The following is a 57,671-nucleotide window of genomic DNA, read 5'->3' on the forward strand; positions in this document are numbered from 1 at the left end:
GGTGGAAATAGAGTGAAATGTGCGGCAGCAGAGGGAGTTACAGGGCAAGAGTAGGGAAGAGGGGCCTGTTCGATCCGATCAGTTGAGGAATTTCGGGCCAGAGACCAGCCCGGGGGCTGTTGCCAAATACCTCAGTGGAGGAAGGATCCATTCTTCATGGGAAGGGCCTGATGGATGCAAATCGCTGTAAGTCGGTCGAGGTAATCCGCAACAACAGGGGGCTTCAACATTTCGTCTCTTTTTTCCTGGGCCTATTCATTGCTTGCCAGACCGACAAGGGGTACGTGTCACTAGTGCATTATTGTAAGGGTGGAGTAGATGATGCCGGTGCACAACGCAGATATTGCAGCAATCTTCGATGAAATCGCGGACCTGCTTGAGATTGAAGGCGCCAATCGGTTCCGTGTTCGTGCCTATCGCAATGCCGCGAGGACATTGCGGGATCTTGACCGGGACATTGCCGCCATGATTGCGGAGGGGGAGGACGTCACGACACTGCCCGGCATCGGTGAGGACTTGGCGTCCAAGATCAAGGAGATCGTCGAGACCGGCAGAGCCTCCGTGCTCGAAGAGCATCGCAAAAACGTGCCGGCTACGCTCACAACTCTGCTTAAAATTCCCGGCCTTGGGCCGAAGCGGGTGCAGACGCTTTATCACAAACTCGGCGTTCGCACATTGGAGGATTTGCGGAATGCGGCGCAGGGAGGGCGTGTCAGGACCCTGCAAGGGTTCGGAGCGAAGACCGAGCAGCATATCCTTGAGGAGTTACAAGCCAGGACAGCTGAGGCGAAGCGTTTCCAGTTGGCGATTGCGGCCCAATATGCCGAGGCGTTTATTTCGTACCTGAAGACCTCAGCTGGAGCGAAGCAGGTTGTTGCGGCAGGGAGCTATCGACGAGCCAAAGAGACGATCGGAGACCTCGATCTGCTGGTTACGGCCCGCTCTGGACGGCCGGTGATCGATCGTTTCGTATCCTATCCGGAAGTACAAGAGGTTCTGGTTTACGGTACGACCAAGGCGAGTGTCCGTCTGACCTGCGGACTGCAAGTTGATCTGCGCGTAGTCCCGGAAGCGAGTTACGGGGCTGCGCTCCAATATTTCACGGGGAGCAAAGAGCATAGCGTGCTGCTTCGTCAGTTGGCGCAGCAGCGGGGGCTTAAGCTGAATGAGTATGGCCTGTTCAAAGGAGGAGAGTCTGTAGCAGGAGCAACGGAGGAAACTATCTATGCGGCGCTGGGGCTCCCGTGGATTCCTCCTGAACTGCGGGAGAATCGTGGCGAGCTCGAAGCGGCGCAATCTGGACGCCTGCCGAGGCTGGTGGAGCTCGCTGATTTGAAAGACGATCTGCACACCCACACCAAAGCGACGGATGGCTTGAGCAGTCTCGAGGAGATGGTGATAGCAGCGCGCGGGCGTGGATTCGAATACCTGGCGATCACCGACCACTCCCGGCGTTTGACGATGGCCCATGGTCTCGACCCGAGGCGGCTGTTCGAACAACTGGAAGCGATCGATCGTATGAACGAGGCTTCGTCAGGCTTGACGATTCTGAAGGGGATCGAGGTGGACATACTGGAAGACGGCAGCCTGGACCTTCCAAATGAAGACCTTGGCAGGCTGGACCTTGTGGTGGGGGCTGTCCATAGCCACTTCAGACTATCCAGGGAGAAACAGACCGAGCGGATCATGCGCGCCATGGATCACCCGCATTTCACTATCCTGGCCCACCCCAGCGGTCGGCTCATCGGTGAACGGGAGCCCTATGAGGTGGACATGCATCGTCTGATCCGTCATGCGCGCGAGCGCGGTTGTGCGTTGGAAGTGAACGCCCATCCGGTCCGCCTTGACCTGACTGACAGGGATTGCCAAATGGCGAAAGACGAGGGAGCTCTGGTGAGTATCAATTCCGACGCCCACAGCGTCCTGGACTTCGAAAATCTGCGCTATGGTGTCGGACAGGCTCGCCGTGGGTGGCTGGAAAGGAGCAACATCTTGAACTCCAGGTCGCTTCATGCGCTCCGCCCGTTGCTCAAGCGTACAATGTTGAAGAGGTGAACCGTGAGGGGTGAAGGGGTGCGGTAGGTCAAGGATGAATCCTTTTCAAGAATTGTGGCTCATATGCAGCACCCAATATTTCAGCTAGGAGGAGGATGTTTATGGTCAAGGTCTCAAAGATGTCCGTCGCTCAGCAGCAGCGATATGATGAATGCTGCCATCGCTGCGGCGGCTTCATGGTGCCCGAGCCGGTATTCGAACTGGGTTCGGTGAATTGGCGTTGTATAGGTTGCGGCGAACGGATCGATCCCGTCATTCTCGCGCATCGCAAGAAGAACGTCGCGCGAGATGAAGCTGAGAAGCTGTTTAAGAGCCAAAGGGGACCCAGCCTGAACTAATCATCGCTCCCCACGAGGCAGTGGAAGCATTGTCGCCCTCCGTTCATAGCGCCCCGGAATTCACGTAGACGCATGATCTCGTATTTCAACGGAGAGTCTTCTTCTGAAAGGGTTGACTGTCCCGTAATGACAGCTGTGGGGCAATTGTCCACAGAGGGTGGCGGTTATCTACTTGTTGATTCCGAGGAGAGAGTGATTACATAAGAATCGAAGGAGGTGGCGGGAGCCATGGTGGTAGGTCGGCAGCCTAGTTTAAGTTTGACCCGCCCTTGTGCAGCCAACGTGCAAAGGGCACCGCTTCTGCTTCGGTGGCGGGGTGGTGATTCGAGGGACGCGTTATCAATCGTCGGTGCCACTAGGCACGGCCGTAGATGCGAGCCCGGATGAAGATGGAGGCGCGGAGCAATCAGCCTTGAGCGACTGAAGGATTGCTGGATCCCACTCCGGTTGGATGGCAGTCTCGGTGTTCCACACAAGGGTGGGCCGTTTTTTTGCGGGAGGCTGAAAAATCCCGCCAGCGTTATTGGAAGGTTAAGGCTGAGGCTACAGTTGAGCAATCAAGAACGTGACCGATGCTTATGACCTAAGCCTTCTTCATTCACTGCGGCCTTGCGGGCCGGCTTTTTGAATATCCGGCGAATGTATTCTCCTTTCGTAGTGATTAATCCTCACACAGACTGTTCTCATTCCCTCGTTCAGTCAGCCGCTTTCTCGCACAGAGGGAACTGCGACCCCTCAGTCCCACAAAAACCACACGCCATGAGTAGAGAGTTTGTTAGTGGGAGAATCAGCAAGGAAGGCAATAAAAAAATCGAAGCAGAGGCAGGGTCGAGAGCTCTTTTTCTATAGTGGAGATCTTGGAGGGGCTTTAGGCTTCCCACCCTTCAGTGGGCCTGCACACCACCCCTGCACTTGACCTCGATTCCCTTGAATGTTCCTCTCACCGAAGCCTCCGCTCGGTTATAAGATAACAACACTTCGCGAGAGGTCAAATGGCAGGACTGTCGCGTGAGGCCAGAATGGTCATCGAGCCACTGTGGCGTAACGGGGCATGGGTTGACCCAGTCACGAGTCGTTGAGTGCCTCACATTCCAGGGCAGGGGGCCTCAGAACTGCAGGAAGTCATCGCGTTGTCGGATAAGGGCTCACGGTTGCTTACTGCCTGCAAGGATGGCACGTCTGATGCTTGTATCATGAATATGCCGACATCCAGGCGGCCGATCTTCACGGTCCAAAAGCATCAGGCCTCTCACCTTCATTATGACTTCCGACTGGAAATCGGAGGCGCACTCAAGTCATGGGCCATCCCCAAAGGCCCCTCGATGGACCCATCGGTCAAACGGCTTGCGGTGGAAGTGGAGGATCACGATCTCGGCTACGCGGAGTTCGAGGGGGTGATCGGAGAAGGCTATTATGGAGCAGGGCCTGTGTTGGTGTGGGATACGGGTTGGTTCGAACCGCTTCGAGCCAACCGGGGTCCAGTATCGCCGATGATGATGTTCCATGAGGGCAAATTAGATCTGTGTTTGCATGGGCAACGGTTGCAAGGCGGGTTCACCTTGGTGCGCATGAAAGACCGTCCGCGAGAATGGCTGCTGATCAAAAAACGAGACAAGGAGGCCCGTTCCGGCTATGACGTGATGCAGGAATACGACACATCGGTATTGTCTCGTCGGACGATCGAAGACCTAGAGGCAGATGTTGCAGCAGGAACGTTGGATCCGGGGTGCTGTGGGTGAGGGGCATCTCATGAAGAAGCCACAACTGATTCTTGCGGGGAGCGTATGGCGACGAGATGTCAGCGGTCTTACCTGCGAGGGTGCCATATCAAGAAAGGAGCGAACTATGTCAGTGCCGAAACATCTCGCGGAAGCAGCGGCCAAACTCAAAGAGGCATCGTTCCGGATCGACGAAGCACGACATGGCCCTGTGACCTGCGAAAATCAAAAGGTTTGGTTGGAGGCGCTGACGGATTACTGCCTGGCGCTCTCCGAAGTCCAGTCCTATAACAGCGAATCAGTCCACGAAAAACTCCATGAGTTGGCTGGACGCGCTGGGATCAAGCCATTCCCTGGTCCCGGCTCTGCACACACCTGAGTTAGTGAGGGGTAGAGCTGTTAGGCTGTCAGGCTCTGCAACACTGCCGGGAGAGATGCCTTCTTCTTGTCTTCGCCAACGGAGCGCTCGTGCAGCCGGCGGACTAACTCCTGGTATGAGGACTTGTAGATGATCTTCTCGAACTGGCTGCGATAATTTTTCACCAGGCTGACCCCGTCCACGACGAGGTCGTACGCGTGCCAGGTTCCGTCCTTCACGTGCAGACGGTAATCCATCGGGATGCCCATTTTGCTCGACCGCAGCTCGGTCCGCACCTCTGCATAGTTCCCCTCAATCCGTTCAGAGAGATAGAATACTTGCTGCCCTGAATAGCCTTCGATTTTTTCAGCATAGCGGTCGGAAAGAAAGCTCTTGAAGAGTTCGACGAACTCGGCGCGCTCACTGGTCGTGAGTGGAATCCAGTGGGCCGCAAGCGCGCGTTTCGACATTTCAGCGTAGTCGAAGCGGGAAGCGATGACCTCTTCCAGCATATGCCGGCGCGGGATGAGCTTGGCCGGATCTTTGAGTGTCTCGTCTTCGAGAATGCGGAAGACGTCGTTCAGCGTCGAGCGGACCACCTCGGTGGGAGACTCCAAGGTCCGGTCCGGTGAGCCTGATGCGGTGCTGTACGTATGGGCGACAAGAAACAGAGAAAAGGCGAGGGCTCCGCTCTTGATCCAATGCCGGCACCACGAACTTCGGACATCCAACTCTCGCCTGTCTCGCCCCTCCCGCCAGTCTCGCTCGCCAATCACCATGTCTCGTCAATCCAGCACGAAGGTGACCTTCAAATCTACGCGGTAGAAGGTGACCTTGCCGTTATCGACCACCACATGTTGCTCCTTTACCCAAGCCGACTTGATGCCGTGGACGGTTTTGGCTGCCCGGGTGATCCCATTCTGAATGGCATCTTCGAAACTCTTCGGCGATTCTGAACTAATCTCGATGATCTTGGCGACGGACATGGGACGCCTCCTTTGTTGTGTTTGTGATCTCGGTTGCCGGCAGAGTGATGACTCAACTGTTAACATGCGTCGATGATTTTCCGACATTTCCTCAGCGCTGTATTGCTAGACTCCCACCAGCGCCCGATGCATGCTGATCGCCTTCATTGTCCGCACGACATCCTCGTAGGAGACGGCCGGCGCCTTCGCCCCCTTCGCATCTGCGGCGAGGAGCACAAAATCATTCATGGCGACGATACCCTGGAGCACTCCATCTTCATCCACGACAGGAAGACGTCTGACTTTTTCCCGTTTCATGATATCCAGAGCCGTATGGACATCATCGGACAGCTGGCACGTATGGACCTTTCCGGAGATCGTTTCCCAGACGGTGATGTCTGACGCCGGCTTGTTCTTGGTAGCTGCAGCCATGCAGATGTCTCGATCGGTGATCATGCCCATCACGTGGCCCTCAACATTCAGGACGGGAAGGGCTCCGCAGTCGCTGTCCCACATCATTTTGGCGGCGGCAGCCAGATTGGTGTCAGGGCCGCAACATTGTACATCGCTGGTTATAATATCTTGGACTTTCATGGGAAACCTCCTTTGACAGAAGCGTTCGGTTGTATCAGGGTATTTTTAGCCGCAATTGCTTGTTCTCAATGGTCGTATCCTGGACCAGCTTGCCAAAACTGTCCGTTAAGACGTCATTCAGCAGCCATTGGGCATCCTCCGGATCGAACCAAAAGACCTCATCGTCTCCGCTCCCGTTCAGGGTCATACGGGTCGTGCTCCCGTCCGCGACATTCTGTGCTTGTAATGCAAGCTTCGTTTTCGTCATGACTTCAGTGAAGCCGACCCGGCTCTTGGCGTGGACTGAAAAATCGAGGAGTTTCCCCGTCAGGACGATATCGGTCTCGCTTTCGCCGGCCCCTCGCTTGGTCACCTGCCAGCCCTTCGCGGCCAGATACTCGGTCAGAGCCTGGGCGACCAGGTGGGCGGGCTTGCCTTCCGGGACATCGAAATAGGTGACACCTCCCCAGAGGTGTGTCCGAAATCCAAGGCCGGTCTTATGGCTCCGATCGTCCTGGAACGAGCCTATCGCTACCCGCGCAGCGGCCCTTTGCTTTGCGGCCCCCTCAGATCCGGTTACGGTGGGGTGGACCTGGAGCGGAATGACTTCGCCTCCGCCGGCGCATCCGGCCAAAGTGATCAAACTGAGCCAGAATATGAGCAGTGTCCGACGTTTCTTCACAGGGTCCTCCTTACTCCCGGGACTCTCGATAACCATTCCTCCGACTGGCATTTTCACGTGTTCGTTGACTATCTGGTGAAGTGAGCCCGTCGATTCGACTGCCAACAGGCTTCACTATGTTCCTCACAAAAGGGGCGTTCTTTCCCGTAACTCGTGATCTGCATTTGTGATGAGGAAACACCGAGGTCCTCCAGATAGCGTGCGGCAGCCTGTGCACGCCGTTCACCCAGGACCAAGTTGTAGGCGCTTGTTCCCCGCTCGTCACAGTGGCCTGCGATGAGGATCTTCTCGCCGGACCGCGCCTTCAGAATACCGGCGTTGGCTTCGAGCCCGGATCGAGCATCATCGCGAATCGCAAACCGGTCAAAATCAAAAAAGATGTCCGATAGACCTGCGCTCGGCCCGGTCTGAGGCACCGGCGGCTGTGACAGAGGAGCAGGGGCAACCGGTTGCTCCGTGACCCGCGATTCCTTCACCGCAGGCGGCGCTGCAGGTGGAGAGGCCTTTGCCGCTGCCATAGGCGTCTGGGCTTGTGCGGTTGCCCCCGGCACATACCTCTGGTCCCCTGACGACGTGACGACCTTGCGGCTCGAGCAGCCGGACACTACTGCAACAACAAGCAGGCAAAGGAGGATACCGAAATAGGACAGGTGCCACCGGGTCGACATAGGATCTCCTTGGTTATTGAACGTGAATGGATTGTGCAATCAAACCATCCGGCGATTTCACGTATGTAATCTGGGCCGCTTCTCCCACCGTGAGGTCGGCCAATCTGGCAGCTTTCTTGCCCCGCGTAATCTTGGTGTCGGCAGGGACATCGGCTCCCACAATCAGCGCTTCCTTATTGGGAAGCATGACTTTCACGACGACCGTCTTAGGATCGACGGCAGTATTTGTGGCCATCACTATGCCTCGAACCGTCCGCTGGATGGTCTCTCCTGCAACGGTTGCGAACGGGGTCGTCAGGATTACGAGTCCAAAGGCAAAAACCAACCAACGCATCGATCTCATAGTATGAGCCCTTCCTTCTGTCTAGAGCTGAACTCCTGACCAATGAGCTTCAGTGCCTTTTCTCACAGCTATCCCACGCAATATCTTGGACATGCGGGCCATCGAAGCGCTGTTACGGTGAAAGAGTTTTTCCCAGCCCGCTAGTACGCTGACTCCAAAAGCAAGAACGGGGCCATGCCACCCGCGTGCTGATAGGCCTTCCGCTATAAAAATCCTGGACTTTAGATCTGACGAATGAAGGATCGCCATAGATGTCTGTGGAAATCTGCTACAGATGCAGTAAGCGCGCTGTGGCGAAAGGTCGCTCGGAATGCCGGAGATTAGAATCCGTCGTCCTGCTTCCCCGATGAATGCTTCTCTGGAATGATCCGCTCTCATCGTGATTGCTCTGCAAAGTCAGAAAGAATGAGACTCGTAGGTCTCCGGCATTGCGATTGCTCATCGGAAGGATCCGTAGGGAGACAATGCCACTTGTGAAACCACTGCGTCTTGCGATCGTCGGGTTCGGCAGGGTGGGGCAGGTCTGCGCGGAACTCATCTCCCTGAGTCACGATCTTCGTTTGGCGGCCATCGTGCGTCGACTGTCCAGTGCAGGGGGAAAGCTGCCGGAGACGCTTCGATCCATTCCAGTGACCACCCACATTGGTCAGGCAAGGGATGTTGACGCAGCGGTCCTCTGCGTGCCGACGAACGCCGTCATGGAGATTGCATTTCAGACACTTCAGCATGGAATTCCGATCGTGGACTGCGTCACGCTTCACGGAGAGGCATATCAAACCCATAAGGATGCCATTCACAAGCGGGCCCTTCATCATGAGGCGGCGGCTATTGTCGGTGCCGGGTGGGATCCCGGAGCGCTGTCCCTCTTTCGGTCCCTCTTCGCGCTCCTGGCTCCGGAGGGCTACACCGAGACCTCACATCGCGTCGGCGTGAGCCTCCACCATACGGCGATGGCTCGAGAGATTACCGGAGTCAAGGAAGCGCTCTGCACCGAGCAACATGCGATAGATGGCAGACGACAACGCTATGTCTATGTGGAGTTGGAACAGGGGGCCGATACCGACCGAGTCAGGGATGCGATCCGCGCCGATCCTCTGTTTCTCGGTGACGAGACCCTGGTGTTTCCAGTCGACAGTATCGCCGCGCTAGAGCAAGAAGGGCGCGGGGTCTTGCTTGAACGTCGCGGAGCGACGGGGCGCCTGGGCCATCAACAATTTCTGCTCGAAGCACGGTTCGACGAATCGCTGATGACGGCGCTCATGATGCTCGCGGCTGCCCGCGCGTTGCCTCAGTTGAAGCCGGGCGCCTATTCATTGCTGGATCTGCCGCTCAGTTCCCTGTGGGGGGAGCAACAGAAGAAGGCTGAGCGAGAGTGGTTGTAGGTGAGGGGACAGGACGGTTGGCCGATCAGACGACGCAACGGAGCATCAGATCACCCACTTGCTCGTTCGGGATTCAGGCCGGTGTCATATGGCATGCCTCAATTGAGCAAGGCGATGTGAGCGACAGGGTGTAGACTGAACCTTGCGAGCGCTGGAGAGTGACGATGCCTTGCCGGCTGAGCCGGTCTACCACAGTAAACACCTGGTTCCAGGAATAGTAGCGCAGCCGCTCAGTGAGTTCGTCGAACGTGCAGCTGTCGACCTGAGTCAGTTCCAGACGGATAGCCGATTCAACAGAGTCTAGGGCCTGTCTGATGCACATCGTTCTTCCCATCAATGTGCTGTAATCCTGTTGACGTTGTACGGTAGGACAAACGCCTGTTTATCGCTACTAGGAAGATTCCTAGTTCTGGAGGAAAACCATACTAGCAGGCTGTTGAAAAGATCCACGATCGTTACTGGAAGGTTCGCGCGACAGCCCCGAAGACTGCCGTTGATGCAAATGGGAAATTGAGCAGGTAGCGGGAGTCTTTTCTGTGACTCCGCTCAGCGCTCATCCTTGACCTCAGCCTCGCCTCACAAAGGGTTGCCGCCGCGCAACTTGCGCCAGAGTAGGTAGAGCGGCGTTCCAGCTAAGACGGTTGCGAGGCCCAGGCCTCCTTCGACTGGACGCTCATAGAGTGCGGTTCCGACGATCACGGTTGACACAAGAAGATAGAATGCCGGGACAAATGGGTAGAGAGGGGTGCGATAGGGACGGGGAAGAGTCGGCTCTTGCCGACGCAGAATCAGTAATGCTCCCACTGCAAGGGCGCTAAAGATGGCAAGAACTACGCCGCTGTAGATCACCAGCCGTTCGAATGTTCCAGAGAGAATCAGGACTGAGGCCCAGAGGCTTTGCAGAAGGATGGCATTGGTCGGCGTCTGCTGCCTGCTGGGGGTTTTCGCGAAGAGGGAGGGAATCAAGCCGTCTTGCGCCATGGCATAGTACACACGGGGTCCGGCCCATACCATTGCGCTCACAGCTCCGGCGATCGCGAGACAGAGAAGGGCCGTCACCAAGAGGGTGCCTCCTGGCCCCAGCAGGGCCGTGGCTACCTTGTTGGCTACGGGAAGGATCGGTGGTTGTCCTAGTTCAGTGACGGGCAGGGCATAGAGATAGATCCCGTTCACGACTAGATACAGCAACCCCACGAAGAGGGTGCCGCCGATCATGGCCCGGGGAATGGTGCGTTCGGGATCGGCGATTTCCCCCGCCACATAGGCGACCGCATTCCAGCCCGAGTAGGCGTAGGTGACGAAAATCATCGAGACCATCATCGTTCCAAAGCCGGGAGTGGTGTCAGGGGCAGAGACCCAGAGCTGAGTCCAGTTTCCCTTCCCGAATATCAACGCTCCCACGACCAGGATCAGAATGGCTCCGATGTTCAGAATGGTCAGCAGCCGTTGGAGGAATCCACCGGCCCAGACACCGGCGAGATGAAACCCCGTGACGGCCCAGATCAGGGTCAAGGCAATCCCCGTGGAGAGGGAACCGTCTTCACTGTGAAAGGGAGCAATTTGAAGTAGATAGGCTGCAAAGCTCATCGCTCCAGCCGCAATGGCAGCGCTGAAGCCGATGGTGAACGACGTCCATCCGCTGAGGAATCCGACCAGTGGGCCATAGGCGCGGCGCAGGTAACCATATTCTCCTCCCGCGACCGGTAGAGCCGTTCCTAACTCGCTGTACGACAGCGCTCCGGCGAGGGCCAGCAGGGCTCCGAAGAACCAGATTGCCAGGATCAGCCAGGGATTGCCGAGATCACGCGCCATGAATCCGGTCGTCGTGAAGATGCCGCTTCCGACGACATTGCTGACCAACAGACAACCGGCGGTAAAGATTCCGATGCGGCGCGGAAGTTCCGAGCGAGGCGAAGCCATTGGTTATCGCTCATCCGGTTTGGTGGATTGGTCTTTGCGGATCAGCGGAACAAAGCGAACCAGTGAGAGCCTCGTGCGTTCATAGCCGTCTGTGGTCCGGCGATAGAGGACCAGCTCCTGGGCGTCCTGGAAGGCTTTGCCGACCGGAAGAATCAGGCGCCCTCCAACTGCGAGTTGATCGAGCAGCGGCTGCGGCACATGCTCTGACGAGGCGGTCACGATGATGGCGTCGAAGGGGGTTTCCTCCGGCCAGCCTTGATAGCCGTCACCGACGCGCGTGTGGATGTTGCGGTAACCAAGTTCCGCCAGCGTCTTTGCCGCCTCTGTCGCCAGGGGCTCGACGATTTCGATGGTAAAGACATGGGGTACAATCTCGGCCAGGACTGCGGCCTGGTAGCCTGAGCCGGTTCCAATTTCAAGCACCTTCTTTGCGTCCTTCAATGCGAGCGCGTCGCTCATGAGCGCGACGACAAAGGGTTGCGAGATGGTCTGGCCGTGGCCGATCGGGAGAGGGCTGTCGTTGTATGCTAACGCTGAGTAGAAGGAAGGAACGAATCTATGGCGGGGAATGCGACGCATCGCGGCGAGGACGGCCTGGTCCTTGATGCCACGGGAAATGATCTGCTCGCTCACCATCCTGTCTCGCTCGGCCTGGCGAGTGGGGTCGGGAGAGTCACCGGCACATCCGGGACCGAAGGTCAAACATTGGATGAGCAGGATGCACGCCCTCCATAGCGGTGTGGGCCGACGACCAGGGGAGTTCATAAGAGATTCAGAGCCTCTGTGATGACGACCAGTTTGGTGAGCAAGCCTGGTGCCGCAGCTTCATCGGGGGGAAGTGGAGCGGGGGCATGACTTCTCGATGGTTCCTGTAGCGTTTCACTACAGGCCTGGTCGAACCGTTGTAGCTAAATATCCCATGATTATGTAGGCGTGACTGAAGATTCTGGTCCAAGCTGCTGGTTTTTCGATGAACTCAGGAGAGGGGCCAGGTTCCGTTTATGGTACTGCCCTTGCTCAGATGACAAGTTGATGCGCTCACGCCGAAGGGACGGAGGGGGGTCTTGCATGACGAAGCCGACGATTCTGGAGGCAACGAGCGATCCCCTCGCCGACCAGCCATTCGAAATCGTTGAGCGGAAGGGCTTGGGACATCCAGACACGATCTGCGATGCCGTGATGGAACAGGTGGCGGTCGAGTTGGCGCAGGCCTATCTGAAGTTGTGCGGTCGCGTGCTCCACTTTAACGCTGATAAGGGGCTGTTGGTCGCGGGTGAGGTGGACTGCCGGCCCGGGGGAGGCCATGTCATTACGCCGATGCGTTTGGTCATAGGGGATCGGGCGACGTTCGAGTGGAAAAAGAAATTGGTGCGCGTCAACGAGATTGCCGAGCGGGTTGCCTCGACATGGTTCAGGCAGCATCTCCCGCATGTGGATCCCCTTAAGCACCTCACTTGTCAGGTGGAATTAAAGCCGGCTTCCGCAGAACTACAATCTGTCAGTGAGCGGCGGGGAGGGCCGGTGGCCAATGACACCTCCGTCGCTGTGGGCTACGCGCCCTTCACCCAGACTGAGCGCCTCGTGTTTCAGGTCGAACAGTTTCTGAATAGTCCTTCCTTTAAGAAGGCCTTTCCGGCCACAGGGCAGGATGTCAAGGTGCTTGGCGTGCGGACGAAGAGGCAGGTCACTCTCACGGTTGCAATGCCGTTGCTGGCTTCAGCCATCCGGACGGAGTCGCAATACTTTGCGCGCAAGGCCGAGGTGTTGAAGGCCTTGCAGTCCTTCGTGAAACAGAAGGCGGGCCCGCAGCTGTCAGCTGAGGTCACGCTCAATGCGCTGGATCGTCGCGGAGCAGGAGTCGAAGGGATGTATCTTTCGTTGCTCGGCACATCAGCGGAAGCGGGCGATTCTGGTGAAGTGGGAAGAGGGAATCGTGTCTGTGGAGTGATCTCTCTTCGTCGGCCGGCCAGTGCGGAAGCAGCAGCCGGGAAAAACCCTGTGGCGCATGTGGGGAAGATCTACAACGTCCTCGCCCACGTGTTGGCCGGGCAGATTCACCGGAATGTGAAGGGGCTCCGTGAAGTGACTGTCTGGTTGACGAGCCAGATTGGCCGACCGGTGTCATCACCCCAGTTCGTCATGATCGAGGTCCATCCGGCGCAGGGGGTATCATTGGCTTCCATTGAGCCCCTGATTGGCCGGGAGGTTCAACGAGCTCTGCATAGAATGACACCCTTCTGCCGGTCGTTGGCTAAGGGAGTGTATCCAGTCTGTTAGCCCTTCGCCCGGAAGTTGTCGGATAGGAATTGGATGGGAAACGTGTCGGGCACTGAAACGAAGCGTGATTACTACGAAATCCTGGGCGTAGATCGGTCTGCTACTCGGGATCAGCTGAAGCAGGCCTATCGCCAGCTGGCGCTCAAATATCATCCTGATCGGAATAGGGATTCGGATACCACGGCCAAGTTCAGAGAAATTGCAGAGGCCTATGCAGTTTTGTCGGATGAGGCGAAACGTCGTGAATACGATGCCACAGGTCATGCGGGGGTCAGCGAACGCTGGACTGCTGAAGACCTCATGCGTGATTTTCACTTCGGCGATTTCTTCGGCGGCCGGTTCGGTGATTTGTCCAGTACCTTTGGCGACTTCTTCGGGCAACGTACGAAAGCCCGCAGCGGTGCGAGCCGGGGTGTGGATTTGCGGTATGACCTGGATCTCACCTTGGAAGAAGCAGCCAAGGGAGGCGAACGGGAAATTCCGGTCACCCGCTCAGAGAAATGCGCGCCCTGTGCAGGGACTGGCGCAAAGCCGGGGACGAAGCCGAAACCCTGTTCAGACTGTGCTGGAACAGGGCAGATTCAGCATGCAAAGACCAGCAAGGGCATGCGCCTTGTTACGCTGACGACCTGTCCCAGCTGCCAGGGGCGCGGCCAAGTCATCGAGACTCCCTGCACGACGTGCCAGGGAAACGGCTATGAGTTTGTGACCCATCGGCTCAAGGTGCAGATTCCTTCCGGGGTAGACGACGGGATGATGATCCGGCTCGCGAGCCAAGGAGAGCCGAACGCCGATGGCGGTCCCCCTGGAGACCTGCTGATTCGTCCTCACTTGCTCCCCCATTCGACCTTCGATCGGCATGGCGACGATCTCTATATGGTGAAGAAGATCACGTTCCCTGAGGCGGCGCTGGGCATTGAAGTTCCAGTGATAGGGCTGGCAGGAGAAAACATGCGGGTCACTGTGCCAGCCGGCACGCAGAGCGGCACGGCCCTGCGGCTCAGTGGAAAGGGGATGCCACGTCTTGGGGGCAAGGGGAAGGGGGATTTGTTTGTGGTCACGGAAGTCCGTACCCCGACCAATCTCACGCCGCGGCAGCGGGAACTCCTCGAAGAACTCGCTGTCCTTGAGGCTGAACGAACCGAGGAAGGTAGAGCCTCTGGCCTGGTTAGAGGGAGTTCATCGCCACGTCGGGTGGATTGATGCCTACTGAAGTGTTTGCACTGGTTCTTACAGCTGTGGTGGTTGCGGTGCTCCTCTGGATCTTCTGGTGGAAGGGAAAGTCCAATTAGCGGCAGCTCCGTCAGAATTTGCCCGATTGCCCCTCCTTGCCGCAGCAATATTTGCGCACTGGGGAAATTTCCCTCAGCTGATCCTGCGAATCGGTTTCGTGTGCCGCCCGCGATCCAACTTTCTTTGACGGTTCAGCCGGTTACGTTTCTCCATGTGGGAATGACTCCGGCACCCGTCTTGCTCAAGCAGAGGGAGACTACTTAATACCTGGAAGGACTCAGTGAGGGGTCTTGTTGCTATCGGAGCGAGTCTGTTGTTGGCGGGATGCGCCGGGATTTCCGTCGTTCCTCCCGACCTCAAAGAGAAAGTTGATTGGAATGTTTCGTTTCAGCAGGTGAAGGCCTCGCCGCTTTCCTATAAAGGGAAGCTTATCGTGGTCGGGGGGCGGTGCTTTCGGCAAAACCGCTCAAACAGAAGGGCACCCGGATTGAAATTCTCCAATTGCCGCTGGGTAGCGATTCCGAACCACTTGGACGGTTAACGGACTCAAATGGGCGCTTTCTTGCCTTTCACAAAGAATTCCTTGACCCGGCGACGATCCCCATCGGAACACGAGTGACGGTGGTTGGGGAAGTGACTGGGACCATGACGTTGCAGGTGGATGAGATTGACTACGTCTACCCGACGATCGACATCGAAGCGTTGACAATTTGGCCTCCCAAGATGCCGGCGTACTGGTTCCGTCCCTATCCCTACATGGGCGCATACTGGGGACCCTATTGGGGACCTTCTTGGTATCCCTATTGGGTTGCCCCGTAATAATACAAGGAGGGCGAAGGTGGATTCGTATGGTGAATTCAGAATCTTTCATGATCGGCATGATGCGGGTCGACGGCTGGCTCAGAAGCTTCTCCATTATAAAGAGGCAAAAGATACGATCGTCATCGCCTTGCCTCGTGGTGGGGTAGTAGTGGGATATGACGTCAGCTGTACCTTGCGGCTTCCGCTGGATGTGTTGATCACTCGCAAATTAGGGACTCCTTCGAATCCCGAGTTGGCGATGGGCGCCCTGGCCGAAACCGGCTATGTACACATGAACTCGGATGTGATCCGCGAGTATGACGTGAGCAAGGCCCAATTGGACGAGGAGCTGTTGTATCAGAAGAGCGAAGTCCACCGGAGAATTCAACGGTACCGTGGGGGGCGGCCCCTTCCTCCCTTGAAGGGGCAGACCGTCATCCTGGTGGACGATGGTATTGCGACAGGGGCGACATTCTATGCCACTCTCGGTGCGTTGATTAAGTCAGAGACAGTTCGGGTTGTTGCCGCGGTACCGGTGGCTCCACCTCGAATTGTGATGGAATTGAAGACTCTCGTCGATGAAGTCGTGGTCTTGCATACGTCTGAGCGGTTCTTCGGCATCGGACAATTCTATGAGCAGTTCCCCCAGGTTGAAGATGAGGAAGTCATCACCTGTTTGGAGAATGTCCGTGGGGCGCTTTTGCAATGGAAAAGGGCGTCGGCATGAAGCTTCTCTGTGCCATCGATGGTTCCCGCATTCCCAGTGGGCATTATTCACGAGAGTTCGTGACGAAACCGCTGAGACGCCAAGCGAGACGGGCGTGCGGAGTCTGGGGGCTGACACCCTTCCCGCGTCTGCGCGTGGTGTCTGTCCCCATCCGAACCGGGACAGGCACCGTTGCGGACGACGGAGCCAGTCCCCAACAGTATGTTGACCGACTGAGCGGCGAGCCCGCCCGCCGTCAGGCCTGTCGTAGCGGCGTGTCGGCGGTTGCAGCAGAAGTCTTCGTGAATAATGCGGGTTAACAGGATGCTGAAAAAGTCTCCCAGCAAGTCATGTTCATTTGGTCTATTCGGTCCATCTGGTCTGTCTGGTTCGTCCGGTTAGTTTCGTTTATCAAACACACCAGACAGACCAGACAGACAGGACCTGTCTCACACGTGCGGGCTATCGAAGCTTTGCTATGCAGATCGCACTGACCGGGGATGTGATGCTGGGGCGGCTGGTGGATCAGTATGTGATCCGTAATCAGTCGATCGGGCCGGAGAAGATCTGGAGCGATGTGTTGCCGCTGATGCTCAAGGCGGACCGACGGCTGATCAATCTGGAGTGTGTGATCAGCGACCAGGGGCGTGAGTGGAAGCCAGATTCAAAAGCCTTTCATTTTCGCGCCCATCCCCGCGCGATCGACTTTCTTCGAGCCGCCAAGATTGACTGCGCGACCTTGGCCAATAATCACGTCTTGGATTATGGAACTGATGCGCTGCTCGAATGTCTTGCCCTGCTCGATCAAGCCGGCATCAAGCGAACAGGCGCCGGTGCCTCATTATCGGAGGCCCTCACGCCGGCTGTCGTGGACTTGCCGCAAGGCCGGCTCGGAGTCGTCTCCCTCACGGACAACGAGCCGGAATGGGAAGCGGGAGAGAAGAAGCCCGGCATTCACTACATTGCTTACGATGCAAAGGGGTTAGTCGAACCCTACCGGGCGAGACTCGCGTTGGTCTTGAAACAGGCCCACCGTCAGGCCGATCTCGTGATGGTCAGCGCGCACGTCGGGCCCAATTGGGGACCTCCCTCTGCGGCCATGCGGGCGCTTGCTCATCAGATCATCGATCTCGGAGCCGATCTCTACTGGGGGCACTCCAACCACACAACGCAGGGTATCGAACTCTACAAGGGCAAGGCAATCCTATACTCGTCCGGCGATTTCATCGATGACTATGCGGTCGATTCAGCCGAGCGCAACGATCTTTCCTTCTTGTTCATCCTGGAACTCGATCAAGGCCGCATCGCGCGTATCGTTCTCCACCCCCTCTGCATCGAAGACTTGTATGTCCGGCTGGCGAAGGACCAGGAGGTCGCATTCTTGCAAAGAACGATGCAGGCCAAGTGCATGGCCTTCGGAACGACGGTGGGCTTTCACGACGGAGTCGGGACGCTCGCGATATATTGAGGCGCAAGCAGGTCTCGCGGCAGCGGAGGAGAACACGCATGACACAGGAAGAGGTGCATGAGGCGGCCTTACAGGAGTTGCACAGGATTGAGCAGGGCGCGAGCACGGTCGAATTGATTGCAGGCAATATCCTGCTCGGCGATGTTCAGTATCGGACCAGCAACGGATGGACATTTGTTGTGTTCAGCGATGGAGCCGTATGGGATTATGTCCATTCCATCACGGCGCCATCCGGAGAACAGTTGAAGATTTGGCCGGGGAGCGGGGAACACCAGTGCGCAGCGCTGGGCCAACTTCAGGGTTACCACCCGCCGGGCGAGCAATCGAAAACCATCTGGGGGCTCTTATAACAAGAAGCCGGAAGGCTATGCGCAGTCTTGTTTTAGCGAGACACCAGCCACTGGCCGGTCAAACCCAGGATCGCCAGTGGATCTTCGACCAGCGCGTCTTTCCTCACAATGTGTTTCAGGGGAATATTGATTGCGCCGCCGAGGATGATGCCCATGACCAGCAGGATCGCGGTTGAAGGGTCCAGTCGAAGCTTCACCAAGGCCGTCGTGAATAGTTGCCCGAACGCGAGCGGGAGGAGGACGAGCAGTACCAGAAAGAGGATCAAAGGCAGATAGCCCACTCTCATGAGGTCCTCAGTTTTTGGAGGCGCGCGAGCATGGCATCAGCGAAGAATATCTGCAAAGGAACGGTCTGTGCATCGAGAGATTTCATCAATTTATCCTGCAAGAGGAGCGGAAAGTAGCGAGCATTGAATCTATAACAAGCAGAATCTCCCATGGCGAGCAATTGGATTATTCATTGCGCGATTGCCACCTGTCTTCTGAGTGCAACTGTCGTGCTGGGTGGCTGTTCTCCTCCTCTTCCAAAGACATGGCTGCCAACACCTAATGCCGCGATGTCGATCGATAGGTTGCCTGCAATGGCTGAGACTTCGTTGGCGCCACAATGAGTTTGGCAAACCAATTTCCAACCAAGTACTGGCATAAGCTGGAGGATGGCCGCGTTCAGTGCGACCTCTGCCCCCGCTTCTGTAAGCTCCAAGAGGGGCAGCAGGGCCTCTGCTTCGTGCGCGAACGGCGCCAGGATCAGATCGTCCTGACCACCTACGGGCGATCCAGCGGATTCTGTGTGGATCCGATTGAGAAAAAGCCGTTGAATCATTTTCTGCCCGGCACGCCTGTCCTGTCATTCGGGACGGCGGGCTGTAATCTGTCCTGCAAGTTCTGTCAGAACTGGGATATGAGCAAGTCCCGAGAAATGGATACCTTGGCCGATGAAGCCTCGCCCGAGACGATCGCCAGGGCTGCGTCGGAACTTGGTTGCCGGAGCGTGGCCTACACCTATAATGATCCGGTCATTTTCCATGAATACGCGATCGATGTGGCGCAAGCCTGCCGAGAACGAGGCATCAGGTCCGTCGCGGTGACGGCGGGCTATGTCTGCGAGGAACCCAGGGCCGAGTTCTACCGGTACATGGATGCCGCCAATGTGGATCTCAAATCCTTCACCGAGCGGTTCTATCACGAGGTCACCGGGTCCCATCTCCAGCCGGTGCTGGAGACACTCATCTATCTCAAACAGCAGACGAAGGTCTGGTTCGAGATCACGACTCTGCTCATCCCTGGAGAAAACGATTCCGAGCAGGAAATCGAGGCCCTGACGCAGTGGGTGGTTGAGCAGCTCGGGCCGGACGTGCCGATCCACTTCACTGCCTTTCATCCGGATTGGAAGATGCGAGCGATCCCGCACACTCCGCCTGCCACCCTGACCAGGGCCCGCAATATCGCGATGAAGAATGGCGTCCGCTATGCCTATACCGGCAACGTCTCTGACCGGGAAGGCGGGAGCACCTACTGTCATGACTGTGGGCAGATACTCATCAGACGTGACTGGTATGAACTGAGCGAGTGGAATCTGACGGTGGAAGGGAAATGCCGTTTCTGCGTGGCCCCTTGTGCCGGAGTCTTCGAAGCCCAGCCGGGACGATGGGGCGCCAGCCGGCGACCGGTGCTGCTCAGGCAGTTCACCTAGACCGAGGCGATTTGCTGGTTCTTCACCAGGCGCTTACGCATGCCGCTTGTGAATCGTAATGTGATTTCCGTCCGGATCCTCGATCACTGCCATCCGGCAGACGGGTGTGTCGAACGCCTCCGTGACAAAGGCCACAGCCCGTTCCTTCATCTTGTGCACAAAGGCGTCGAGGTCTGATACCTCAAAGGCTACGACGGCTCCCTTTGCTCCGGGAGTATGGCCCATCTCCATCATCGTGATGGCGAAGGTCGAATCGCCGATGTCGTATTCCACCCAAACGTCTTGATAGTGATAGCTCACGTGCAAGCCAAGCACATGTTCATAGAAGGCTCGAGCCCGCTCCATGTTGGAGACCGGATAGACAGTGAAGGCAATCGAAGTAATCATCGTACCTCCTTGCAACCTCATTCTCTCTGAAGTTTCGATGTGGCTCGAACTCACCGCAGTATCCCGCTCACGATGAGTTCGACGGCCTGTTCAGGGCTGAGGCCCCGCGCCATCAAGGTTTCGAGTTCTTTCTTATCCACACTGCCGATGGCCGCTTCGTGCGTGACCTTCGCCTCAGGATGAAAGACCCTCACGATGGGAATCGCGCTGGCCTGGGCCTGGCCCTGAACGATCTCCATGCAATCGACATGGCCTCGGGCGCCTTTGGCATAGGCTTCGGTGATGCCGGTGATGTCGGCTTGCGCCTGGCCCTCCAGCACGACACGGGTCTTGATGAGGCTGCGTGACCGCTCCCCCCGGAGCATCACCGCTTCTTTGAGCGAGATATGGTCGGTCTTGTGCGCAAAGATTTTTGCGCTGAGCTCGCCGATGCCCTCTTCCTCCACTTCGACAAGATAGTCGATGTCGAGGTTCCCCACGGAGCCGGAGAGCAACGAGAAGTCTGAAAAATAGCGGGCGCCTTTGCCGATCTTGATCGTCGCGTGGGGCATGACCTGCATGCCGCCATGGGGGCCGTGGTAGTGGCCTTCTGTGTAGGTCAGCGATGCGCCAGGTCCAATCTCCATGATTGCCTGCATCCGATGTTCCGCCGCTTGCGCGAAGGGGAAGAGACAGTGGGACAGCACCCGCGCCTGCGCTCCTTCCAGTATGTGCACGTCGATCTTGATCTGCTGCTTTCCGGTGGGGTGAGCCAGGCCGAAACACATGTGGATCGGCTGGGCGATCTGCGCGCCTGCTTCCACGATCACTTTTCCCACAATGGCGTCCGGTGTTTCCTCCAAATCCACCAGGAGGCCTGGAACGGTCCGATGGCTGAGGATGCGATGTCCGTGCGCCACGATATGCGCAATGCTCGTATCGTCGAGGATGGCCGGTTCAGCTCCGACCATCGGCAAGGTCCGTCTCAGCTCATCAAGGTCGGACATAGTCACACACCTGTCCATCACAACGGACGCAGGTCCGCCCGCGGAAATGATCGACGGCTTCGTGCGGACTGCCGGAGAAAATGATGCGCCCGGCGCAAAGCTGCGAGGCCCGGTCGGCGATGAGCGCAACCTCTTCCTGGTGCGTGATCAAGAGGACCGACCCTCCGGCTGTTTTCAGGGCGCGGATGATGTCGATAATGTGATTGATCGAGAGCATGTCGATCCCAGCCGACGGCTCATCGAGGATGGCCAGCTTCGGCTTCATGGACAAGACTGAGGCCAATTCGATTCGATGGCGTTCCCCTCCGCTCAAGGCCTTATCCACTCGCCGACTCAGGTAGCGATCCGGAGCGAGGCCGACTTGTCTCAGCGCCGGTTCAGGATCGCAGTCCGGATTGCCCAGATTCAGGTACTCGCGAACCGTGACACCTTCAAACCGTGCCGGCTCCTGCCATGCGAGGGTCAGGCCCAACCTGGCCCGTTCATGCATCTTGAGGGGGAGAAGGTCTGTGCCATCGAACAGAACGGTTCCGGCACCAGGCGTATAGCCCTCGCAGCCCATGAGGACATAGGCGAGAGTCGTTTTGCCAGAGCCGTTGGCTCCGAGGAGCGCATGGATCTCACCCGGTTGGATCGCCAGATCAAGCCGGTCGAGAATCGCATGGCGATCCACCTCGAAGGTGAGATTGCTGATATCGAGTAGTGGATGAGGCATGGTCACACAACGATCCGCTTCAATCGCGCTGCATCAGCCGTGCCTGTAGGAACGCAGCGAATGTCGGGGCAAAGAAGGGCTATGGCAGATAGTAAGCGTAGCGTTTTGCGGCAGAGAGACAGCGTCACGTGGGGAGTTAGGCGTCATCCTGTTGACCTTGGGCCCAGTGGGAAAGAGACGAAGAGAGCTGCCGGCTTGAATCATCGAGGGTTTCCCACTCTTACAGCGATGGCATCACCATTGCGTCACGCTACGATCATGAGGCGAAGAGGCGCGCTCAAGATCATCCTGATCCTGGCAGGAATGCTGATCCTGACCCCATGCCGACCGCCGGCTCCTGCCGCCGCAGCTGTGGAATTCGCACCGGGAGTGGGGGCGGATGCAGATCTGCCGGTCATCAAGGAGTTGGTGGCAGCGTTCAATGAGGCCGAAGCGGCGGTCAAGAAGGCCGATCTCGATGCCCTCATGAAGTTCTACGCCACGACCTACAACTATCATGGATTGAAAAGGTCGGACGTGCGCCGAGTATGGGAGGAAGTCTTCATGCATTATGAGAATGTCAGCTCATCCCATGTCTTCACCGAGCTGGAACTAGTCCGGGCCGACGGTGTCAGAAAAGCCTATGTGACCTGTACCGGATGGCTCAACGGGACGGAGAAGCGGACAGGAAAGCCCGTTACTATTGACAGTTGGGTGCGTGAGGTACACTACCTCGTTAAAGAGGAAGGGGCCTGGCGGTTCCTTGGAAATGCCGGAGGGACACCCCCCTCGGCTCCACCAGCAAGTGCTCCCCATCATCCTCTCTTCTGAGATCGGCGGATGGTGCGAAGGGGGCGGGCCATCCCGATGCGCACAAGTGACAAGGCAAGGTGCGCTATCCTAAGAGGCGGGGAACGAGAAAGTGTGGAATGGCCGTCAAGGCTGCCGGTGATTTATGGTACAGTCTCGACCTCATGAGGGTGTTTATTCTTGGCGTCGGGGCGATGGGATCGTTGCTCACCAAACTCCTGCTTCGCCAGGGCCATCAAGTATTGTGCGGCGACCGCGATCTCGTCCGTGCCCGTGCCTTTCTCGGTGAGCATTCGACTCTGCTGATTCAACAGGTCAATGCTCGAAACTCGCACAGCATTGTGAAGGCAGCGAAGGGCTGCCATCTCCTGGTGAACGCCTGTCCCGCTGTGTTCAACAAGACAATCCTGCGTGCAGCTCTCCGGTTACGTTCCCACTACATCGATACGGCATCCCGCCTCACTCAGAGTCCCTTTCGGCCTGAGCAGTATCGGTTCGACCGTCTGTTTCGGGAGAAGAAGCGGCTGGCGTTGATTCATGCCGGCGTTGCGCCAGGTCTCACGAACCTCTTAGCCATGCAGGCGGCAGTCGAACTCGACAGCATTGAAAGGGTTCAGGTGCGGCTCTTTGAAGAGACGGCGAGCGACAATCCGGTCTCACAATGGTCTGCAGTTGATTCGTTCGACGAGGCGGTCTCGCGGCCGCGCATCTACCGAAACGGGCGTTTCGAATTCGGAGAGCGCTTCGGCGCCCGGGAAATGTTCCGTTTTCCCGCGCCGATCGGGCAAGTCGGCGTGTTGTTGGCCGCCCAGGACGAGGTTGTCACGATTCCGCGTGTGCTCAGCGTGCGAGAGATGGATGCCAAGATCGGCGGGATCGACATGGAACGACTGCGTCGCTGGTATCGCCAAGGGAAGCTGAATCGATCCCGTGGGCTGGTCGCAGCCCGATTTCCTGCCACGCCGACGCCTCGTGCGATGTCGAAATTGGTGCGGCGCGGCGTCTTAAGAAACGAACGGTTCGCGGCGGCAGTATTGGTCTATGGGCGCAAGCGGACTGGCTACTTCATGATCCGGTGGGACGCGCTGTTCCCTTCTCTCTTCGACCTGCGCCAACGCGGGCACACCTGTTCGCCGGTAGCCTGGAGCGCGGCACATCTCACCGCCCTTTTTGTGAAGCACATGCCGAGAGAACTCGCCGGCGTCTATGTTCCGGAAGCCTTGCCGATTGCGGTACGCCGAAGCATTCTGCGTGCCGTTCGTTCAAGCGACATCCGCCTCACGCGGAAAGTGACGCGCCTGAACCTAGCTTGCTGACCGACCTTCTTCTGGGATGACCTGGATGAGCCCCCACTGCGCGCGTCCACTCGTGGTACTCCCCATTCCCATACCAACCAAGCAAGGGAGTGAGGAGCTTTTGACTGCGGCCGTCGAGCGAGGCTCATTCACTTCTCGAAACTTCTCCTTAAAAGGGAGTGGCCAAGGCTGCCCTTTACTGCGCGCATCGAACGAGCACTTTCTGAATGTGCGCGTTCTGCGAGCAAGAAGGGCACCTGGCCGCTCCCTTCTCATCCTTCGGAGGGCGCGCGCTCCGGGAGCAAAGAAAACTCCTCACTCCCTTGCGCCACACTTTCTGAGACCGCGCGTGGCGCGAGCACAGGGGACTCACCAGGCCATCCCTCTCCCTGCTAGCTCTCGATCTTTGACGGTTCATGATGAAACGCGGCAATTTTCGGGCGAACGAGATCGGCAAAGTCCTTGTACCGTAGTTTGATCGCGCCGACATAGGTCCCGGCTTCAAACACAATGGACTCGTCTTCCGTCAGGAGCTGATCCACATACACTTCTATGCCATAGAGATTGCCGAATGGTGGCATCGCTCCCACTTGGCAATCGGGGAACAGGTTCGCGCATTCGGCTTCTGTCGCTAACCGGACGTCGCGGGCTTCCAATACATCCCGCAATCGTTTCAGATCCACGCGCCAGGTGGAAGGCAACACGGTCATGATGAAATAGTTGTCGGCTTTCACGACGACGACTTTGGCGACGAGGTCTCCCGACACATCCAGCGTCTGGGCCACATCGTGCGCGGTATAGGCCTTCGCGTGGCTGACCAGTTCATAGGGAATTTTGTTCGCGTCCAGATAACTCTGGAGTCGTTTCAGGATCGGCATGGCCACCTCCCTCGATCAACAGAGATAGACGAATGCATTGTTTCTATACGAAGATGATTAAGCAAGGGGAGTGCCATGCGTGATTGGCGCAAATGCTTGCGACAATCCAAGAAGAACAGAGGGGTTAGCGTGAACGAGCGAGCAGCAAAGATATGCACCGCCCCGGTTCACGTGGCATTATGGGGCAATGGTATCTGCCCTCTGCCCTGAAATGCCACGAAACTGGCGCAATCCTGTGTCATCGTCCAGGCTGGGAACTTGCCGACGTGTCGAAGGGGTCTCGGCCGGACCTTTAGAATGAGACAGGGGGGCGGGGGGATGAGTCTGGTCTCGTTCATTTCCAGTGGGGGCGTTACGAGATTCTCAGTTGCGAAATTGACCTATGCGACAGGATCAAGGATCGTGCGATGACGAAACAGAAGTAATGATGAAACAACTTGCCTTCACCCTTGTCGTCCTCCACCTGCTACTGACGGGCTGTATCGTCACCTACCGGGATTTTCCCAACGCAACGAGAGACTCTCTTTCCACGGATCACGTAACCCAGCCTCTTTTCTATCATGTCGAACCAGTTGACGAAGCTCAGAAGGAATATGGGAATCGCTGGCTTAGCGCATTGTCCATGATCTTCGTACCAGGCTACTATCCTGCTCAGTCTCAAATTGATCCATTTGGACAGCCTGGGTATGGTGCGGTGGGGCGCACCCTCGCAGCCAGCGGGATGTTTTCAGACCTAAATGAGATGCAGCAGCCGCCAAAAGCCGGTTTGTTTTTCAAAGTGCAATTTGAACCTATTCCGCCATCGACGGTGGTGCAATACTTCCTCGAGTCACAATTACAGTTCATCAACCTGGGAATCCTTGCCTTAATCCCAGCATTGACCCTTCTCCCGTACTACACCGACGAGGGGGGCACAACCGGTATCTATAGCCTGTACCAGGATAGCCGATTGCTCAAAGCCTATCGGTACCCCATTCGCAAAAAGGGGGCAGGCTGGATCGGTTTGCTGCCGTTTGCCTGGATCAACTATTTCACAACAGATTTGGCGGAGGCTGTCGAGGGAGCCACGATGCAATTTCTCATCGATGCGCAACGCGATGGTTGTTTTGTTGGTTCGTCTGATTGTGCGTCTTCTAACGTGGTCCCGAAGGCTTTTCGAAGCTTGCCTCAGCTTGATAGGAGTGGGAGCGTCGGGGAGCCAATTCAAGAATTGTTTCAACGGTATTGAAGTGAGATCCTTTCCCCGCTAATCATGCTTGGTTCTTGTTTGGTCGCTGTAGCATTTCGCCACGGTCCTTCATTGCGAACGTGGCAAAAGGCTCCTGGACCGCCTATTTCTCCCTTGAAATCGCGAGTGTTCCGTGGCACACGTCATGCTGGCTCCTTTAAGAGAATCTTATGACTATGAGGGCAAAAGCTTTCAAAATCGAACGCTTCACCTTTCAAGAACGCTGCTGGGCCGTTCTCCTCATCGTCTTCTTAGGCGTCGGATTTGTCGCTTGCGAGAGAACTCCCGACCAAGCATCTGAGACCCCAAAGGCCGTTGTGGCCGAGAAGTCAGGTCTGATCCATCTCACGTCCGAGGAGCTCGCGCGAACGACGATCGAGTTCGCGCCGGTTGCTCGTGGGGCGTTGCTGGTACCGAGGCAATACACCGCCACAGTTCAACCCAACCAGAATGAACTGGCTGATGTGACGGCCCTCATCAGGGGCCGGGTGGTGAAGGTCTATGTGGATGTCGGCCAGGACGTGAAGAAGGATGCCTTGCTGGCCCTGCTGCACAGTACCGATCTTGGTGTGGCGGAGGGGGCCTACCTGAAGGCTGTTGCAAAACTGCACGAAGCGGAACTGGCGTACAAGCGAGCCAGAGACCTGCAAGAACAGAAGGTGGTGAGTCTGGCTGAATTGCAGCGCCGCGAGGCTACAATGAAAACGGCGCGGGCCGAGGCCCGCGAAATGTCGAATCGCCTCGAATTATTCGGGGTTCCCAAGGAGGAGATCGAGCGGCTGGATCGCGAGCAAACGATCAAGGCCGACGTCCTGCTGCGTGCGCCGTTCGACGGCCGCGTCATCATGCGCAATATCACGCGAGGCGAAGTGGTCGAAACTCAGCAGAAGCTCTTCACCGTCGCGGACCTTTCTGATCTGTGGGTGGTTGGAAATGTGCCGGAAAAGGACGTGCAGTTCATCCGCAAGGACCAGAAGGTCGAGGTGATTGTGTCCGCCTATCCCCATGGCATCTTTCCGGGCACGATCACCTACGTCGGTGATGTACTCGACCCTGCTACCCGCACGATGCGTTTGCGGGTGACGGTGCCGAATCCCGATCTGTTGTTGAAGCCGGAAATGTTCGCCCTCGTTCTCGTCTATGTGGCAGAAACCCCGGATGCGCTGACCGTTCCGCTCGCGGCAGTCCAAAACGGCCCGACCGGTAAGATCGTGTTTGTTCAACGGGGGGTGAACGACTTCGAAGTGCGAACGGTCAAACTAGGAAGCGAGCAGGGAGAGGTCGTGACGGTGCTGGATGGCGTGAGCGCCGGCGACCGGGTCGTGACCGAGGGATCGTTCGTCCTCAAGTCCGAAATGGAACGCCATAAGATCGAGCCGACACCATGATTGCGACTCTTGTGGAGTTCTCGCTGCGGCAGCGGATCCTGGTCCTTGGCCTGGCCAGCCTGTTGTCCCTCGTTGGCGTCTTCGCCTTCCAGTCTATCCCGATCGACGCCTACCCCGACGTGACGAACATCCAGGTGCAGGTGCTGACCGAGGCGCCGGGACTCTCGCCGGTCGAAGTCGAGCGGTTCATCACCTATCCACTCGAACTTCAAATGACAGGTCTGCCGGGTTTGGCGGAGATCCGATCCCTTTCCAAGTTCGCCCTGTCCCAGATCACGGTCGTGTTCAACGACGACGTGGATATCTACTTCGCCCGGCAGTTGGTCCTCGAACGGATCATGGCGGCGAAGGAGCGCTTACCGGAGGGGCTCGAACCAGTGATGGCTCCCGTCACGACGGGGCTGGGCGAGGTCTATCACTATTATGTGGAAGGGCCCCATGCGACGGCGACTGATCCGAAGGTCGTCGAGGAGGAGTTGACGGATCAGCGCACGATGCAGGACTGGGTCCTGCGCCCGTTGCTCAAGAGCGTGCCCGGTGTGATCGATGTGAACGGCATGGGCGGGTTCGTCAAACAGTATCAAGTCCTGGTCGATCCGGCCAAGCTCCGAAAGTTTGACCTGACGCTCCACAATATCTACGAGGCAGTGGCGAAGAACAATGCCAACGTCGGGGGCAATGTACTGGAACGGTATGCGGAACGTTCGATCGTCCGCGGCCTGGGCCTCATCAAAAGCGTGAACGATATCGAGTCTATCATCGTGAAGGAGTCGGGCGGCACGCCGGTCTTTGTTCGTGATGTCGCGGAAGTCCTCATCGGCCATGCCGTTCGCCATGGCGCAGTGGTCCTCAACGGGGAGCGGGAGGTCGTGATCGGAACCGTGCTGATGATTCGCGGAGGCAATGCCCGTCAGGTGGTCGAGGCGGTCAAGAACAAGGTGGACGATCTGCAGCAGAATCACATCCTCCCGGCAGGCACGAAGATCCTGCCCTTCTACGATCGCATCGAATTAGTGACGGCGGCGATCAATACGGTGCGGGACGCGTTGATCGAAGGGATCGTGCTGGTGGTCTTCGTCTTTTTTTTCTTCCTGGGCCATGTGCGCAGTGCCATCGTCGTGACGGCTTCGCTCATCATCACTCCCCTGATCACGTTCATCGCAATGCAACGGCTGGGGCTTTCGGCCAATTTGATGACGCTCGGCGGACTGGCTATCGCCATCGGCGAGATTGCGGACGGATCACTGGTTGTGGTGGAAAACGTCTATCGTCATCTGGCAGAGAGCCAAGGTCCGCAGCGGAAGAGTAAAGTTGAGGTGATCCTCCAGGCGACGAAAGAAGTAGGACGGCCGATTCTCTTCGGCATTCTGATCATCAGCGTCGTCTTCCTGCCGCTCATGACGCTCCAGGGCATGGAAGGGAAGATGTTCGCGCCGCTGGCCTACACGTTGGTGATCGCGCTCCTGGCCTCGGTCGTGGTCACGTTGACCCTGTCGCCGGTCCTCGCGTCGTTGCTCTTGCGCGGAGACCATCCGGAGGAAACGCGCCTCACGCGATGGATGAAACAGCGTTATGTGCCGGTGTTGCAATGGACGCTCAGGCATCGCAGTCTTGTCCTGACCGGTTCGACGGCGATCGTGCTCTGCAGCCTCGCTCTCGTTCCATTCGTGGGACGGGAATTCATTCCACTGCTTGAGGAAGGAGCCCTGACTCCTCAAGTCGTGAGGCTGCCGAGTGTGTCGCTGGCTGAGTCCATCGAGATGGAGAAGCAAACCCACAAAGTCATGTTGGAGTTTCCCGAAGTGAAGATGGCCGTGAGCAGGATCGGTCGGGCCGAGATTCCCTACCATCCGGAGGATCTGTATGAGAGCGACCCGATCGTCTCATTGCATGACCGCAGTACATGGAAAACGGCGAAGACTCAACCGGGGTTGACCGATGCGATCCGCAAGAAACTCGCAGAGGTTCCAGGTATTTCCGTGCTGATGAGTCAGCCGATTCAGGAACGGGTGGACGAGCTGATCTCCGGCGTCAGGACTGAATGCGCTATCAAACTGTTCGGAGAGGATCTTGATGTGCTCCGTGATAAGGCAACGGAGATTGCCGCCTTGATGCAGCAGATCAAGGGCGTCAAAGATATCAAGGTCGAACAGATCGCCGGGCAGCCCTACCTCGTCATCGACATCGATCGGCAGAAGATCGCCCGCTATGGCATCAACGTGGCCGACGTGCAGGAGATCATCACCACCGCCATCGGAGGCAAGGCGGCGACCCATGTGTACGAAGGCGAGCGGCGATTTCAATTGACGCTGCGGTTTCCTGAGACGCAACGCAACAGCATCGGCAGCATCGGGGAGATCAGGGTGAAGTCGGCTTCAGGCGCCCTGATCCCGATGAGCGAACTCGCCACGATCGAGATGCGCGAGGGCCCGGCCCGCATCAGCCGCGAGCAAGTGAAGCGCCGCATTTACGTCGGCTTTAATGTCGTCGGGCGGGATATCGGCAGTATTGTGGATGAAGGCCGGAAGAAGCTGGAGCAACAGTTACGCCTGCCGGAAGGGTACAGTATAACCTGGGGCGGGGCCTTCGAGAACATGGAGAGGGCGAACGAACGGCTGTTGATCGTGGTGCCGATCACGCTCGGGCTTGTGTTCTTCCTGCTTTTCTGGGCGTTTCACTCGCTCCGCTACGCGACCTTGATCATGATGAATCTTCCCTTCGCCTTGATCGGGGGCGTCGTGGCTTTGTGGTTGAGCGGACAATACCTGAGTGTGCCGGCTTCGATCGGATTCATAGAATTGTTTGGCCTCGCGGTCGGGAACGGGATTGTGCTGGTTTCTTATATCAACCAGCTGCGTAATGAAGGAACACAGATGGATCAGGCTATCGTTACCGGTTGCATTCTCCGCCTCCGTCCGGTTGTCATGACGATGATGACGACTCTGCTGGGCCTGTTGCCGTTGGTACTGGCGCAGGGGATCGGGGCCGAAGTCCAGCGACCACTCGCGACAGTCGTCATCGGTGGGCTTTTCACATCGACGGCACTCACGCTGGTGGTCTTGCCGGCCTTATATCGTTGGTTCGCAGAGAAAGAAGCGGGAAAGGAGTATGCGCCGGAATGGGTGTAAGAGTGGAACGACACTCGTGGTGATCCTGTGCTCCCGGAGCGCGCACGATCGGAATGTGCTCGCTCGACGGCCGCAGTAGGACCACCACGAGTGCCATTCCACAATGGGAATGGCGAGCGAGCTTGGAGGGGGGAGAGGAGGGCAGTCTGGTCGTCCTCCTGCTCGCGGAACGCGCACGATCGGAATGTGCTCGTTCGACGCGCGCAATCGAGGATCGACCAGGCCACCCTCCCAGAAGAGAAACAAGCGAGCTTGGAGGAGAAGAAGCTAAAGCAAGCTTGAGATGAGGGAGCGGCTGAGGTCTGGCTCCGCTGTACATCTGTTGAGCTTCACCATTTGATGGAGTATCGTTCCGGCGAGAAATCGGAGGCCTTCTATGCCTGAGCGGTCTGACACTATTGTGCGGGATCGGCTGGCTCGGCAACGGACTGCGTTGGCCAACGAGCGCACGTTGCTGTCGTACATCAGAACTGCGTTGGGGTTTTTTGCCGTTGGAATTCCGGCTGTGTGGTGGCTGGAGGGGGTCGGATTTCAAGCGCTGGGTGTGGTCTCGCTGGTCACGGGCGTGTTGTTCCTGGGAGTCGGGGTTTGGCGATTCGTGACCATCAAAGCGGGGATCGATCGACAACCGGAATAGCAATCTGGAGGCTCGATCGGTCCAATCGAAGTTAGGGCTTCGATTGTCTGCAGTCGGCAGGGTACATCGAACGGGAGGAGATGTTATGAAGCGAAGCCGGATGCTGAAGATGGCAATGGTGGGGCTTGTGAGCGGCCTTCTGTTAGGAACTGTGGTGCAAGGACGAGCCGAACCCAAGCTGCAAAACGGCGATGTGGCGCGGGGCAAGGCTCTGTTTGTCAGGCACTGCACCGGTTGTCATGGGCCTGAGGGCGGAGGGGATGGGTACAGCTTTCTTCGTGGACCGGATCCGGCTAATCTCACATCGCCATCGACCAGAAAGACATCCGATGCTGACCTGCTTAAGGCCATCCATGACGGCAAACCGAATATGCCGCCTTGGAAGACCCGTCTCTCGGAGAAAGAGAGCCGGGACGTGCTCGCCTATGTACGGACCCTCGCGAGGTGAAGGATGGGCAGGGTGGCCTGGTTGTCCTCCTGCTCGCGGAACAGAGGAGGGGATGGAGCCTGATGATCTTCTGTGCTCGCGCAACGCGCGGCCTCAGAAGGGGAGGCGCAAGGGAGTAAGGAGCTTTCTTTGCTCCCGGAGCGCGCGCCCTCCGAAGGGCCTCGCTCGACGGCCGCAGTCAAAAGCTCCTCACCCCCTTGCTTGGTTGGCATTGAAAGGGGGCAGGGAAACAAGTGGCCGCGCGCAGTGGAAGATCAATCAGCCCCCATCCCTAAGGAGATAACGAGCAAGCTTGGAGGGAGCATACATATCGTCCGATGCGCGCAATCGAGGATCGACCAGGCCACCCTGAAAAGAGAGCAGCACGCAAGCTTGGAAGGAGCATTATAGCGGTTGTTCGACAGGTATAAGGGGGGGGGGCTGTTGAGCCCATGACCCCTTCCTCGATTTCTGATAAGCTCGCCAGGCTTGTCATGGCGTTTGGCCTGCTCCGGCATACGAGGCTGAATTCACGGTGGAATCACAATCGGGAGGAGAGCTTCTTATGAGACAGATGGTGGGAATGCTGGCTGTGTTGTGTCTCTTCATTTGTCCGGGGATGGTTGCGCCACCCATGGCCGCTTATGCAGCTAGTCCTGGCGAGAAAGAGTTTGCCAAAGGGGGGGATCTGCTGAAGCAAAAACAGTATGCAGAAGCGCGCGCGGCGCTGGAAGCCGGCATGACAAAAGATCCGACGAATGTGCAGGCGCATTTCAACCTGGCCGAGGCCTGTCGAGGATTAAAAGCATGGACCTGCGCGGAAGAACATTACGAGACTGCATTGGACCTGGATGCCAAGTCCGTGGCGGTTGGGTCTACAAAGCCACGTTTACACAAAGCGACGGTGTGGCGTTCACTGGACGAAGTGACGGCATGGCGGTTGCTGGACGAGGCGAAAGGTCTGATGGCAGGCGGGAAAACTTCCTCCGACAAGATGAAACAGGCCGAGGCTGCCCTGGACAGCGCCAACGAGCTCGGTCTCAACAAGGAGCAGCAGGCCTTCTACCAACAGCTGCAGACAAGACTTCCACGGCAGCGATCGGTCGCCTTATCGGGCATGCAGAAACCAGAGGGATCGGCGGGAGGGGTCGGGCAACAGGATGCGCCAATGGCGCTCGTTCCAGCAGGGGAGTTCACGATGGGAAGTAATATGGCCGACGACGAAAAACCGGTGCATCAGATCTACCTCAACGCGTTTTACATGGACAAGTACGAAGTGACGGTAGGACAGTATGCCAAGTATCTGGAAGTGACTGACATGGATGAGCCGCCGGACTGGAGTATCATGAATCAACCCCAACATCAGAAGCGCCCGGTGGTCAACGTGGATTGGGAGGACGCGGTCAAGTTCTGCAAATGGGCCGGCAAACGATTGCCGACGGAAGCGGAGTGGGAGAAGGCGGCGCGGGGGACGGATGGGCGCATCTATCCCTGGGGCAACGAAGCGCCCACGCGGCTGCACGCGAATTACGGCAGAAAGGAATGGAACAACCATCTGTCGCTGGTCCCGGTGGGGTCGTTCGAAGAGGGCAAGAGTCCCTATGGCATCTATGACATGGCCGGAAATGCCTGGGAATGGGTCAGCGACTGGTATGACTATGAGTATTATCAGAACAGCCCGCGGCGGAACCCGATAGGGCCGACAGCTGGTGATTCTAAGGGTGTGCGGGGCGGTTCCTGGCTGTACATTTCCGAGTTCCTGCGTTCCGCGCACCGATTCGCTGCCCAGCCGACGAACCGGTATTTCGGCTACGGGTTCCGTTGCGCGAAGACTCCATAGGCCTTAGCGCTTGGTTTCTTGCCTAACAGGCTGCTTATAAAGTCCGCCAGCAGGGGGCGGATGGCCACGTGAGCTCCCTGTACTCGCGCAACGCGCCCGGGCTCGTCTGTCTGGTTGGCTGGTCTTTCTGGTCCGTCTGGTTCTTCCGGATGAATCTCCGGTCCGACCAACCAGATAGACGAGATAGACCAGATGAACCAGCATTCGTCGGACGCGCGCAGTGGAAAATCAATCAGCCCCCATCCCTAAAGAGATAACGAGCAAGCTTGGAAGGACTATTTTAAGTTGCTTGCTGCGGCCTTATTGGACGGGCTTTTTGAGCATCCTGCCCGCAATTTCTCTGTTGTCCTAGATGTGCGGGCCATTGAATTTTCACCGTGGCTCAATAGTTTCTCCACAGCCTGCTAGGTTCGTTTCATTGCTCCACACCTGAGTCGCATTCCTGCTGCATGGAAGAAGGGGCTGCGCCTACTTTTTCCATTAGTCCGACATGGACCATCCGACTGAGGCCGGCGGCTGGATATCATGCAGTGCAATCGGCCAGGATAGGTCAGAGCACGTCACTCCAGGGAGGACTGACGGCAAAGGCGGCGTTGATGAGCCCGACATGAGAGTAGGCTTGCGGAAAATTGCCGCATTGGATCTTTGTGGCGGGGATGAAATGCTCGGAGAATAATCCGACATGATTGGCAGCAACCAGTACTCGATCGAGGATCGTCCTGGCCTCAGGCATCCGTCCCAACCGGGCGAGCGCTTGCGCGATCCAGAAGGAGCAGATGACGAAGGCTCCTTCCGGTTTCCCGAAGTCGTCTTCGCGCACGTAACGGTAGAAAAAGCCGGTGTCGTCGCTTCCATGTCGAAGGGCGAGTTCCCGGGTGATCTGGAGCACCGTAGACTCGCCGAGTTGCCGATTCGGATACCCCAAGATGGGGAGTTGGGCAAGGGCGGCGTCATAGCTGAAGTCGGACGGGCCGTTCCGGACCGCACCGTCATGCACGGAACGGAGCAAGGCCTCGGCCGCACGGATTCGGGCGCTGGTCAGGTCCAACGAGATCGAACCGAGATGCCCGGTTTGTTTGATGCGCTCCAATCGCTCGAGACCGGCCCAGGACATCAAGTTGGTAAAGGAATGTTCCTGCCAGCCGTTGCGGATCTCCCAGAGGCCGGCGTCCGGCTGGCCGATGCTGCGTATGCACAAGTTTGCCAAATGAGCCAGGAGTGCGTCGAGGTCTTTGCTGCGCAGATCGACAAACCGTTCGTCGAAGAAGATCGGAGTGAAGGTCAGAATCATCTCACCGTAGGCATCGTTCTGCACGTGCTCGGCGGCTTGGTTGTGGCTCCGGACCGGCGCATTGCCCTGATAGCCGGACCAATTCGGATGAACCGTCTCCGGCAGAGGCAGTCCCTGGCTGAGCGTGTACACTGGTCGGAGCCGATCGCGGGAATGTTCGTGGCTATGGGCAATATTCAACAGGAATTTAAGGAAGGCCTCCATTTCCTCGAAGTGGCCTAGATTATGAAATGCCGTGAGCGCAAAATAGGCATCGCGCAACCAGCAATAGCGGTAGTCCCAGTTGCGACTTCCGCCCGGCTGCTCCGGAAGGCTCGTCGTCAAGGCTGCCAGTATGGCGCCGGTGTCCTCGTAGCAGTGGAGCTTCAAGGCCAGAGCCGAGCGAATGACTTCCTGTTGATGCAGCAGCGGGACCGAGCAGTTTTTGACCCAGATACGCCAGTAGCGCGTCGTCTGTTCCAGAAACTCGTGCGTCACCTTCACGAGGTCATCCTCGATGCCGAGACCCCACGTGAGGCCGAAGTAGAACTTCTGCGTCAGTGCGACCGGGGTTTCTTCGGTGAGATAGGTCAACGGCATGTTGGTCAGGAGGCGGAGCGATTCACTGCGGATGTCGTAGCGGATGTGATTGCTGCCTCGCACGGGGTGGACGGGAGTCTTGTCCCAGCCCGAGACCGGCCGGCAGCTGACGCGAATGGCCGGCGTGCCCTTCAGCGGTTCGACCAATCGAAACAAGGCTGCAGGTCGATAGAGGCGCCCGTATTGTTCGAATCGCGGGCAGAAGTCGGTGATCTGGAAGACATCGCCGTTGGCCAATGTTATGGTGGTCAGTAGAATGTTCGTGTTCGGAAGATAGCCTTGTGCGGTGGTCAGTTCGCTGGAAGGGGCAAGGCTCGAAATGGAGAAATGCCCTCCATCAGGATCGAGGAGCCGGCCGAAGACAGGCGGGCTGTCCGGTCGCGGCGCGCAGAGCCATTCGACAGCGCCGTTTGATCCGATGAGCGCCGAGGTTTGGCAATTGCCGATGAGGCCGTAAGGATACATGGCAGTACTCTAGGCGATTTTGTCTTCGATGTAAATGAAATGAGAGGTGGACTATGCGCTTATCGCTACGGTTCCTGCTGCCGCTGGCCCTGGTGCTGGCCGTCCTGGCGTATCTGGTCATTCCCCTCGTCGATACCCTGACGCTGAAATGGTTTGTTCGGGATATCGAAATCCGGTCGAAGCTGATCGGCAGCATGGTCGAAGGCCCTCTTGTGGAGCTCTTGACAGCCGACTCCAAGGTCAAGGTGCTGAATTACTTGCATCGGATCATTCAGGACGAACGGCTCTACGCCGTCGGGTTCTGCGACCATGATGGCAAGTTGGCGTACAAAACCTTGACCTACCCTGATTCGATTCAGTGCGGCGGCGCCGACACGATCAAAGCCGGCCAGACCGCCCGGTTGCAGCTCGCCCGAGGAGCTGTCCACGTTGCGGCTGTGGAAATCGAAGGAAGCGGCCGTACGCTCGGGCGCCTCATGCTCGTCCACGACATGAGCTGGGTCGAACGCAGAAGCAGCGATACAAAGTGGTATCTGTTCTACCTCTTTGTGATCATCGGCGCAGTGATTTCCCTTGTCACGGTCCTGGTTGCGCACCTGAGTTGGCTCGGATGGGTCTCCGGGGTGCGCGCCATGCTTCGCGGCGAGGGGCTGGTTGCCTTGATAGGGAACCAACAGCCCGATGCCGAGCTGCATCCGGTTGCCCAGGATCTTCGCGCCCTTATTCATGATCTCGAGGCGGATAAACGCATGAGGGACGAGAGCCAGATGAGCTGGACGCCGGCGACATTGAAGACCATTCTTCATGAACATCTCGCCGGCGACGAAGTACTCATCGTGTCGAACCGCGAGCCCTACATCCATAATTGGAACAACCAGCAGATCGATGTCCAGGTCCCTGCTAGTGGGGTAGTCACCGCTCTGGAACCGATTATGCGGGCCTGCTCAGGTGTGTGGATCGCGCACGGCAGCGGCAGCGCCGATCGCGAGGTGGTCGACGCCCACAACCATGTCCGCGTCCCGCCAGACAATCCTGCCTACGAGATCAGGCGGATCTGGATGTCGCAGGAGGAAGAAGACGGCTACTACTACGGCTTTGCCAACGAAGGGCTCTGGCCGCTCTGTCATTTGGCCCACGTTCGCCCCATCTTTCGATCCTCGGACTGGAAACAGTACAAGGAGATCAACGGGCGGTTTGCATCGGCCATCATCGAGGAAGCCAAGACCGACAACCCGGTCGTGCTCGTGCAAGATTACCATTTCGCACTGATCCCCAAGCTCGTGCGGGATCAACTGCCTCACGCCACGATCATCACGTTTTGGCACATCCCCTGGCCCAATCCGGAGCGCTATGCCATTTGCCCCTGGTATCGGGAGATTCTCGAAGGGCTCTTGGGAAGCAGCATTCTCGGATTTCACACGCGATTCCATTGCAGCAACTTTATCGAGACGGTGGATCGCTCGCTGGAATCGAAGATTGATCGGGATAGCTCCATGATTTCCTATCAAGGCAAACTCACGGCGGTGAATCATTACCCGATTTCGATCGCGTGGCCCGATCGAGAGAAGTCACAACCGCCGTCTGAAGCCGAATGCCGGACCCGCATCCGCGCGATCAACGGCCTGCCCCACGCGCATCGCGTGGGGGTCGGTGTCGAGCGACTGGACTATACCAAGGGCATTCTCGAGCGGTTCCTCGCCGTCGAACGGCTTTTGGAGCTGCAGCCGGAGTGGATCGGAAGATTTTCGTTCGTGCAAATCGCGGCCCCCAGCCGTGCGAAAATCGATGAGTATCAACAGCTCACCCAGCAAGTGCTCGCGTCGGCCGAACGCATCAACCGGCGATTCGGGCGAGAGGGCTATCGACCCATTCATCTACGAATCGAACATCACGAGTCGCAGGCCGTCACCACGTATTATCGAGGGGCTGACTTCTGCATCGTCAGCAGCCTGCACGACGGGATGAATCTGGTCGCGAAGGAATTCGTCGCGGCACGGGAAGACGAGCAAGGCGTGCTGATCCTCAGTCAGTTCACCGGCGCTGCGACAGAGCTGCCGGAGGCACTGCTGATCAACCCGTACAACATCGATCAATGTGCAGCTGCCATGCACCTGGCTTTGACAATGCCGCCGACCGAGCAGCGGACCAGGATGCGCAGCATGCGCGGGATCGTGCAGGAATTCAACGTGTATCGCTGGGCCGGGCGTATGCTGATGGATGCCGCCCGCATGCGACAGCGGGCGCGCATTGTCCGCCAAACGGGAGCGCGAGACGCACCGACGACCATGGGAGACCAGGCATGAGGTATGTGTTATCTGAGGAGGGGCGCCGAGCGTTGCGCACCCTCACGACCCGCTCCATTCTGTATGCCTTCGATTTTGACGGCACACTGGCAGGGATTTCGCCGGATCGCGGCGCCGTCAAGTTGTCGAAGCCCATCCACGAATGGTTGAGTGAACTTGCCAGGCGGGTTCCCTGCGCCATTGTGTCGGGGCGTGCCCTCAGCGATTTGATGCCGAGGGTAAACGGCGCCGTGCCGTATCTCATCGGGAACCACGGTTTGGAGAGTCCACTCACCCCCCCTGCCGCGCTGAGTGTTGCGGAGAACGTCTGTCATGCGTGGATGAAGTATGTGGACATCGACCTCGCCCAATCACTCAAGGTTGCCGGCGTAGAGGTTGAGAATAAGCGATACTCGCTCACCTTTCATTACCGGAGGGCTGACGAATCGGCCGGTATGAGCAGGAGGTTACTGCAATTGTGCCGGCAGCTCACGCCGGCACCCCACTGTATTATCGGTAAAGCATCGGTGAACCTGCTCCCCCCGGGAAGCACAGGGAAGGGGGAGGCGGCATTGGCCCTCATGATCCACCTGCGGCAATCCGGTCTGTTGTTCGTCGGTGACGATGTGACGGATGAGCAAGTGTTCGGACTCACAAAAGGGCTGGCCATGGGGATTCGTGTCGGAAAACACGCCGATTCTCGGGCGAAGTTTTATCTCAAGCATCAAGGAGAGATCGAGGATATCATCCGGTTTCTCATCCATCGCATCGACCGGACACCGGAGTCCGCCGGGCCTGACGATCAACGAGCGGTACAGGGACGACTGGAGGGAAGCTGCCCATGAACAATAGCCTGTTCATCACAGAACTATCGTTGTGCCGGATATTCCCTCATGAAGTGAGGGATAGGGGTAGGGGAACGGGAATCTATTGAAGAGGTTCGGGAGCCAGTCGCTTGACCGAGGTGACATGGTTACCCGATACGGCAACAACCTCGACCAGGTCGCCGACTTTCAGTAACGGGTCCAGCGGGGTGCCTTTGTCGAGCGGGATGAGAACGCTTGTGCCTTCCGCAGATTTCACGACCATGAGTTCACTGGTCAACATCAGTATTTCGCCGCGCACCTTCGCGGCCGGCGCAGCCGGGCTTGATTCGGATAGGACTGAAGCCGGGGCAAGACACAGGAGTGTCGCGGCGAGCATAAGACCCAGACAGCGTCTCTTCAATAAGGAGCGATCAAGCCGACGCCGGTCTGAGTTCTCGGTTGAGAGGAATATTCTCACGGGAGAGCCTGTGTGGCAATCCGGCGAGGGGTGCGGCGATCCGCCGCACCCCATTGGATCTGTCTACTTGCCGCCCTGGTCTTTCTTTTCATCCTTCTTGTCATCGCCGAACACGAGCTGTCCACCCTTGTCCTTCTTTTCATCTTTCTTCTCATCCCCGGAAAGTTTTGGGGTTGACGCATCCTTCTTATCCTTTTGCTCGGTCGGGGCCGGCTCGCTGGCAAACGTCAGGGTGGACAGCGTGCCGAAGCTCAGAAATGCCACCAATGCCATCAATCCACTTAACCGTTTCATAAGAACCTCCCAAAATAAAAGAATGAATGTAGCAACTGTGGCCATGCCCCATGCACGACCCACACGTAACGTATAAACGATATCAGCGTGCTGCAATCGGCTCAACGGATAAAATCGGCGGGCAGCCGGTCATATTTGTCCAATGCGCACGTGATTGAGAGGAGGCATAATGCTTTTGAGCGAAGATCAGCGCGCACTGAATAGAGACCAAGGAATGTCTGATTGGACGACCACAGTGGGTCGGCTGAACGAGGTGGTATCGACGCCTGAAGAATTCGATCAAGCCGTTTCACAGGCCTTACCGGTTCTTCTGGACCGGGCCACCAGCTACACGAAGCGTTTTCTACGGGAGACCGGCCAGTGGAGCGAGGATGTTGCGCATGAGAAATTTGTCCTGCGTTGGGGCGCCGAATACCTCGAGCGGTTTCTCATGTGCGGACGTAGTGAAGTGCCGTGCCGGCCGTTGTTTCTCCTGGACTCAATGGTGGCCAAAGAACATAGCCGGCCCGAGCCCTTTTGCTATCATCCGGACTTGCTGACACCGCTAGGCCGGTTCCTCGACGGGATCGTGGCACGGGCCGCCATCAGCCGTGACGCACTGATTGCGTTGTACCATCACTGCTATGGATTCGGTCCGGGGGCTGTCATTGCCGTGACAGGCTTGAACGGATCGGAAAGCCAGCGTATCTACAAAAACTTTCGGCGCTGGCGGGACTCCGGCTGGCAACGGGCGATGGACGAGGGAGGCATGACCGAAGCCGAATTGAATGAACTCAGCAGCCAGCAGGAGCGTCACCCTCAACGATTCAACAGCGAGAGCGAGCGGCTTATCCGTTTCGCGCAGGCCCACTACCGCAAAAGTGAACCGGGCCATTATCCCTGCCTCTCCCGACCCCAGTGGGAGGAGATGTTTACGCAGGGATACGGATATGATTACCGGATCTGGCATCTCGCACTGTGCCTGGACTGCATGCAGACGGCGTGGGCTCTGGGCTCCAAGGGAACACCGGCCGTCGACAAGCCACGAGTGGAACTGCGTGTGCGGCCTTAGGAAGGCTGCGCGACATCGAATGGGAGGACCAGAGGAGGGCGTATGGAACATGAACAAGAGCTGGCGGAATATCGGGCCTGTCTCCTCAAGGCGTTGACCGTCAGTACCCACCGCTCTGCGTGCAGCGTATCGGACCCGATTCATGTTTTTGTCAACGAGCGGCGTGTCGGACTGCTTGACGGAGCAGGAGCTGAGGCGAGCCTACAACTACAGAGCCATGTGCGCATCGACACGATCGAGCTTCGGTCGGAAGACGGAGTGCTGCTCGGTGGACTTTTTGCTTCCGAGTACGGATTCAAGATCAGCCGAATCCCTCTGAGGAGAGACACCATTGAGATTCGAGTGCAGAATTACGCACAGGGCGGCTCGGTCAGCGCATTGTTTATTCCTGCCCCGAGCCCTTGGCGTCGTGCGCGTTTGGCACTGGTCGGCATGGCCGACGGCAGGACTCCGCCTGCAGTCAACTTCGCCAGGTCAGGGATGTGGGCCATTGCATTCACGCAAGTCCTGCTAGCGGTCGCGTTGGTCGTCCTGATTGCCGACCGGTTCACCGGCGGGGTGATGCCTTCTCGTACGCCTCCTCCAATCACACAAACAACGGCACAAACAGAAGTTCCTCCGGGTGCCTCGCTGGCAGAAGTTGCCAGGTTCGATCAGCAACTAGTAAGGCTCTCGGGGATTCAGACTAAAGCCCTGGAAACCATTCAATTGCAACAACAGGGGATGGCTCAACTTCAACGGGCGATGGCCAAATTGTCTTCCACTCAAGAGACGCTCGCATCCAGCATGCTGAGTGTAAAGGAAGAGCTGGAGCAACGACAGAAGGGTGTGGGGCGAGACGCCGATCGTATAAAACGCGTGATCGTGGGCCAGACGAAAAATGTGCGGGAACAGCTGGAGGCTGAAATTCACAGCCTCACAGTAGGGAACGACCGGCTCTCGAACGAATTGTTCCAACTACACCAGAACAATCGGCAACTGATAGAGCAGATGAAATCAGCGGGTGTGGATGTCTCGAAGGCCACACCTCCGACTTCGCGAGAAGCTGAGGATGGCGAATAGAGAAACGGAGCTCAACCGCCGCAGATGGTCGAGCTGTGCAATTCGCGATACCTCAGCAGTCCCTCTTGTCCCGGCCCGCTTTCAGCCATGGTAATGGGCCCCCTGAGCCTTCCCTTCGGACTGTCGCGAGGTTGATGATCGTCAAACGGGCGACTGGAGGGAAGCTACTTTGAAGAATAGCCCGCTGAAGATGACAGAGCCAGTACCGATCTCGCGACGCGGTTCTGCGATTTCGCGACAAACTATCATGAATAATGCGGGTTAACAGTTTTTCTGTAGATAGCAAGTTAACTTGTCCGGTGTATGTAGCCCATGATCTGTCCGGTTCTTCTCCTCGAGTGTTTAGCGTTGCGCTGACATCGTGTCGCGCGCCGTGGCCCTAGGATCAACGATCGGCCGGGCGCTCGACCGAGGGGCCAGGGTTTTTCGGCGGTGGGCCTCGACCTCGGGCTCGATCAGCCGGCCATCTGCGTGGTAGCGGGCCAAGCACCGGGGACCATGAAACACGGCGAGGGTGCCATCCGGATACGCGTGGACCCGCACGGTGACCTTCACATAATGGAACCGAGGGGGATCCTGGGGGATCTGCAAGCTCAGGCCCTGATACCGCACGGTGTTGTCGTTGGCTACGCCCCGCTCCTCCTGGACACACAGGATCTCGGCCAGGTGTGGGCCGACCCACGGGATGAAGGCCGTGCCGGGTTCCGTCGCCCGCACCATAAACCGCGCGTTATGCTGGGGCAGGAACTGCTCGGTCAGATACCGGTTGGCCGCCGCCATCTCGGTAATCCCCGCCAGCGCCAATTCTTTCGGCAGCCGATCTTGCAGGGTGCGGAAGGCCCGCTCCGACCGGCCCCGCGCTTCCGGCGAATAGGCGGGAATGAGCGTGATCCCTAATTGCTGTAAGGCGCGGTGTACTTGCGTCAGCCGGGTCTTGTCCACTCGGCCCCCGGCCGCCTCGGTGTACCAGTAGTGGGACCCCCGGTCCGTATAGAGCGAACTGAAGAGCCCCTGGGTCTCGATGACCTCACGCAGGCCACGCAAACTGCTCAGGGTCCCTTCTTCCTCGACAAAGAAGGCGGAATAGATGTGGTTCGTCGCATCATCCAGCGTCACGATCAGATCCCACCGACCGCCCGGCCCCCACTCATGGGGCGAGCCGTCTTGGTGGAGCATCATGCCCGGCCAGGGTTTCCGCGGCCGCTTCTTCCGATGGGCGCCGCGTCGGGGCGCCCGCACCACCTGCCCCGCAGCCTGCAGGGTCTTCTTGGTCCAGCCATAGGACCGCGTCCCGCCATGGTCGCTCTGCCAGCGCTCGTGGAAGTGTTTGACGGTCCAGCCGGGATAGCGGGTCTCGTACAGCGTCAGCATCGCCACCACGTCATCGACGGGCACCGCCCGGGCCGACGCACGGCCGATCCGTCGATCCTGCACCCCCTCGGCCCCCTCCGCCTCATACCGGCTACTCCACCGGCGAAAGGTCCGCTCCGTCACGCCCAGCATCTCGCCCGCCTCCGCCATCGTGATCGCCCGCCGTTCTCGCCGCGCGTACAGCTCCTCAAACCGCATCTGTCGCACCGCCTGTAGGACGGTCGCCCGTGTCATAGTGGCCCTCCTTGAGGGGCCACCCTAAACCGGACAGATCACGTGCTACAAAAACCGGACAGATGATGTGCTATCTACAGGGTTAACAGTTTTTCTTGTAACGAGTGCTGAGAGAAGGGTACTATGACGGTGACTGTTTCGACGATGCCACAACTGTCATGGGGGCTGCTCAGAACATGTCAATGAACTTATCGGCAGCCTCGTCGAATTGATGGGACATCGTGTGGCAATGATCCGTTCATGTTTTTCGGTCCTGGTCCTCACGCTGCTGTTGTGCAGTGTGTTCCCGGTTGAACAGATCGGGTGGGCTGTCGAGAGCACATGTGGGTCAACGGATGGAATGGGGCATGAACAAGCTTGCGGATTCAGTGACACCGGGGCGGCGACCGAATCCGAGGGCGATTCGCCACAAGAAACGCCGGACGAGTATGTCGCTTCTAGAGTGAGTGTGCCGGATTGTCGATCAAGCCGTTTGCATGCCTGGATGACCAAGATTTCTTCTCCTGTCCTACTGGTTTCCCGACTCTTACATCCCCCGACCCCACTGAGCTAGCGCAACCTCGATGGTTTGTTTCGTTTTCGATCTCGATCGGACGATCACATCGTGACTCCGAAGGAGGCAGCATATGCCGGCGCGATTTTTAAACTGGGTCATAGCGGTGATGACCGTAATGGTGGCGGGAACGGGTGGGGCGTTGCTACCGTCTCTCGTTCAGGCGAAAGAACCGATGCCCACGTTTGAACTCGACCGCATCATCGACTTGGCATTGGAACGGAACCCGCTGATCGCGGGCGCTCAGAGTGTAATACTACAGAGCGAAGGTTTGCGGACCCAGGCAGGCGCGTTTCTCAACCCCACGGTCGCCTATCAGACGGCGAACGGATTAATTCGTGACCCCGCCAACGGGGACAATAGGATCGAGCATAACATCACCGTGTATCAGCCGGTGGAATACCCGGGCATGCGGGCCGCCCGTCAGGAGGCAGCGGCCGCTGGTCTGGCCAGTGCGACGGTTGGCCTCGAAGAATCCAAGCTCAATCTCATTGCGGCGGTGAAGACGGCATTCTACGAACTCCTCGTGGCGGAACGGACCGTAGACCTTCTTCAACAGAACTTGGAGACCGTTCAGGATGTTTCGCGTATTGTCAAAGCCCGCGTCCGGTCCGGTGAGGGAGCGCAATTCGAAGTGATAAAGGCGGAAGTGGAAGTGCTCAAAGCCAAGCAGGATTTGACAAAAGCCAAGAATGCCGTGCGCGTGAAACTCGTCGGCTTGGACACCTTGACAGCAGGAGGCTTGGGGGCTCGATACAAGGTGCAAGGAGATTTCCGGTCACTCCGTGACCGTCTGGATCCGGAGCAGATGGCGGCGAGGGATTTCTCACAACATCCCATTCTCCAGCGCCATGGGAAGTTGGTGGAGCAGGCTGAGTTCAGCGTCTCGAAGGAGCGGCAGGCCCGTGTACCGACCGTAACTCTGTGGGGCGGGTTTGCCAGAGAAATAGGCCGCGAGGCAGTGTTGGGGGGCCTGAGTCTGCCGACGCCTGTATGGTATCGACAGCAGGGGCATATCGCGACGGCACTCGGTACTCAGCGGAAAGAAGAAGCGGAGCTGATTCGAGCCAGGAATGACCTGAGCCGCGAACTGAATCAACATGCGCGCGAAGCGGAAACGGCGCAGGAACAGATCCTCGTCTACGAGGAAGGTCTGTTGAAGCAAGCGCAAGAAACACTTCGCATTGCCCAGTTGAGTTTCCGTCAGGGCGCTTCCAGCCTCCTGGATGTTCTCGATGCCCAACGGGTCCAACGCCAGATCACCGTGGATTACAATCAGGCTCGTTTCGAACTCTCTCTGGCGCTCACGCGATTTGAACGAGCCCTGGGCGGTCCACTCTAGTTGCAAAGGAAGCTGATGACCACTCCTAGCCAAAGTCTCGACCAATGCGCGCACCGGCGAAGTTGTCTAGGCCTGCTGTGCAGGGGATTCTTCGGCCTGCTGCTGTTGATATCACCCATGGGTTGCGACCGCGCGCCTGCCCCGGCAGAAGGAAACGGGCAGAAACATTCGTCGGACAATGTCCATCTTGTTCGTCTTCCGCTGGAAGCGATTACCAAGTCTGGTGTGTCGATGGAGCGGGTCAGCCGAACAGCTTTTCGCACCTATCGTGACTTTCCCGGCGTTGTGCGGCCAAACGAAAACGCATTGGCGAATATTACGACTCTCGTCCGTGGGCGGGTGGCGGAGGTCCATGCCGATTTGGGACAGGCAGTCTTGCCCAAGCAACTGCTGGCGGTGCTCCATAGCAGTGATCTTGGGCTCGCCCAGTCCGCGTATCTAAAGGCCCGCGCGCGACGGCATGTCGCGGAACAGGCCTTTCAACGGGCGCAGTATTTGTACCAGGAGAAAGTCATCGGTCAGGCCGAGTTGCAGAGGCGAGAAGGAGAGATGATCAGTGTCCGTGCCGAGGCTCAGGAGGCGCACGAAGGACTCCGGTTGCTGGGCATGGAGGACAAGGAGATTCGGACCTTGGAGCAGACCCAGAAGATCCGCTCGCAAATCCCCATTGTGGCGCCCTTTGCCGGCCGGGTGATCGCGCGTGATCTCACGAAAGGTGAACTCGTCGATACCACCATTAAACTGTTCGTGGTTGCCGATCTCTCCACGGTGTGGGTGGTCGGGAATGTGGCGGAAAAGGATATCTCCTACTTGCACCGTGCGACCGTCTCTCCCAATGAGCCGGTCGAGATCCATGTGCCTGCGTATCCTGACGAAGTATTTCAGGGGACCGTCACCTATGTCGGCGATGTCCTTGACACAGCGACGCGGACCATGGCCGTGCGCCTGACCGTGGCGAATCCCACCGGTCGTCTGAAGCCGGAGATGTTCGCCACAATCCGCGTCTTGTCCGAGCCAGAAGATGCCCTGGTCGTTCCAGAGACAGCAGTCCAACGCGATCGGGATCACACCTTCGTGTTTGTGCAGAAGGAACCTGGGGTTTTTGAAGCAAGGACGATCAGAGTGGGTAACAAGAACGAGACCCTCGCCGAGGTTCTCGAAGGGGTGAAGGAAGGAGAAACGGTCGTCCGGGAAGGAGCCTTTATCTTGAAATCCGAGCTGTTGAAGCCTAAAGACTGAGCATGGTCGACAAACTTCTTGAGTTTTCTCTCCGCCGTCGCGTCTTGATCCTTACATTGGCCGGGTTTCTCACTCTTCTGGGGGCCTATGCCTTCCGCACCATTCCGATCGACGCCTTTCCCGATGTGACCAGCGTGCTCGTCCAAGTGGTCACCAAAGCGCCTGGCTTGTCCCCGGAGGAAGTCGAGCGGCTGGTGACCTTTCCCATCGAACAGCAACTCACCGGGGTTCCGCATCTGACGGAACTACGCTCGCTCACCAAAGTCGGACTGTCGTTAATGACGGTGGTGTTCGACGATACCATGAACATCAACCTGGCCCGCCAACTCGTGCTCGAACGGTTGATCGAGGTGCAGGAGAACTTACCGCCAGGGTCTGAACCGAGCATGGCGCCGAACAGCACCGGACTGGGAGAGGTGTATCAGTACTATCTGGAAGGCCCTCCGCATGCCGGGCTGGACGCTGCTGCTGCGGAACACGAATTGATCGAGCAGCGGACCGTCCAGGACTGGGTCATCCGGCCGTTTCTGAAGGCTGTGCCTGGCGTGATCGACGTCAACGCCCAAGGCGGGTATGTCAAACAGTACCAGGTGCTCGTCGAACCGGGGCTGTTGCACAAGTACGACATCTCTCTGCACGACGTGTTCGTTGCCGTGTCAAACAACAATGCGAATGCCGCAGGCAACATCCTGGAGACCCATGCTGAAAAGTATATTGTCCGCGGCGTGGGACTGATCAAGAAACTGAGCGACATCGAGGACATCGTCGTGAAGGAAGTGGGAGGCACTCCGGTGCACATTCATGACGTCGCCCAAGTTCAGATCGGCCATGCCATTCGTCATGGGGCGGTCGTCCTGAACGGTCAACGCGAGGTGGTAGCAGGGATCGTGCTGATGCTGCGCGGCGGAAACGCCCGCGACGTCGTGGAGGGCATCAAGGCCAAGCTCGACGAGATACGGGACAAGGGTATGCTGCCGGCAGGTTGGAAGATCGTGCCGTTTTACGATCGTATCGAACTGATCTCGGCCGCCTTGAAGACCGTCTATAAGGCGCTGGGTGAGGGAATTCTCCTGGTGGTGGTTGTGCTGTTCCTGTTCCTGGGCGATACGAGGAGCGCCTTGATCGTGGCGGCGACACTCATCCTGACGCCGCTCGTGACGTTCTTCGTGATGGATCAGTTCGGTCTCACGGCCAATCTAATGTCTCTGGGCGGCCTGGCCATCGCCATTGGCATGATGGTCGACGCGTCCGTGGTGGTGGTGGAAAATGTCCACCGGCATCTGTCCGACCCCCGCCACCAGGGCTTGCCCAGGAAGTCCATCATCCTCAATGCCGGTCGGGAAGTCGCCCGCCCCGTGGTCTTCGGCATTTTGATCATCATCATCGTCTTTATGCCGATTCTCTCTTTCGAAGGCATGGAAGGCAAAATGTTCAAGCCGATGGCCTATACCATCATGATCGCCCTCATGGTGTCGCTCATCCTCTCGATCACCCTGTCGCCGGTCTTGTGTTACTTGTCTCTGCGGGCAGGCCACAACGACCCGGATCCCTTGGTGCTCCGATGGGCCAAGCGCGCCTACATTCCTCTGCTGCGCTGGGCCTTAGGACATCGGAGCATCGTACTGACCACGACGGCGCTCATGCTGGTAGGGAGTCTCGCACTCTTTCCATATTTAGGGACGGAGTTTGTCCCCATTCTGAATGAAGGCACCATGGCCCCCCTCACGATCCGGTTGCCGAGCATTTCTTTGGGGCAATCGATCAAGATTGAAAAAGAGGTGCAACAGGCGGTCATGGAGTTTCCCGAAGTGCAGATGATGGTGTCCAAAATCGGACGCACGGAATTGGCGAATGATCCGCAAGAACCGAACGAGAGCGATTCGGTCGCGATGTTGACTCCGATCGACACCTGGACGACGGCCACCACAATGGCGGGCCTGAAAGAGCGAGTGCGTGAACGGCTGGCACGGGTGCCCGGCGCCAACTTTCTGATCAGCCAGCCGATCCAGCAGCGGGTGGACGAATTGATTTCCGGGGTGCGCGCCGAGGTGACGGTCAAACTGGTCGGACATGATTTGGACGAGCTGCGTCGGACGGGGGATCAGATCGCCGGCATTCTCCGCACGATTCGAGGTGTGAAGGATCTCAAAGTCGAGCAGCTCTTCGGCCAGCCCTATATCACGATCGATATCGATCGGGGTAAGATCGCGCGACACGGCATCAACGTGGCGGATATACGCGAAATCATCGCGACCGCGGTCGGAGGAGAAGCCGCAACCAGGGTGTACGAGGAGAATCGGCGATTCAATTTGATCCTGCGGTTTCCGGAACAATATCGGAACAGTATCGAGACGATCGGGAACATTCGACTGTCGGACCGCAATGGGGCCTTCATCCCACTCGGCGATCTCGGTACCATCCGGATGCACGAAGGACCAGGACGGATCAACCGCGAGAATCTCCAGCGGTACCTGCCGGTCAGCTTCAATACCCATGGACGGGATATCGGGGGTATTGTCGCTGAGGCGCAGGAGCGGATGGCCCGAGAGGTCCGACTCCCGGAGGGATACCATGTCGTCTGGGGTGGATCGTTCGAAAATATGCAACGGGCGATGGCCCGCATCAAGATCATCGTTCCGATCACCATCGCCGTGATTTTCGTGCTCCTGTTCTCGTCGTTTTCCTCGCTGAGGCAGGCGGCATTGATCATTCTCAATCTCCCCTTTGCGCTCATCGGCGGAATCGTCGCGTTATGGATTACAGGGGAGTATCTGAGCGTGCCGGCCTCAGTCGGATTCATCAATCTGTTCGGCGTAGCTGTCTTGAACGGCATCGTGCTGGTATCCTATATGAATTCGCTTCGCCAGCAGGAGGGAAAGGATGTTCGGGAGGCGGTGCTGACCGGTTGTGTGATGCGCCTCCGGCCCGTCTTGATGACGGCGCTGGTCGCGTTGCTGGGACTTGTGCCGCTCGCCCTTTCTCAGGGGATTGGATCGGAGGTCCAACGGCCTCTGGCAGTCGTGGTGATCGGTGGACTCGTCAGTTCGACGTTCCTGACTCTTGTGGTCCTGCCGGTGCTCTATCAGTGGATAGAAGGCCGAGTTGCCCCTCCGAAGTCTCCAACGATCGTTGCAACCGGCGATTGACCGACAGGACAGATTGGTCAGTACAGCGTGGTTGCCGCGCTCATCCGGGAGAGCGCGGTGAAACCACTGGGTATGGCTGATCGGGTCTGTTCGGTCTATCTGGTCTATCCGGTTTCTCTGGTTATCCGCCGAATCCGGTCCAACCACACACACGAGATAGACCAGACAGGCCGAATAGACCCAATAGCAGTCTTCACAGACAGGTGGATTGTTTCAGCGCCCTACAAGGGACTGTTGACCGTGCACCCGGAGGATTTCGCACATGTCGGAACATCAGGTTGAGCCCCACATCTTCGCCATCATCGGTGCAACCGGCGATCTGACGCGCCGGAAGCTTCTTCCCGCCTTGTACCATCTGCGCGATCAGGGGGTCCTGCAAAACCGCAACACGCTGATCGTCGGCGCCGCCAAACCCGAGATGGGCGAAGAGGAATTCCGGCGCTGGGCCATCGAAGGTCTGCGGCAAGCTGGTTGGCCTAATGAGTCGGAGCTGCGCGTTTGGTGCGAAGAGAGTCTTCACTACCAGACCTTGCATGAAGGGGGAGTGCAGGACTATGGGGCATTGGCTATGTGCATCCGACGGTTGGAGCAAGCGCACAATATGCCGGAGAATCGAGTGTTCTATCTGGCGTTACCACCGGACGTTGTGCCCATCGTCATGGAGAGGCTGGATCAGGTGGGGCTGCTCAAGAGCCACGGCTGGGTCCGTGTCGTATTCGAAAAGCCCTTTGGCCACGATTTTCACTCTGCCAGGCGCCTCAACACGACCCTGCATCAATATATCGAGGAATCCCAGATCTACCGTATCGATCATTACCTCGGCAAAGAGACGGTGCAGAACCTCCTGGCGTTTCGCTTCGCGAATCCGATCTTTGAATCGCTTTGGAATCGCAACATCGTCGAGAACGTGCAGATTACTGTTGCCGAAGATCTCGGCATGGAACATCGCGGGGCATACTACGACCAGGCCGGGGCATTCCGCGACATGGTTCAGAACCATCTGACCCAGCTCATGACGGTCGTGGCGATGGAAGTGCCGGTGTCCTTCGATGCCGCTTCGATTCAGGGTGAAAGACTGAAAGTCCTCCATTCCATTGCTCCAATCATTCGCCATGACGTCGTCTTCGGGCAATACACATCCTGGGAGATCGCCGGTCAGAGGATTCCCGGCTATCGTGAGGAACCAGGGGTTCCGAGTGATTCGACGACAGAGACCTATGTTGCTCTGAAAGCAGAAATTCACAACTGGCGATGGAAGGGGATTCCTTTCTATCTCAGGACCGGCAAGCGCTTCCCGCGCAAAGTCACCCAGATTGCGGTAACCTTTCGCGAGGCGCCCACCCAAGTGTTTCGATCCCTTGAGCCTGGCAGTATTTCACCCAATCAGTTGTTGATCATGCTCCAGCCCAACGAGGGATTTTCGCTCTGTTTCTCCGTCAAGAGCCCAGGGAGGCCCTTTCGCTTGAGCGACCATGCGCTGCAGTTCGACTATGGAAAAGCTTTTGGCCAGATTCCCGAAGCCTACCAGACGCTGCTCCGTGACGTGATGGTGGGAGATCAAACTCTCTTCGTCAGCGCGGATTTCACCGAGACGGCATGGCGCCTCTATGCTCCACTATTGACCGGGGAGAAATCTCTCCATTTCTACACTGCCGGCACCTGGGGACCCAGCGAAGCGGATGCGCTGCTGGAAAAAAACGGGCACCGGTGGGGATTAGGCTGGTGAGGAGAGGGAGTGGCCAGGTGCCCTTCTTGCTCGCAGAGGGCGCACGATCAGAATGTGCTCCCTCGATGCGCGCAGTGGAAGACCAATCAGCCCCCAACCCTGAGAGATAACGAGCAAGCTTGGAGGGAGCAATTATATCGTTCGAGGCACACAGGGGGGGGACCAATCAGGGCACCCCTGTGTGGAGAGGGCGTGTGAACGTGGACGGGAGCGAGGGTGACCTTAGGATGTAGCGCTACGACGTACGAGCTCGTTTTCTCCGGCTTCCATAGGCCATCCAGGCGCCGAATAGTGCGCCGAGGATAATGCTCAGTGCGTCCAAGATGTATCTGTACCAGCCTTCCGGACCTATGACTGCGTCAGCCTTGAACGCTTCAAACCATATGAAACCCAGGAGCGCTACTGCTGCGGCTGATACAAGCGCTGTCGTAATGGTCGCCACCTGTTTGTGATACTGTGGGACGACGTAGATCGTCATAGCCACAAGAGAAGCAGCGGCTACGATTCTGGTGATCGCGATAATGTATGTGCCTGTAATCAGCATTCCATCCATATCGGGCGCTTGCCAAAAAGCATCGAGCACTTCGTAGCCATGGATTAAGCCGAATGCCATTTCAATGGTCTGGTTTGCTCCGAACCAGGCCAAGAGACCGGCGGGAACGGCGATAGCCCATCGAAGGTATGTAATGGCTGGGTTGTTACGCATAGGTTGAGCGGGCATAGAGTGATTCACCGGTTATGTTTATGGAGACAGCCGTAGCGTGGGACCACGCTGAGCCCCTATCATATAACTGGAACACATTCAGAACGCAATCGGGACTATGCCCCTCCGTCCGACCTTCTGGCGTAGACGAACTGATGACTCACTCAAGATTGGGGGCGAAATGAAACATCATCGTGCAGACCTTAAGAGCATTGCTCGGCGAGCCATGATCGAACGCGGCCTCTTGCCGGATTTTTCTGCTGCTGCGATGGCTGAGCTTGCTCATATAGAGGCAGTGACCACCGACCGGCACTCAGACATCCGTGACCTGACAGGTCTCCTGTGGGCCTCGATCGACAACGACGATTCCCGAGACCTCGACCAACTCACCGTGGCTGAACCACGCCCTGATCGGTCTGTGAAGGTCCTGGTCGCAATCGCCGACGTAGACGCACTGGTCACGAAGGAGTCAGCCCTGGACTCTCATGCCAAACACAATACGACGTCGGTCTATACGGCCGGCGACATCTTTCCCATGCTGCCGGAAAAGCTGTCGACCGATCTGACCTCTCTCGGCGAAGGGCAAGATCGTCTGGCGATCGTCGTGGAGATGGTGGTGGCGGAAGATGGATCGGTCCTCAGCTCGACCCTCTTTCGGGCCTTGGTCCGCAACCATGCGAAACTCGCCTATAACAGCGTCGCTGCGTGGCTGGCTGGGGAGGCGCCGGCGTCTGAACGGATCGAGGCTGTCTCCGGTCTCGATGGGCAGCTCCGTCTCCAAAGCCGGGTCGCACAGCAGCTCAAGGCACGACGGCATGAGCAGGGGGCGCTGAGTCTTGAAACCATTGAGCCACGAGCTGTATTTGAGGGTGAGGTGCTAACCGGTCTCAGGGTGGAGCAGAAGAATCGCGCCAAGGAACTGATCGAAGATTTTATGATCGCAGCGAATCAGGCGACGGTGTCCTATCTGAAAGAAAAGGGTGTACCCTCTTTCCGCCGCATCCTGCGCTCTCCCGAACGCTGGCAGCGGATTATCGAAGTGGCAGCGCGGTGGGGTGGGCAGTTACCCCCGGAGCCTGACGCCACTGCGCTTGAAGCGTTCCTTGTCACACGGCAGCAGGCAGACCCACTCAGATTTCCCGATGTATCTCTAGCCATCGTCAAGCTCATCGGCAGAGGCGAATATGTGCTTGATCAGTCGAAGGATGGCGCGCCCGAACATTTTGGGCTCGCGGTGAAGGGGTATACCCATTCCACGGCTCCCAACCGGCGCTTTCCCGATCTCATTACCCAGAGACTGATCAAGGCGGCGCTGGCCGGTGCGCCGATGCCGTACAGGCCGGAAGAACTGAAGTATCTGGCCGGCCACTGCACCGAGAGAGAAAATGATGCGGAGAAGGTCGAACGGCGGCTTCGCAAATCCGCCGCCGCCCTTTTACTCGAATCGCGGATCGGGCAGCGGTTCGACGCCATCGTGACCGGGGCGTCGGACCGCGGCACATGGGTCCGCCTCCTCGAGCCACCGGTCGAAGGTAGATTGGCGATGGGCGCGAGCGGCCTCGATGTCGGAGACAGCGTGCGAGTGGAGCTCGTGAGCACGGACGTCGAACGAGGGTACATCGACTTCGTCAGAGCTTGATGGTGAGGAAGTGCCGGACTCTGGTTTGTCTGGTTAGAGAGGTGTACCTGAGAAGCTGTCCATGTCGCCCTGCTCTTCTGCCCGTCTATCCGGTGTCTCCAAGCTGGTGCGGCCGAGTGTGCCGCTGCGGTAGTCCGACAAGAGTATCCTCGCTGCTTTATCCCGGTCTATCCCTCCGCCGCTTCTGGTCAGTAGGCAGCCGCGTTTCTTGCCGATGGCGTCGATCACCTCCGTGCTCGTCAGCCCCTCCACCGCAAAACCGTAACGGGCCGTGAGCCTGGCCGGATAGCGCGCAAGCAGGATGGCGGCGAGAAATTCTGCGACCGCTTCGTCATCGACGGCCGTATGGCCCACCGCGTTGATCGTGGCGAGCAGGAGACCTACGTGAGGATCTTTGATGGTGCCCCACAACAGTCCGGGCGAGTCGGTAATGGCCATGCGGTCGTTCAGTTTGTGACGTTGTTGGACTTTGGTTACGGCTGGTTCGTCGCCCACGCGAGCGACGTGGCGTTTGAGGAGCATGTTCATCAGGGTCGATTTACCGACGTTAGGGACTCCCATAATCAGCATGCGCAGCGGCTTTGCACTGCTGTTGCGATGGGGGGCGAGCGGCTGACAGAACCGGGGTATCTTGGCGGCATCGCCCGCATGTTGACAAGAAAGGGCGACGGCACTGACCCCCGGTCGACGGTTAAAGAGGTCGAGCCAAGCCTGAGTGACGGCAGGATCTGCGAGATCAGATTTGTTGAGGATTTTTAGGCTCGGACGTTGGCGTGTCTGGCGCAGCTCTTCGATCAGCGGATTGCAGCTGGAGTTCGGAATGCGTGCATCCAACACTTCAACGATGACATCAATGACCTCCATCGTCTTGGCCGCTTCTTTGCGCGCCGTATTCATGTGGCCCGGGAACCACTGGATGGACATGGGGGACAGACTTTCCAGAAAAATGAATTGACCTGTAACAGGCTGCTGAAAAGGTCTGCCGGACCAACTGGGCTTGCCCCGGACGTGCTGGTCTTGTGTCAGGCTGATTGGGTCAGCCGAGTTGAGCCGGTTCAGCGATGAGTTCAAGCGGCTCCAGCAAGTCTCCGACTTCTTCGAACGCCGCCTCGATCTCAAACCGCTCTCTCCGGATCTCGTTGCCGGTTTTACTTCGGTACACCAGCTCGTCCGTGTCGAGATCATATTCCGGAATCCCGCCGCTCTCCCATCGCTGCACGAAGTAGTGGGCATAGAGGGTATAGAGGCCGTGGTCCTTGTTGTTGTGCCGGAGGACATACTCAGGCATGGTCTGGACATCCAGATCGGCATGGTAATGCTGGAGCCAGAGGTAGTCTCCGAGGATCACCAATTTCATCAACGGAGAATCCGAGTAGAGCTTGAGCTTGACGGCCTTCCCCATAACCTTCAGCCGCTTGAGGAGTTGGATGCTTTGCCGAACTTCTTCCCGAAATGTATCCAGCGTGAACTCGGGATGGTTGATCGCCTGTATGCGTGCGCTCGCTTCCTGGCTGTAGGGGTTGACCAGCATGATTCTGGCTCCCAGGCACTTGTCGAGGACTGACGACAGACCTCCCACTTGATCTACAAAGGTGCTGTGGCCGCTTGACCCGATGATCGAGATGGTTCGGCCTGTGCCCTGCTCTTCCTTGAGTTGCTTGATGTGCCGTTGTGCTCCACGCGTGCGGCGCGGAAAGAACGAGACGAGGCCGGCGCCGGTCGCCACATTGGCGAGGGCCCGGTCCCGCATGCTGCGATGGAAGTAATTGAGGCAGACGATCAGGAGGATCGCCACCGTCACCTCCACGGCGATGAGCGAGAGCGTGTCATGTTCGACCCGCGACCAGAACGATAAAAACTGTTTCGCGCCTGCCGGGAGCAAGAGCGCAATGCCCGCACTCAGCGCCACAACGACTATGTGATAGACGCTTCCTGCGGTATTGCGGAGGAATGTTCGGACTGTTGACTGTAATTCTTGAAACAACGATTCACCTCTTTAAATTATAAAAGCTACCGCCGTGCCGATGTCAGGCTGGCAATTCGAGCGATGGATGGTTACGCCTTCGGCGGAATGCTCGAGAGATGCAGGACGGCTGCGTGCGGGCAAAAAAAAGATCGCGTCAGATTTCGTGTCTGCTGGAGGACTGCAGCCTCCGAGCACGGAAGGTCTTACGCGATCACATCGCACTCTACCACGAACGTATCAGCCACGCAAGTGTAGGTAGCACATCATTTCCATGAGACAAGGCAACAGTTCGTCGTCGCATCTTCTGGCTAGCGTGATTTGGTCGCCTGTGCTATAGACCGCATCGACTAGCTCTGAACAACCTCAATAGCCAATGACACTATGCCGATGTCCCTTGAGTGGATCTTCATCATCCTCTCCGCCCTGGTCATTCTCAGCGTTTTGACGATCAAGTTCTCGATTCGGTTTGGCGTCCCCTCGCTGGTCTTGTTCATTGCCATCGGCATGTTGGCTGGATCCGACGGTCCCGGCGGCATCGAGTTTGACAATCCGTATCTAGTGCAATCGATGGGCATCACTGCTCTCGTCTTGATTCTGTTTGCGGGAGGATTGGAAACGGAATGGGCGGGGGTGCGTCCGATCTTATGGAGGGGGTTGTCTCTCTCGACGATCGCGGTTCTACTCACCGGGCTGCTGGTCGGGGTGTTTGTCTCCTGGGTCCAGGGGTTCTCGTTCCTGGAGGGCCTCTTGCTCGGTGCAATTGTGTCGTCTACCGATGCCGCAGCCATCTTCATGATGCTCAGGTCGCGGAACGCCAATCTCCCCAAGCGATTGACTCAATTGCTCGAATTTGAGTCCGGTAGCAACGATCCGATGGCGGTGATGCTGACGATCGCGCTGATTCGACTGTTGATGGAACCCTCAACGTCCTTCGGAGAGCTTGTTGCGTTCTTTGTGGTGGAGATGGTTGTCGGCACGGTGGTGGGCATCGCGATGGGGGAGATCATGAGACGGGCGTTCAATGCGCTCGACTTGCGGGTGGAGGGCATCTATCTGGTGCTGTCGGTGGCGCTGGTGCTTATGACATACGGCCTGACCACGTTCCTGCACGGGAGTGGGTTTCTTGCCGTGTACCTGGCCGGGCTCAGCATGCAGCGAAAGCCGTTTGTTCATCAGCAGAATGTCTTGCGTTTCCACGACGGTCTGGCCTGGCTGATGCAGGTCACCATGTTTTTAATGCTGGGTCTACAGGTATTCCCGGCCAGGCTCGTGCCGGTCGCCTGGGTGGGCATCCTGGTTTCTCTCTTCCTGATCATCGTCGCCCGCCCTGCGGCTGTCCACCTGTCGCTGGCTTTTTCGTCGATGCCGTTTCGGGAGCAGACTCTTGTCGCTTGGGCGGGACTCCGTGGGTCCGTGCCGATCATCCTAGCCACGTTTCCCTTACTGGCCGGGGTCAAGCAGGCCGACACGATCTTCCACCTGGTGTTCTTTATTACTCTTACGTCTGTCTTCATACAGGGGACGACCATCGTATGGGCCTCACATCTGTTGAAGATTGATGCCTCTCCACAGGATGAAGCTCACACTAGCCTGCCAAAGCCTTGAAGCTTGAACGGAATCGTACAGAATTCGTTGATCCAAACAACAGATGAGCTTCTTCCTCTTGTGTAGTTGGTCTGTTTGGTTGAACGGGTTTATCCAGATAGACCAGACAAACCGAATGGACCGGACAGACCGTTATCGCAAGAGTTGGCGACTGTGGGGAGCGGTGAGATCCTGCTCGGGACCAAGGGGGACGATACGAGTCGGATTGATGTCGTCGTGGGTGATGTAGTAGTGCCGTTTGATGTGGTCGAAGTTCACGGTCTCGGCGATGCCGTCCGTCTGGTAGAGGTCCTTGAGATAGCCGAAGAGGTTCGGGTAGTCGATGATTCGCCGGAGGTTGCACTTGAAATGGCCGTGGTAGACGACGTCGAAGCGCACAAGGGTCACGAACAAGCGCCAATCGGTTTCGACGAATTGTGAGCCGAAAAGATAACGTTGGCGGGCCAGTCGGGCTTCGAGTTGATCGAGCGCTTCGAAGAGGCGCCGCACGGCCCGTTCATAGGCCTGCTGTGATGTGGCGAATCCTGCGCGATAGACTCCGTCGTTCACGTTTTCGTAGATGAAGGTATTGAGGTCGTCGATTTCTTTCCTGATTCCGTCCTGATAGAGAT

Annotated in this window: 53 protein-coding genes (1 of these 53 running past the window's edge); 31 read left to right on the plus strand and 22 right to left on the minus strand. The window is 57.7% G+C overall.

The features are described 5' to 3' along the window. Window positions 1–321 precede the first annotated feature (321 nt). From polX to HZB34_00050, 4 genes are all read left to right on the plus strand, one after another. Window positions 322–2,055: a DNA polymerase/3'-5' exonuclease PolX gene (gene polX / locus HZB34_00035; GenBank protein MBI5314340.1), complete on the plus strand. Its 1,734-nt coding sequence runs from the start codon at window positions 322–324 to the stop codon at window positions 2,053–2,055. A gap of 101 nt (window positions 2,056–2,156) precedes the next feature. Further along, window positions 2,157–2,393: a hypothetical protein gene (locus tag HZB34_00040; GenBank protein MBI5314341.1), complete on the plus strand. Its 237-nt coding sequence runs from the start codon at window positions 2,157–2,159 to the stop codon at window positions 2,391–2,393. A gap of 1,079 nt (window positions 2,394–3,472) precedes the next feature. Further along, the gene (locus HZB34_00045) at window positions 3,473–4,132 is read left to right on the plus strand and encodes a DNA ligase (protein ID MBI5314342.1); all 660 of its coding nucleotides are present in this window, start codon (window positions 3,473–3,475) and stop codon (window positions 4,130–4,132) included. A 106-nt stretch (window positions 4,133–4,238) separates the two neighbouring features. Further along, on the plus strand, window positions 4,239–4,490 hold the full coding sequence (locus tag HZB34_00050; protein MBI5314343.1) for a hypothetical protein: 252 nt from the start codon (window positions 4,239–4,241) through the stop codon (window positions 4,488–4,490). Between the two features lie 20 nt (window positions 4,491–4,510). Here the strand turns inward: HZB34_00050 and HZB34_00055 are convergent, their stop codons facing one another. From HZB34_00055 to HZB34_00080, 6 genes are all read right to left on the minus strand, one after another. Continuing rightward, window positions 4,511–5,248 carry an ABC transporter substrate-binding protein gene (locus HZB34_00055; GenBank protein MBI5314344.1) on the minus strand — a complete coding sequence of 246 codons (738 nt, stop codon included), beginning with the start codon at window positions 5,246–5,248 and terminating at the stop codon, window positions 4,511–4,513. Between the two features lie 6 nt (window positions 5,249–5,254). Further along, window positions 5,255–5,455, minus strand: a complete 201-nt coding sequence (locus HZB34_00060) for a dodecin domain-containing protein (GenBank protein MBI5314345.1) — start codon at window positions 5,453–5,455, stop codon at window positions 5,255–5,257. A 105-nt stretch (window positions 5,456–5,560) separates the two neighbouring features. After that, complete coding sequence (locus tag HZB34_00065; protein ID MBI5314346.1) at window positions 5,561–6,028, minus strand: CBS domain-containing protein; 468 nt, start codon at window positions 6,026–6,028, stop codon at window positions 5,561–5,563. Window positions 6,029–6,062: 34 nt separating this feature from the next. Beyond that, complete coding sequence (locus HZB34_00070; protein ID MBI5314347.1) at window positions 6,063–6,689, minus strand: hypothetical protein; 627 nt, start codon at window positions 6,687–6,689, stop codon at window positions 6,063–6,065. Between the two features lie 68 nt (window positions 6,690–6,757). Further along, entirely contained in the window at window positions 6,758–7,357 is a 600-nt protein-coding gene (locus HZB34_00075) for an OmpA family protein (protein MBI5314348.1), read from the minus strand. Window positions 7,358–7,370: 13 nt separating this feature from the next. Beyond that, window positions 7,371–7,700, minus strand: coding sequence for a hypothetical protein (locus tag HZB34_00080; protein ID MBI5314349.1), 330 nt, complete (start codon window positions 7,698–7,700; stop codon window positions 7,371–7,373). Window positions 7,701–8,164: 464 nt separating this feature from the next. Between HZB34_00080 and HZB34_00085 the strand changes: the two genes are divergently transcribed. Then, window positions 8,165–9,082: a diaminopimelate dehydrogenase gene (locus tag HZB34_00085; protein MBI5314350.1), complete on the plus strand. Its 918-nt coding sequence runs from the start codon at window positions 8,165–8,167 to the stop codon at window positions 9,080–9,082. 73 nt (window positions 9,083–9,155) lie between these two features. Here HZB34_00085 and HZB34_00090 read toward each other — a convergent pair whose 3' ends face one another. From HZB34_00090 to HZB34_00100, 3 genes are all read right to left on the minus strand, one after another. Next, window positions 9,156–9,416, minus strand: coding sequence for a hypothetical protein (locus HZB34_00090; GenBank protein ID MBI5314351.1), 261 nt, complete (start codon window positions 9,414–9,416; stop codon window positions 9,156–9,158). Between the two features lie 242 nt (window positions 9,417–9,658). Then, window positions 9,659–11,002, minus strand: coding sequence for an amino acid permease (locus HZB34_00095; GenBank protein ID MBI5314352.1), 1,344 nt, complete (start codon window positions 11,000–11,002; stop codon window positions 9,659–9,661). Between the two features lie 3 nt (window positions 11,003–11,005). Further along, a complete protein-coding gene (locus HZB34_00100) occupies window positions 11,006–11,767 on the minus strand; it encodes a protein-L-isoaspartate(D-aspartate) O-methyltransferase (GenBank protein ID MBI5314353.1) in 762 nt (253 codons plus the stop codon). A gap of 303 nt (window positions 11,768–12,070) precedes the next feature. Between HZB34_00100 and HZB34_00105 the strand changes: the two genes are divergently transcribed. The 7 genes from HZB34_00105 (at window position 12,071) to HZB34_00135 (ending at window position 17,837) form a co-directional block, all read left to right on the plus strand. Next, a complete protein-coding gene (locus HZB34_00105; protein MBI5314354.1) occupies window positions 12,071–13,279 on the plus strand; it encodes a methionine adenosyltransferase in 1,209 nt (402 codons plus the stop codon). Between the two features lie 33 nt (window positions 13,280–13,312). Next, window positions 13,313–14,482, plus strand: a complete 1,170-nt coding sequence (gene dnaJ / locus HZB34_00110) for a molecular chaperone DnaJ (protein MBI5314355.1) — start codon at window positions 13,313–13,315, stop codon at window positions 14,480–14,482. A gap of 477 nt (window positions 14,483–14,959) precedes the next feature. Beyond that, window positions 14,960–15,331: a Slp family lipoprotein gene (locus HZB34_00115; protein MBI5314356.1), complete on the plus strand. Its 372-nt coding sequence runs from the start codon at window positions 14,960–14,962 to the stop codon at window positions 15,329–15,331. Between the two features lie 43 nt (window positions 15,332–15,374). Then, window positions 15,375–16,040, plus strand: coding sequence for a phosphoribosyltransferase (locus tag HZB34_00120; protein ID MBI5314357.1), 666 nt, complete (start codon window positions 15,375–15,377; stop codon window positions 16,038–16,040). Beyond that, window positions 16,037–16,339 carry a hypothetical protein gene (locus HZB34_00125; GenBank protein MBI5314358.1) on the plus strand — a complete coding sequence of 101 codons (303 nt, stop codon included), beginning with the start codon at window positions 16,037–16,039 and terminating at the stop codon, window positions 16,337–16,339. Before HZB34_00120 ends, HZB34_00125 begins: the two co-directional genes overlap by 4 nt. A gap of 158 nt (window positions 16,340–16,497) precedes the next feature. After that, the gene (locus HZB34_00130; protein MBI5314359.1) at window positions 16,498–17,487 is read left to right on the plus strand and encodes a CapA family protein; all 990 of its coding nucleotides are present in this window, start codon (window positions 16,498–16,500) and stop codon (window positions 17,485–17,487) included. A 38-nt stretch (window positions 17,488–17,525) separates the two neighbouring features. After that, the gene (locus HZB34_00135) at window positions 17,526–17,837 is read left to right on the plus strand and encodes a hypothetical protein (protein ID MBI5314360.1); all 312 of its coding nucleotides are present in this window, start codon (window positions 17,526–17,528) and stop codon (window positions 17,835–17,837) included. Window positions 17,838–17,869: 32 nt separating this feature from the next. On the opposite strand, the gene HZB34_00140 is transcribed toward HZB34_00135, so the two are convergent. Beyond that, window positions 17,870–18,124: a hypothetical protein gene (locus HZB34_00140; GenBank protein MBI5314361.1), complete on the minus strand. Its 255-nt coding sequence runs from the start codon at window positions 18,122–18,124 to the stop codon at window positions 17,870–17,872. Window positions 18,125–18,444: 320 nt separating this feature from the next. Here HZB34_00140 and amrS point away from each other — a divergent pair, with 320 nt between their 5' ends. After that, window positions 18,445–19,530, plus strand: coding sequence for an AmmeMemoRadiSam system radical SAM enzyme (gene amrS, locus HZB34_00145; protein ID MBI5314362.1), 1,086 nt, complete (start codon window positions 18,445–18,447; stop codon window positions 19,528–19,530). 33 nt (window positions 19,531–19,563) lie between these two features. Here amrS and HZB34_00150 read toward each other — a convergent pair whose 3' ends face one another. From HZB34_00150 to HZB34_00160, 3 genes are read right to left on the minus strand one after another with little or no spacing between them, the layout of a single operon-like run. After that, window positions 19,564–19,917 (minus strand): VOC family protein, encoded by a 354-nt coding sequence (locus HZB34_00150; GenBank protein ID MBI5314363.1) that lies wholly within the window; start codon window positions 19,915–19,917, stop codon window positions 19,564–19,566. A gap of 50 nt (window positions 19,918–19,967) precedes the next feature. Next, window positions 19,968–20,903: a SufD family Fe-S cluster assembly protein gene (locus HZB34_00155; GenBank protein ID MBI5314364.1), complete on the minus strand. Its 936-nt coding sequence runs from the start codon at window positions 20,901–20,903 to the stop codon at window positions 19,968–19,970. Next, the gene (locus HZB34_00160) at window positions 20,890–21,618 is read right to left on the minus strand and encodes an ABC transporter ATP-binding protein (GenBank protein MBI5314365.1); all 729 of its coding nucleotides are present in this window, start codon (window positions 21,616–21,618) and stop codon (window positions 20,890–20,892) included. The genes HZB34_00155 and HZB34_00160 overlap by 14 nt, the downstream gene beginning before the upstream one ends. Window positions 21,619–21,876: 258 nt before the next feature. Here HZB34_00160 and HZB34_00165 point away from each other — a divergent pair, with 258 nt between their 5' ends. Beyond that, entirely contained in the window at window positions 21,877–22,428 is a 552-nt protein-coding gene (locus HZB34_00165; protein ID MBI5314366.1) for a hypothetical protein, read from the plus strand. A gap of 98 nt (window positions 22,429–22,526) precedes the next feature. Beyond that, entirely contained in the window at window positions 22,527–23,723 is a 1,197-nt protein-coding gene (locus HZB34_00170; GenBank protein MBI5314367.1) for a saccharopine dehydrogenase NADP-binding domain-containing protein, read from the plus strand. 371 nt (window positions 23,724–24,094) lie between these two features. Here HZB34_00170 and HZB34_00175 read toward each other — a convergent pair whose 3' ends face one another. Then, window positions 24,095–24,580 (minus strand): deacylase, encoded by a 486-nt coding sequence (locus tag HZB34_00175; GenBank protein MBI5314368.1) that lies wholly within the window; start codon window positions 24,578–24,580, stop codon window positions 24,095–24,097. Between the two features lie 424 nt (window positions 24,581–25,004). On the opposite strand from HZB34_00175, the gene HZB34_00180 reads away from it, so the two are divergent. From HZB34_00180 to HZB34_00205, 6 genes are all read left to right on the plus strand, one after another. Further along, entirely contained in the window at window positions 25,005–25,808 is an 804-nt protein-coding gene (locus HZB34_00180; protein ID MBI5314369.1) for a hypothetical protein, read from the plus strand. Window positions 25,809–25,978: 170 nt separating this feature from the next. Further along, entirely contained in the window at window positions 25,979–27,196 is a 1,218-nt protein-coding gene (locus tag HZB34_00185) for an efflux RND transporter periplasmic adaptor subunit (protein MBI5314370.1), read from the plus strand. Next, on the plus strand, window positions 27,193–30,324 hold the full coding sequence (locus HZB34_00190; protein ID MBI5314371.1) for an efflux RND transporter permease subunit: 3,132 nt from the start codon (window positions 27,193–27,195) through the stop codon (window positions 30,322–30,324). Before HZB34_00185 ends, HZB34_00190 begins: the two co-directional genes overlap by 4 nt. Before the next feature lie 376 nt (window positions 30,325–30,700). Beyond that, window positions 30,701–30,961 (plus strand): DUF202 domain-containing protein, encoded by a 261-nt coding sequence (locus HZB34_00195; protein MBI5314372.1) that lies wholly within the window; start codon window positions 30,701–30,703, stop codon window positions 30,959–30,961. Between the two features lie 85 nt (window positions 30,962–31,046). Beyond that, the gene (locus tag HZB34_00200; GenBank protein ID MBI5314373.1) at window positions 31,047–31,409 is read left to right on the plus strand and encodes a cytochrome c; all 363 of its coding nucleotides are present in this window, start codon (window positions 31,047–31,049) and stop codon (window positions 31,407–31,409) included. Window positions 31,410–31,953: 544 nt separating this feature from the next. Next, on the plus strand, window positions 31,954–33,228 hold the full coding sequence (locus tag HZB34_00205; GenBank protein MBI5314374.1) for an SUMF1/EgtB/PvdO family nonheme iron enzyme: 1,275 nt from the start codon (window positions 31,954–31,956) through the stop codon (window positions 33,226–33,228). A 550-nt stretch (window positions 33,229–33,778) separates the two neighbouring features. Here the strand turns inward: HZB34_00205 and HZB34_00210 are convergent. Beyond that, on the minus strand, window positions 33,779–35,563 hold the full coding sequence (locus HZB34_00210) for a glycoside hydrolase family 15 protein (protein ID MBI5314375.1): 1,785 nt from the start codon (window positions 35,561–35,563) through the stop codon (window positions 33,779–33,781). A gap of 53 nt (window positions 35,564–35,616) precedes the next feature. Between HZB34_00210 and HZB34_00215 the strand changes: the two genes are divergently transcribed. Both HZB34_00215 and otsB read left to right on the plus strand, forming a co-directional pair. Continuing rightward, window positions 35,617–37,866 carry a trehalose-6-phosphate synthase gene (locus HZB34_00215; protein MBI5314376.1) on the plus strand — a complete coding sequence of 750 codons (2,250 nt, stop codon included), beginning with the start codon at window positions 35,617–35,619 and terminating at the stop codon, window positions 37,864–37,866. Further along, window positions 37,863–38,690: a trehalose-phosphatase gene (gene otsB, locus HZB34_00220; protein MBI5314377.1), complete on the plus strand. Its 828-nt coding sequence runs from the start codon at window positions 37,863–37,865 to the stop codon at window positions 38,688–38,690. The genes HZB34_00215 and otsB overlap by 4 nt, the downstream gene beginning before the upstream one ends. Window positions 38,691–38,772: 82 nt before the next feature. Here otsB and HZB34_00225 read toward each other — a convergent pair whose 3' ends face one another. Together HZB34_00225 and HZB34_00230 are read right to left on the minus strand one after the other, a co-directional pair. After that, window positions 38,773–39,048, minus strand: coding sequence for a hypothetical protein (locus HZB34_00225; protein ID MBI5314378.1), 276 nt, complete (start codon window positions 39,046–39,048; stop codon window positions 38,773–38,775). A 144-nt stretch (window positions 39,049–39,192) separates the two neighbouring features. Continuing rightward, complete coding sequence (locus HZB34_00230; GenBank protein MBI5314379.1) at window positions 39,193–39,423, minus strand: hypothetical protein; 231 nt, start codon at window positions 39,421–39,423, stop codon at window positions 39,193–39,195. A gap of 214 nt (window positions 39,424–39,637) precedes the next feature. On the opposite strand from HZB34_00230, the gene HZB34_00235 reads away from it, so the two are divergent. Continuing rightward, window positions 39,638–40,474 carry a hypothetical protein gene (locus HZB34_00235; GenBank protein MBI5314380.1) on the plus strand — a complete coding sequence of 279 codons (837 nt, stop codon included), beginning with the start codon at window positions 39,638–39,640 and terminating at the stop codon, window positions 40,472–40,474. 42 nt (window positions 40,475–40,516) lie between these two features. Beyond that, window positions 40,517–41,536, plus strand: coding sequence for a hypothetical protein (locus HZB34_00240; protein ID MBI5314381.1), 1,020 nt, complete (start codon window positions 40,517–40,519; stop codon window positions 41,534–41,536). Window positions 41,537–41,878: 342 nt separating this feature from the next. Here the strand turns inward: HZB34_00240 and HZB34_00245 are convergent, their stop codons facing one another. Beyond that, on the minus strand, window positions 41,879–43,141 hold the full coding sequence (locus HZB34_00245; GenBank protein MBI5314382.1) for an ISNCY family transposase: 1,263 nt from the start codon (window positions 43,139–43,141) through the stop codon (window positions 41,879–41,881). 626 nt (window positions 43,142–43,767) lie between these two features. Between HZB34_00245 and HZB34_00250 the strand changes: the two genes are divergently transcribed. The 4 genes from HZB34_00250 (at window position 43,768) to zwf (ending at window position 51,147) form a co-directional block, all read left to right on the plus strand. Then, window positions 43,768–45,036 carry a TolC family protein gene (locus tag HZB34_00250; GenBank protein MBI5314383.1) on the plus strand — a complete coding sequence of 423 codons (1,269 nt, stop codon included), beginning with the start codon at window positions 43,768–43,770 and terminating at the stop codon, window positions 45,034–45,036. 15 nt (window positions 45,037–45,051) lie between these two features. Then, window positions 45,052–46,275, plus strand: coding sequence for an efflux RND transporter periplasmic adaptor subunit (locus HZB34_00255; protein MBI5314384.1), 1,224 nt, complete (start codon window positions 45,052–45,054; stop codon window positions 46,273–46,275). A 2-nt stretch (window positions 46,276–46,277) separates the two neighbouring features. Next, complete coding sequence (locus tag HZB34_00260; GenBank protein MBI5314385.1) at window positions 46,278–49,421, plus strand: efflux RND transporter permease subunit; 3,144 nt, start codon at window positions 46,278–46,280, stop codon at window positions 49,419–49,421. Between the two features lie 262 nt (window positions 49,422–49,683). Beyond that, entirely contained in the window at window positions 49,684–51,147 is a 1,464-nt protein-coding gene (zwf, locus tag HZB34_00265; protein ID MBI5314386.1) for a glucose-6-phosphate dehydrogenase, read from the plus strand. Between the two features lie 235 nt (window positions 51,148–51,382). Here zwf and HZB34_00270 read toward each other — a convergent pair whose 3' ends face one another. Continuing rightward, window positions 51,383–51,868: a hypothetical protein gene (locus HZB34_00270; protein MBI5314387.1), complete on the minus strand. Its 486-nt coding sequence runs from the start codon at window positions 51,866–51,868 to the stop codon at window positions 51,383–51,385. Between the two features lie 163 nt (window positions 51,869–52,031). Between HZB34_00270 and HZB34_00275 the strand changes: the two genes are divergently transcribed. Beyond that, window positions 52,032–53,489 carry an RNB domain-containing ribonuclease gene (locus HZB34_00275; GenBank protein ID MBI5314388.1) on the plus strand — a complete coding sequence of 486 codons (1,458 nt, stop codon included), beginning with the start codon at window positions 52,032–52,034 and terminating at the stop codon, window positions 53,487–53,489. A gap of 33 nt (window positions 53,490–53,522) precedes the next feature. Here the strand turns inward: HZB34_00275 and ylqF are convergent, their stop codons facing one another. Further along, a complete protein-coding gene (ylqF, locus tag HZB34_00280; protein ID MBI5314389.1) occupies window positions 53,523–54,413 on the minus strand; it encodes a ribosome biogenesis GTPase YlqF in 891 nt (296 codons plus the stop codon). Window positions 54,414–54,525: 112 nt separating this feature from the next. Next, complete coding sequence (locus HZB34_00285; GenBank protein ID MBI5314390.1) at window positions 54,526–55,473, minus strand: hypothetical protein; 948 nt, start codon at window positions 55,471–55,473, stop codon at window positions 54,526–54,528. A gap of 363 nt (window positions 55,474–55,836) precedes the next feature. On the opposite strand from HZB34_00285, the gene HZB34_00290 reads away from it, so the two are divergent. Next, window positions 55,837–57,060 (plus strand): potassium/proton antiporter, encoded by a 1,224-nt coding sequence (locus HZB34_00290; protein ID MBI5314391.1) that lies wholly within the window; start codon window positions 55,837–55,839, stop codon window positions 57,058–57,060. 132 nt (window positions 57,061–57,192) lie between these two features. Here HZB34_00290 and HZB34_00295 read toward each other — a convergent pair whose 3' ends face one another. Next, on the minus strand, window positions 57,193–57,671 hold the 3' portion of the coding sequence (locus HZB34_00295) for a glutathione S-transferase family protein (protein MBI5314392.1). The gene runs 466 nt beyond the window's last position; the window shows 479 of its 945 coding nt (coding positions 467–945); its start codon lies off the right edge, out of view — the gene reads right to left on this strand; its stop codon occupies window positions 57,193–57,195.

This window comes from Nitrospirota bacterium (assembly GCA_016219645.1).
GTDB lineage: Bacteria > Nitrospirota > Nitrospiria > Nitrospirales > Nitrospiraceae > Palsa-1315.

Bases quoted from the DNA above. Each gene is read 5' to 3' on its own strand.
- polX (MBI5314340.1), top strand. From the start codon at position 322: ATGCCGGTGCACAACGCAGATATTGCAGCAATCTTCGATGAAATCGCG.
- HZB34_00040 (MBI5314341.1), top strand. From the start codon at position 2,157: ATGGTCAAGGTCTCAAAGATGTCCGTCGCTCAGCAGCAGCGATATGAT.
- HZB34_00050 (MBI5314343.1), top strand. From the start codon at position 4,239: ATGTCAGTGCCGAAACATCTCGCGGAAGCAGCGGCCAAACTCAAAGAG.
- HZB34_00055 (MBI5314344.1), bottom strand. From the start codon at position 5,248: ATGGTGATTGGCGAGCGAGACTGGCGGGAGGGGCGAGACAGGCGAGAG.
- HZB34_00060 (MBI5314345.1), bottom strand. From the start codon at position 5,455: ATGTCCGTCGCCAAGATCATCGAGATTAGTTCAGAATCGCCGAAGAGT.
- HZB34_00065 (MBI5314346.1), bottom strand. From the start codon at position 6,028: ATGAAAGTCCAAGATATTATAACCAGCGATGTACAATGTTGCGGCCCT.
- HZB34_00075 (MBI5314348.1), bottom strand. From the start codon at position 7,357: ATGTCGACCCGGTGGCACCTGTCCTATTTCGGTATCCTCCTTTGCCTG.
- HZB34_00080 (MBI5314349.1), bottom strand. From the start codon at position 7,700: ATGAGATCGATGCGTTGGTTGGTTTTTGCCTTTGGACTCGTAATCCTG.
- HZB34_00085 (MBI5314350.1), top strand. From the start codon at position 8,165: ATGCCACTTGTGAAACCACTGCGTCTTGCGATCGTCGGGTTCGGCAGG.
- HZB34_00090 (MBI5314351.1), bottom strand. From the start codon at position 9,416: ATGGGAAGAACGATGTGCATCAGACAGGCCCTAGACTCTGTTGAATCG.
- HZB34_00095 (MBI5314352.1), bottom strand. From the start codon at position 11,002: ATGGCTTCGCCTCGCTCGGAACTTCCGCGCCGCATCGGAATCTTTACC.
- HZB34_00100 (MBI5314353.1), bottom strand. From the start codon at position 11,767: ATGAACTCCCCTGGTCGTCGGCCCACACCGCTATGGAGGGCGTGCATC.
- HZB34_00105 (MBI5314354.1), top strand. From the start codon at position 12,071: ATGACGAAGCCGACGATTCTGGAGGCAACGAGCGATCCCCTCGCCGAC.
- dnaJ (MBI5314355.1), top strand. From the start codon at position 13,313: ATGGGAAACGTGTCGGGCACTGAAACGAAGCGTGATTACTACGAAATC.
- HZB34_00125 (MBI5314358.1), top strand. From the start codon at position 16,037: ATGAAGCTTCTCTGTGCCATCGATGGTTCCCGCATTCCCAGTGGGCAT.
- HZB34_00130 (MBI5314359.1), top strand. From the start codon at position 16,498: ATGCAGATCGCACTGACCGGGGATGTGATGCTGGGGCGGCTGGTGGAT.
- HZB34_00135 (MBI5314360.1), top strand. From the start codon at position 17,526: ATGACACAGGAAGAGGTGCATGAGGCGGCCTTACAGGAGTTGCACAGG.
- HZB34_00140 (MBI5314361.1), bottom strand. From the start codon at position 18,124: ATGAGAGTGGGCTATCTGCCTTTGATCCTCTTTCTGGTACTGCTCGTC.
- amrS (MBI5314362.1), top strand. From the start codon at position 18,445: ATGAGTTTGGCAAACCAATTTCCAACCAAGTACTGGCATAAGCTGGAG.
- HZB34_00150 (MBI5314363.1), bottom strand. From the start codon at position 19,917: ATGATTACTTCGATTGCCTTCACTGTCTATCCGGTCTCCAACATGGAG.
- HZB34_00155 (MBI5314364.1), bottom strand. From the start codon at position 20,903: ATGTCCGACCTTGATGAGCTGAGACGGACCTTGCCGATGGTCGGAGCT.
- HZB34_00160 (MBI5314365.1), bottom strand. From the start codon at position 21,618: ATGCCTCATCCACTACTCGATATCAGCAATCTCACCTTCGAGGTGGAT.
- HZB34_00165 (MBI5314366.1), top strand. From the start codon at position 21,877: ATGAGGCGAAGAGGCGCGCTCAAGATCATCCTGATCCTGGCAGGAATG.
- HZB34_00170 (MBI5314367.1), top strand. From the start codon at position 22,527: ATGGCCGTCAAGGCTGCCGGTGATTTATGGTACAGTCTCGACCTCATG.
- HZB34_00175 (MBI5314368.1), bottom strand. From the start codon at position 24,580: ATGCCGATCCTGAAACGACTCCAGAGTTATCTGGACGCGAACAAAATT.
- HZB34_00180 (MBI5314369.1), top strand. From the start codon at position 25,005: ATGATGAAACAACTTGCCTTCACCCTTGTCGTCCTCCACCTGCTACTG.
- HZB34_00185 (MBI5314370.1), top strand. From the start codon at position 25,979: ATGACTATGAGGGCAAAAGCTTTCAAAATCGAACGCTTCACCTTTCAA.
- HZB34_00190 (MBI5314371.1), top strand. From the start codon at position 27,193: ATGATTGCGACTCTTGTGGAGTTCTCGCTGCGGCAGCGGATCCTGGTC.
- HZB34_00195 (MBI5314372.1), top strand. From the start codon at position 30,701: ATGCCTGAGCGGTCTGACACTATTGTGCGGGATCGGCTGGCTCGGCAA.
- HZB34_00200 (MBI5314373.1), top strand. From the start codon at position 31,047: ATGAAGCGAAGCCGGATGCTGAAGATGGCAATGGTGGGGCTTGTGAGC.
- HZB34_00205 (MBI5314374.1), top strand. From the start codon at position 31,954: ATGAGACAGATGGTGGGAATGCTGGCTGTGTTGTGTCTCTTCATTTGT.
- HZB34_00210 (MBI5314375.1), bottom strand. From the start codon at position 35,563: ATGTATCCTTACGGCCTCATCGGCAATTGCCAAACCTCGGCGCTCATC.
- HZB34_00215 (MBI5314376.1), top strand. From the start codon at position 35,617: ATGCGCTTATCGCTACGGTTCCTGCTGCCGCTGGCCCTGGTGCTGGCC.
- otsB (MBI5314377.1), top strand. From the start codon at position 37,863: ATGAGGTATGTGTTATCTGAGGAGGGGCGCCGAGCGTTGCGCACCCTC.
- HZB34_00225 (MBI5314378.1), bottom strand. From the start codon at position 39,048: ATGCTCGCCGCGACACTCCTGTGTCTTGCCCCGGCTTCAGTCCTATCC.
- HZB34_00230 (MBI5314379.1), bottom strand. From the start codon at position 39,423: ATGAAACGGTTAAGTGGATTGATGGCATTGGTGGCATTTCTGAGCTTC.
- HZB34_00235 (MBI5314380.1), top strand. From the start codon at position 39,638: ATGTCTGATTGGACGACCACAGTGGGTCGGCTGAACGAGGTGGTATCG.
- HZB34_00240 (MBI5314381.1), top strand. From the start codon at position 40,517: ATGGAACATGAACAAGAGCTGGCGGAATATCGGGCCTGTCTCCTCAAG.
- HZB34_00245 (MBI5314382.1), bottom strand. From the start codon at position 43,141: ATGACACGGGCGACCGTCCTACAGGCGGTGCGACAGATGCGGTTTGAG.
- HZB34_00250 (MBI5314383.1), top strand. From the start codon at position 43,768: ATGCCGGCGCGATTTTTAAACTGGGTCATAGCGGTGATGACCGTAATG.
- HZB34_00255 (MBI5314384.1), top strand. From the start codon at position 45,052: ATGACCACTCCTAGCCAAAGTCTCGACCAATGCGCGCACCGGCGAAGT.
- HZB34_00260 (MBI5314385.1), top strand. From the start codon at position 46,278: ATGGTCGACAAACTTCTTGAGTTTTCTCTCCGCCGTCGCGTCTTGATC.
- zwf (MBI5314386.1), top strand. From the start codon at position 49,684: ATGTCGGAACATCAGGTTGAGCCCCACATCTTCGCCATCATCGGTGCA.
- HZB34_00270 (MBI5314387.1), bottom strand. From the start codon at position 51,868: ATGCCCGCTCAACCTATGCGTAACAACCCAGCCATTACATACCTTCGA.
- HZB34_00275 (MBI5314388.1), top strand. From the start codon at position 52,032: ATGAAACATCATCGTGCAGACCTTAAGAGCATTGCTCGGCGAGCCATG.
- ylqF (MBI5314389.1), bottom strand. From the start codon at position 54,413: ATGTCCATCCAGTGGTTCCCGGGCCACATGAATACGGCGCGCAAAGAA.
- HZB34_00290 (MBI5314391.1), top strand. From the start codon at position 55,837: ATGCCGATGTCCCTTGAGTGGATCTTCATCATCCTCTCCGCCCTGGTC.